This is a genomic window from Micromonospora sp. NPDC005806 (genome assembly GCF_042871425.1).
GTDB lineage: Bacteria > Actinomycetota > Actinomycetes > Mycobacteriales > Micromonosporaceae > Micromonospora.
In genome coordinates, this window is the sequence record NZ_JBIAIL010000025.1 from 1 (window position 1) to 57,134 (window position 57,134).

The 57,134-nt window shown below is 72.8% G+C and carries 50 protein-coding genes, 1 tRNA gene and 2 pseudogenes (1 of these 53 running past the window's edge); 19 read left to right on the plus strand and 34 right to left on the minus strand.

The window, feature by feature from the left end; translation table 11 throughout:
- Positions 1–390: pseudogene (locus tag ACFYOS_RS23510) on the minus strand (cation transporter); the annotation flags it as partial.
- Between the two features lie 495 nt (positions 391–885).
- On the opposite strand from ACFYOS_RS23510, the gene ACFYOS_RS23515 reads away from it, so the two are divergent.
- The 3 genes and pseudogenes from ACFYOS_RS23515 to ACFYOS_RS23525 form a co-directional block, all read left to right on the plus strand.
- Positions 886–2,385, plus strand: coding sequence for a carboxylesterase/lipase family protein (locus tag ACFYOS_RS23515; RefSeq protein ID WP_387145663.1), 1,500 nt, complete (start codon positions 886–888; stop codon positions 2,383–2,385).
- Between the two features lie 259 nt (positions 2,386–2,644).
- Positions 2,645–3,355, plus strand: coding sequence for a hypothetical protein (locus tag ACFYOS_RS23520; protein ID WP_387145389.1), 711 nt, complete (start codon positions 2,645–2,647; stop codon positions 3,353–3,355).
- Positions 3,356–3,666: 311 nt separating this feature from the next.
- Positions 3,667–3,944, plus strand: a pseudogene (locus tag ACFYOS_RS23525) (hypothetical protein); the annotation flags it as partial.
- Positions 3,945–3,947: 3 nt separating this feature from the next.
- Here ACFYOS_RS23525 and ACFYOS_RS23530 read toward each other — a convergent pair.
- The 3 genes from ACFYOS_RS23530 to ACFYOS_RS23540 all read right to left on the minus strand — a co-directional run bounded on the left by ACFYOS_RS23530 (position 3,948) and on the right by ACFYOS_RS23540 (position 6,899).
- Positions 3,948–5,153 (minus strand): serine hydrolase domain-containing protein, encoded by a 1,206-nt coding sequence (locus tag ACFYOS_RS23530; protein WP_387145392.1) that lies wholly within the window; start codon positions 5,151–5,153, stop codon positions 3,948–3,950.
- 207 nt (positions 5,154–5,360) lie between these two features.
- The gene (locus tag ACFYOS_RS23535) at positions 5,361–5,960 is read right to left on the minus strand and encodes a DUF5134 domain-containing protein (RefSeq protein ID WP_387145395.1); all 600 of its coding nucleotides are present in this window, start codon (positions 5,958–5,960) and stop codon (positions 5,361–5,363) included.
- Between the two features lie 180 nt (positions 5,961–6,140).
- Complete coding sequence (locus ACFYOS_RS23540) at positions 6,141–6,899, minus strand: DUF899 family protein (RefSeq protein ID WP_387145398.1); 759 nt, start codon at positions 6,897–6,899, stop codon at positions 6,141–6,143.
- 77 nt (positions 6,900–6,976) lie between these two features.
- Between ACFYOS_RS23540 and ACFYOS_RS23545 the strand changes: the two genes are divergently transcribed.
- Positions 6,977–7,705: a winged helix-turn-helix transcriptional regulator gene (locus ACFYOS_RS23545; protein WP_387145401.1), complete on the plus strand. Its 729-nt coding sequence runs from the start codon at positions 6,977–6,979 to the stop codon at positions 7,703–7,705.
- 836 nt (positions 7,706–8,541) lie between these two features.
- Here the strand turns inward: ACFYOS_RS23545 and ACFYOS_RS23550 are convergent.
- From ACFYOS_RS23550 to ACFYOS_RS23600, 11 genes are all read right to left on the minus strand, one after another.
- Positions 8,542–8,616 (minus strand) — tRNA-Val (locus tag ACFYOS_RS23550).
- A gap of 81 nt (positions 8,617–8,697) precedes the next feature.
- Positions 8,698–9,165, minus strand: coding sequence for a peroxiredoxin (locus tag ACFYOS_RS23555; RefSeq protein ID WP_302762627.1), 468 nt, complete (start codon positions 9,163–9,165; stop codon positions 8,698–8,700).
- Between the two features lie 79 nt (positions 9,166–9,244).
- A complete protein-coding gene (locus tag ACFYOS_RS23560) occupies positions 9,245–9,682 on the minus strand; it encodes a DUF3052 domain-containing protein (protein WP_387145404.1) in 438 nt (145 codons plus the stop codon).
- A gap of 111 nt (positions 9,683–9,793) precedes the next feature.
- Positions 9,794–12,280 (minus strand): thiamine pyrophosphate-dependent enzyme, encoded by a 2,487-nt coding sequence (locus ACFYOS_RS23565; protein WP_387145666.1) that lies wholly within the window; start codon positions 12,278–12,280, stop codon positions 9,794–9,796.
- Between the two features lie 276 nt (positions 12,281–12,556).
- Positions 12,557–13,039, minus strand: coding sequence for a MarR family winged helix-turn-helix transcriptional regulator (locus ACFYOS_RS23570; protein ID WP_387145407.1), 483 nt, complete (start codon positions 13,037–13,039; stop codon positions 12,557–12,559).
- 158 nt (positions 13,040–13,197) lie between these two features.
- Entirely contained in the window at positions 13,198–14,031 is an 834-nt protein-coding gene (locus tag ACFYOS_RS23575) for an alpha/beta hydrolase (RefSeq protein ID WP_387145410.1), read from the minus strand.
- Between the two features lie 40 nt (positions 14,032–14,071).
- Positions 14,072–14,764 carry an alpha/beta hydrolase gene (locus ACFYOS_RS23580; protein WP_387145413.1) on the minus strand — a complete coding sequence of 231 codons (693 nt, stop codon included), beginning with the start codon at positions 14,762–14,764 and terminating at the stop codon, positions 14,072–14,074.
- 86 nt (positions 14,765–14,850) lie between these two features.
- Positions 14,851–17,616 carry an AAA family ATPase gene (locus ACFYOS_RS23585; protein WP_387145416.1) on the minus strand — a complete coding sequence of 922 codons (2,766 nt, stop codon included), beginning with the start codon at positions 17,614–17,616 and terminating at the stop codon, positions 14,851–14,853.
- Positions 17,613–19,181 carry a long-chain fatty acid--CoA ligase gene (locus ACFYOS_RS23590; protein ID WP_387145419.1) on the minus strand — a complete coding sequence of 523 codons (1,569 nt, stop codon included), beginning with the start codon at positions 19,179–19,181 and terminating at the stop codon, positions 17,613–17,615. Before ACFYOS_RS23590 ends, ACFYOS_RS23585 begins: the two co-directional genes overlap by 4 nt.
- Positions 19,182–19,191: 10 nt before the next feature.
- Positions 19,192–19,329 (minus strand): hypothetical protein, encoded by a 138-nt coding sequence (locus tag ACFYOS_RS23595; protein WP_387145422.1) that lies wholly within the window; start codon positions 19,327–19,329, stop codon positions 19,192–19,194.
- A 15-nt stretch (positions 19,330–19,344) separates the two neighbouring features.
- Positions 19,345–19,749 carry a YjbQ family protein gene (locus ACFYOS_RS23600; RefSeq protein WP_387145425.1) on the minus strand — a complete coding sequence of 135 codons (405 nt, stop codon included), beginning with the start codon at positions 19,747–19,749 and terminating at the stop codon, positions 19,345–19,347.
- A 285-nt stretch (positions 19,750–20,034) separates the two neighbouring features.
- On the opposite strand from ACFYOS_RS23600, the gene aceE reads away from it, so the two are divergent.
- Positions 20,035–22,779 carry a pyruvate dehydrogenase (acetyl-transferring), homodimeric type gene (gene aceE / locus ACFYOS_RS23605; protein ID WP_387145428.1) on the plus strand — a complete coding sequence of 915 codons (2,745 nt, stop codon included), beginning with the start codon at positions 20,035–20,037 and terminating at the stop codon, positions 22,777–22,779.
- 140 nt (positions 22,780–22,919) lie between these two features.
- On the opposite strand, the gene ACFYOS_RS23610 is transcribed toward aceE, so the two are convergent.
- The gene (locus tag ACFYOS_RS23610) at positions 22,920–23,750 is read right to left on the minus strand and encodes an alpha/beta fold hydrolase (protein ID WP_387145670.1); all 831 of its coding nucleotides are present in this window, start codon (positions 23,748–23,750) and stop codon (positions 22,920–22,922) included.
- A gap of 84 nt (positions 23,751–23,834) precedes the next feature.
- On the opposite strand from ACFYOS_RS23610, the gene ACFYOS_RS23615 reads away from it, so the two are divergent.
- Entirely contained in the window at positions 23,835–24,362 is a 528-nt protein-coding gene (locus tag ACFYOS_RS23615; protein WP_387145431.1) for a PadR family transcriptional regulator, read from the plus strand.
- A gap of 84 nt (positions 24,363–24,446) precedes the next feature.
- Here ACFYOS_RS23615 and ACFYOS_RS23620 read toward each other — a convergent pair whose 3' ends face one another.
- Positions 24,447–24,893 carry an SRPBCC family protein gene (locus ACFYOS_RS23620; RefSeq protein ID WP_089013161.1) on the minus strand — a complete coding sequence of 149 codons (447 nt, stop codon included), beginning with the start codon at positions 24,891–24,893 and terminating at the stop codon, positions 24,447–24,449.
- A 185-nt stretch (positions 24,894–25,078) separates the two neighbouring features.
- Between ACFYOS_RS23620 and ACFYOS_RS23625 the strand changes: the two genes are divergently transcribed.
- Genes ACFYOS_RS23625 through gltX form a run of 3 tightly spaced genes read left to right on the plus strand, consistent with a single transcriptional unit; the run spans position 25,079 to position 29,141 of the window.
- Positions 25,079–26,410: a GH1 family beta-glucosidase gene (locus tag ACFYOS_RS23625; protein WP_387145436.1), complete on the plus strand. Its 1,332-nt coding sequence runs from the start codon at positions 25,079–25,081 to the stop codon at positions 26,408–26,410.
- Positions 26,407–27,684, plus strand: coding sequence for an MFS transporter (locus tag ACFYOS_RS23630; RefSeq protein WP_387145439.1), 1,278 nt, complete (start codon positions 26,407–26,409; stop codon positions 27,682–27,684). The genes ACFYOS_RS23625 and ACFYOS_RS23630 overlap by 4 nt, the downstream gene beginning before the upstream one ends.
- A 47-nt stretch (positions 27,685–27,731) precedes the next feature.
- Positions 27,732–29,141, plus strand: coding sequence for a glutamate--tRNA ligase (gene gltX / locus ACFYOS_RS23635; protein ID WP_387145442.1), 1,410 nt, complete (start codon positions 27,732–27,734; stop codon positions 29,139–29,141).
- A gap of 64 nt (positions 29,142–29,205) precedes the next feature.
- On the opposite strand, the gene ACFYOS_RS23640 is transcribed toward gltX, so the two are convergent.
- Positions 29,206–29,817, minus strand: coding sequence for a copper resistance protein CopC (locus tag ACFYOS_RS23640; RefSeq protein WP_387145445.1), 612 nt, complete (start codon positions 29,815–29,817; stop codon positions 29,206–29,208).
- Between the two features lie 213 nt (positions 29,818–30,030).
- Between ACFYOS_RS23640 and ACFYOS_RS23645 the strand changes: the two genes are divergently transcribed.
- The gene (locus ACFYOS_RS23645; RefSeq protein ID WP_387145447.1) at positions 30,031–30,696 is read left to right on the plus strand and encodes a hypothetical protein; all 666 of its coding nucleotides are present in this window, start codon (positions 30,031–30,033) and stop codon (positions 30,694–30,696) included.
- Between the two features lie 19 nt (positions 30,697–30,715).
- Here the strand turns inward: ACFYOS_RS23645 and ACFYOS_RS23650 are convergent, their stop codons facing one another.
- Both ACFYOS_RS23650 and ACFYOS_RS23655 read right to left on the minus strand, forming a co-directional pair.
- The gene (locus tag ACFYOS_RS23650; protein ID WP_387145450.1) at positions 30,716–31,642 is read right to left on the minus strand and encodes an NADP-dependent oxidoreductase; all 927 of its coding nucleotides are present in this window, start codon (positions 31,640–31,642) and stop codon (positions 30,716–30,718) included.
- A gap of 36 nt (positions 31,643–31,678) precedes the next feature.
- Positions 31,679–32,002: a hypothetical protein gene (locus ACFYOS_RS23655; RefSeq protein ID WP_387145453.1), complete on the minus strand. Its 324-nt coding sequence runs from the start codon at positions 32,000–32,002 to the stop codon at positions 31,679–31,681.
- A gap of 338 nt (positions 32,003–32,340) precedes the next feature.
- Between ACFYOS_RS23655 and ACFYOS_RS23660 the strand changes: the two genes are divergently transcribed.
- The 6 genes from ACFYOS_RS23660 to ACFYOS_RS23685 all read left to right on the plus strand — a co-directional run bounded on the left by ACFYOS_RS23660 (position 32,341) and on the right by ACFYOS_RS23685 (position 38,837).
- Positions 32,341–33,642, plus strand: coding sequence for a PucR family transcriptional regulator (locus ACFYOS_RS23660; protein WP_387145456.1), 1,302 nt, complete (start codon positions 32,341–32,343; stop codon positions 33,640–33,642).
- Positions 33,643–33,720: 78 nt separating this feature from the next.
- Positions 33,721–34,890 carry an acyltransferase domain-containing protein gene (locus tag ACFYOS_RS23665; protein WP_387145459.1) on the plus strand — a complete coding sequence of 390 codons (1,170 nt, stop codon included), beginning with the start codon at positions 33,721–33,723 and terminating at the stop codon, positions 34,888–34,890.
- Positions 34,890–35,834, plus strand: coding sequence for a beta-ketoacyl-ACP synthase III (locus ACFYOS_RS23670; RefSeq protein ID WP_387145461.1), 945 nt, complete (start codon positions 34,890–34,892; stop codon positions 35,832–35,834). Before ACFYOS_RS23665 ends, ACFYOS_RS23670 begins: the two co-directional genes overlap by 1 nt.
- Positions 35,835–35,921: 87 nt before the next feature.
- Entirely contained in the window at positions 35,922–36,161 is a 240-nt protein-coding gene (locus ACFYOS_RS23675; RefSeq protein WP_007072348.1) for an acyl carrier protein, read from the plus strand.
- 2 nt (positions 36,162–36,163) lie between these two features.
- Positions 36,164–37,390 (plus strand): beta-ketoacyl-ACP synthase II, encoded by a 1,227-nt coding sequence (fabF, locus tag ACFYOS_RS23680; protein WP_387145465.1) that lies wholly within the window; start codon positions 36,164–36,166, stop codon positions 37,388–37,390.
- A 22-nt stretch (positions 37,391–37,412) separates the two neighbouring features.
- Entirely contained in the window at positions 37,413–38,837 is a 1,425-nt protein-coding gene (locus tag ACFYOS_RS23685; RefSeq protein ID WP_387145468.1) for an acyl-CoA carboxylase subunit beta, read from the plus strand.
- Positions 38,838–38,911: 74 nt separating this feature from the next.
- Here the strand turns inward: ACFYOS_RS23685 and ACFYOS_RS23690 are convergent, their stop codons facing one another.
- A complete protein-coding gene (locus ACFYOS_RS23690) occupies positions 38,912–39,133 on the minus strand; it encodes a hypothetical protein (protein WP_387145471.1) in 222 nt (73 codons plus the stop codon).
- Between the two features lie 114 nt (positions 39,134–39,247).
- Between ACFYOS_RS23690 and ACFYOS_RS23695 the strand changes: the two genes are divergently transcribed.
- The gene (locus ACFYOS_RS23695) at positions 39,248–39,958 is read left to right on the plus strand and encodes a class I SAM-dependent methyltransferase (RefSeq protein WP_387145473.1); all 711 of its coding nucleotides are present in this window, start codon (positions 39,248–39,250) and stop codon (positions 39,956–39,958) included.
- A gap of 31 nt (positions 39,959–39,989) precedes the next feature.
- Here ACFYOS_RS23695 and ACFYOS_RS23700 read toward each other — a convergent pair whose 3' ends face one another.
- The 12 genes from ACFYOS_RS23700 to ACFYOS_RS23755 all read right to left on the minus strand — a co-directional run bounded on the left by ACFYOS_RS23700 (position 39,990) and on the right by ACFYOS_RS23755 (position 55,299).
- Positions 39,990–40,910, minus strand: a complete 921-nt coding sequence (locus ACFYOS_RS23700; protein WP_387145476.1) for an ROK family protein — start codon at positions 40,908–40,910, stop codon at positions 39,990–39,992.
- Positions 40,907–42,364, minus strand: coding sequence for an argininosuccinate lyase (locus ACFYOS_RS23705; RefSeq protein WP_387145479.1), 1,458 nt, complete (start codon positions 42,362–42,364; stop codon positions 40,907–40,909). The genes ACFYOS_RS23700 and ACFYOS_RS23705 overlap by 4 nt, the downstream gene beginning before the upstream one ends.
- A 56-nt stretch (positions 42,365–42,420) precedes the next feature.
- Positions 42,421–43,374, minus strand: a complete 954-nt coding sequence (locus ACFYOS_RS23710; protein WP_387145482.1) for an amidohydrolase family protein — start codon at positions 43,372–43,374, stop codon at positions 42,421–42,423.
- Positions 43,371–44,201 carry a creatininase family protein gene (locus tag ACFYOS_RS23715; RefSeq protein ID WP_387145485.1) on the minus strand — a complete coding sequence of 277 codons (831 nt, stop codon included), beginning with the start codon at positions 44,199–44,201 and terminating at the stop codon, positions 43,371–43,373. The genes ACFYOS_RS23710 and ACFYOS_RS23715 overlap by 4 nt, the downstream gene beginning before the upstream one ends.
- A complete protein-coding gene (locus tag ACFYOS_RS23720; protein WP_387145488.1) occupies positions 44,189–45,973 on the minus strand; it encodes an ABC transporter permease in 1,785 nt (594 codons plus the stop codon). The genes ACFYOS_RS23715 and ACFYOS_RS23720 overlap by 13 nt, the downstream gene beginning before the upstream one ends.
- Positions 45,970–47,043, minus strand: coding sequence for an ABC transporter ATP-binding protein (locus ACFYOS_RS23725; RefSeq protein WP_387145490.1), 1,074 nt, complete (start codon positions 47,041–47,043; stop codon positions 45,970–45,972). The genes ACFYOS_RS23720 and ACFYOS_RS23725 overlap by 4 nt, the downstream gene beginning before the upstream one ends.
- Positions 47,044–47,164: 121 nt before the next feature.
- On the minus strand, positions 47,165–48,208 hold the full coding sequence (locus ACFYOS_RS23730; RefSeq protein WP_387145493.1) for an extracellular solute-binding protein: 1,044 nt from the start codon (positions 48,206–48,208) through the stop codon (positions 47,165–47,167).
- Between the two features lie 49 nt (positions 48,209–48,257).
- Positions 48,258–49,421: an ROK family protein gene (locus ACFYOS_RS23735; protein WP_387145496.1), complete on the minus strand. Its 1,164-nt coding sequence runs from the start codon at positions 49,419–49,421 to the stop codon at positions 48,258–48,260.
- Positions 49,422–49,654: 233 nt separating this feature from the next.
- A complete protein-coding gene (locus tag ACFYOS_RS23740; RefSeq protein WP_387145499.1) occupies positions 49,655–51,934 on the minus strand; it encodes a hypothetical protein in 2,280 nt (759 codons plus the stop codon).
- Entirely contained in the window at positions 51,931–52,917 is a 987-nt protein-coding gene (locus tag ACFYOS_RS23745) for a glycosyltransferase family 2 protein (RefSeq protein WP_387145502.1), read from the minus strand. The genes ACFYOS_RS23740 and ACFYOS_RS23745 overlap by 4 nt, the downstream gene beginning before the upstream one ends.
- A 95-nt stretch (positions 52,918–53,012) precedes the next feature.
- Complete coding sequence (locus ACFYOS_RS23750; RefSeq protein ID WP_387145505.1) at positions 53,013–54,728, minus strand: glycoside hydrolase family 3 protein; 1,716 nt, start codon at positions 54,726–54,728, stop codon at positions 53,013–53,015.
- Positions 54,729–54,807: 79 nt separating this feature from the next.
- On the minus strand, positions 54,808–55,299 hold the full coding sequence (locus tag ACFYOS_RS23755) for a DUF3145 domain-containing protein (protein ID WP_387145508.1): 492 nt from the start codon (positions 55,297–55,299) through the stop codon (positions 54,808–54,810).
- Positions 55,300–55,622: 323 nt separating this feature from the next.
- Between ACFYOS_RS23755 and ACFYOS_RS23760 the strand changes: the two genes are divergently transcribed.
- Positions 55,623–55,952 carry a hypothetical protein gene (locus ACFYOS_RS23760; RefSeq protein WP_387145511.1) on the plus strand — a complete coding sequence of 110 codons (330 nt, stop codon included), beginning with the start codon at positions 55,623–55,625 and terminating at the stop codon, positions 55,950–55,952.
- Between the two features lie 58 nt (positions 55,953–56,010).
- Here the strand turns inward: ACFYOS_RS23760 and ACFYOS_RS23765 are convergent, their stop codons facing one another.
- Entirely contained in the window at positions 56,011–56,649 is a 639-nt protein-coding gene (locus ACFYOS_RS23765) for a carbonic anhydrase (protein ID WP_387145514.1), read from the minus strand.
- Between the two features lie 151 nt (positions 56,650–56,800).
- On the opposite strand from ACFYOS_RS23765, the gene ACFYOS_RS23770 reads away from it, so the two are divergent.
- On the plus strand, positions 56,801–57,134 hold the 5' end (the start) of the coding sequence (locus tag ACFYOS_RS23770; RefSeq protein ID WP_387145517.1) for an alpha/beta fold hydrolase. It continues 644 nt past the right edge of the window; 334 of the gene's 978 nt are visible here — the first part of the coding sequence; its start codon is at positions 56,801–56,803; its stop codon lies off the right edge, out of view.

The following is a 57,134-nucleotide window of genomic DNA, read 5'->3' on the forward strand; positions in this document are numbered from 1 at the left end:
AACCGACACCGCGCACCCCGCCACGACGTCGGCAAAACCCTCCACCGCGCCCGCACCCAAGCCGACCAGCAAAAACGCAAAGGTTAAAAAACAAGCTAGGGCGAAGAACGACACCGCGATGATCCGAAGTGCGACCTTCTCCCGCGCTTCGGGGTCACGGCCGGCGAACTGCCACGCCACCGCCGCCGCTGAGGACACTTCGATGACCGAATCGAGACCGAAGCCGATCAAGGCGGTAGAGGAGGCAGCGGCACCGGCCGTGATCGCCACCACCGCCTCGATCACGTTGTAGGAGATCGTTGCGGCCACCAAGAGCCGCACCCGCCGAGCGAGCACAGCACGCCGAGCTGCGAGGCTGCCGGGCTGGATTTGGAGCAACGGGGCGGACATCAGCAGCCGTGGGACGAGTGGCTGGCCACCCTGCCGCCGGATGTCCGCGATTCTGACGTCTCGCTCGCAGGGAGGTTCAAGGACCCGGGCTCTACGACGTCACCGTGAGCCGGTCTGGCGACGGCGGGATCGCGGAGTTCCGCGGGCACAGCGTGACGCTGGCCGGGACGCCACAATACGCCACCCGGGGCGGCTGCGGCATGGTGTGAACATCCAGCCCGACTTCCTGATCGTCAGCCAGCAGTACCGCGCACCATCGTGGTGGCTCCGCTGTGCGCAGGCGGTCATGCCGAAGCGACGGCGGTTGGTCCGCGTACGCGCGCTGACGTAGCCGTGGTGCCGCTCCCGTACGGATGACCGTCCGCCGCGAGCTTTCTAGCGTCACGACGCATGAATTACATACGCTCACTCGTCGCGCTCGTCGTTGTTGCCGCATCGTTCGCGATATCCGAGGCCATCCCGTTCACCGCCGGTGCCGGTGCGGCGCTTTCCCCGATGGCCCGCGTGGACTCCGGCATCCTGCACGGCAGCGTGTCAGCCGATCATCGCACCTTCTCGGGCATTCCGTATGCGGCGGCACCGGTGGGTTCGCGCCGCTGGCGTCCGCCCGCGCCGCCCGCGCCGTGGGACTCGACCCGGGACGCCACCCACCCCGGCCCGGTCTGCCCACAGCTGGGCGGCCCGACCGGATCCACGGTGGTCGGCGACGAGGACTGCCTGTATCTGAACGTCACCACGCCGGTCCGCGCCGGCGACCGGCCGCGACCGGTCCTCGTGTGGCTTCCGGGTGGCCGTTTCGTTTCCGGCGCGGGCAGCGACTACGACGCGACCCGCCTGGCGGCGACCGGCGACCTGGTGGTCGTGACGGTCAACTACCGGCTCGGCGCACTCGGGTTCCTCGACCTGCCCGCGCTGGCCGCCACCGACTCAGACGCCGGCAACTACGGGCTGGCCGATCAACGCGCTGCGCTGCGCTGGGTGCGGCGGAACATCGCTCGCTTCGGCGGCGATCCCGGCAACGTCACGCTGGCCGGGCAGTCCGCTGGCGGGTACAGCGTCTGCGCGCAGCTTGCCTCGCCCGCCGCGGCAGGCCTGTTCGAGAAGGTGATCACTCAAAGCAGCCCGTGTGGCAACATGATGGTGACCAGGCAGGTGGCGCTGGCACGGGGCAGGCAGGCCGCCCAGGCTCTCGGCTGTGCCACGCCGGCCACTGAAGCCACCTGCCTGCTCGCGATCCCGACGGCGCGCCTGGTCACCCTGGGTGCCGAACACATGCCCATCTCCGCCGGCCGGATCGCCGATCTGCCGTGGCTGCCGGTCGTGGACACGCCAGCGCTGCCTCGGCAACCGCTGGACGCGCTGCGTCGAGGAACCTCTGCTCGCGTACCGATGCTGGCTGGTACTACCCATGACGAGATGCGCCCCTTTGTCGCGCTGGAGCACGACGGCCGCGGCCGTCCGGTGACCGCCGCCGAGTATCCGGACCTGATCGCCGCGCAATTCGGTGCTCGTGCGGACGCGATACTCGCCCGCTATCCGGCCGCCAGCTACCCGAGCCCGGGCGTCGCGCTGGCCACGGTCGTCACCGACTGGGGCCGCATGTTGGGCGCCTGTCCGGTACTTCCGGCCGACCGGGCGGCGGCCGCACACGCCCCGGTTTACGCCTACGAGTTCGCCGAGGACAGCGGCGCACGCATCGCCGGGTTTCCGTTGGGCGCCCCGCACGGCGCCGAGTTGCCGTACCTGTTCGACGGCGCGTTCGACGGTCCGGGAGACCCGCCCCTGACCGCGCCGCAGCGGCACCTGTCCGAGCAGTTGATCGGGTACTGGTCGAACTTCGCCGCCAGCGACGATCCCAACGGCACCGGCCTGCCGGCCTGGCCGAAGTACCGTGGCGGCGGTCGGGTGCTCTCCATGACTGCTGGGCCTGGCGGCATCGCGGTCACCGACTTCGCCCAGGCACACCACTGCCGTTTCTGGAACGGCTCGGCCTGACTCCCGCCCTCGCCGCGGTGGTCACAATGGGCCGGCCGACCCGAGTGATCTGTCACGCCTGAGGGCCGCGGGGCGAGCCGACACGCGCGGTCGGACTGCGGTGCGTAGCGGCGGACAGCGGCCTGCACCGCAGGACGTGCGACCAGGGATCACTACGTCAGATCGCGTATCGGCGGATACGTCGTCGAGCCGTCGCCTTCGCGCCGACGCAGACCGATGGTTGTGCCATTCAATGCGGAGCTAACGAAGGAGAAGGATCATGACTTCGTCGGACGTACAGGCGGTGCAGACCGCGCGAGCACGGGCTCGCGGCAGGCGTGTGGTGGTCCCGCTCGTGGGCGCGGCCACGTTCCTGCTGGCGTACCTGGCCGTCAACATCGCCACCAGGGTGCTGAGCTCTGACGCCATGCCCCTGCCCGGCGCCCCGAAGGCCGAGGTTTACGAGTATTTCCGGACCAACACGTCGTCGTCCCTGGCCATCGGCGTGCTGCAGGGATTGTCGGTCCTCGGCTTGGCGGTTGTCGTCACTGCGCGCTTGACCGGCGTCGGCTCGGACGGGATCTCAGCCAGCTCCCGGCGCCGGAGGTTGGCGCTCGCGGCCGGCATCGTTGCGGTGGTCAGCATGGTTCTTTCCGCGCTGCTCTCGGTGGTGCTGGGGATCGTCGCGCCGGGCACCTCGGTCGACACGGTGGTGAACCTGCGGGACCTGAGCTTCGTACTCGGGGGAGTGGTGCACGTGGTGGCCCTTGGTGTCTTCGTGTGGCTGGTCTCCCGGGCCCGCGGCTGGACCCGCCCGGTGCGCGTCTTCGGGGTCGTCGCCGCGGTGCCCGCGATGCTGTCCGTCGTGTCGGCCGTGTGGTTCTACGGGTCGGTGCTGCTGCCGGTTGGTCGGCTGCTCTGCATGGCGTGGGTCGTGGCCGCGGGGATCAGTCTGCTGCGTGGCCGAACCACGACCGCCGGTCGGGCCTGACCTCACCCGCCCGCCGGGCGGCGCCGAACATCGGCTTGATCTCGACTCCAGGCGCCTGGGGGACGATCCGCTCGGCGGGCTTGGGATTTAGGCCACCACCTCGTCACTGACCACCAGGGGGTGCCGCCGTCCTGGGAGACGATCAAGGCCCTACCCCAACTCCACCAGCCCAGTGAAGACGCCCTGGCTGACCTCCGATGAGGCATACCGTGGGCCCTGCGTAAGCGTGATCGCGGAGGTGGCACGGCCAGCCGGGGCAAGCTGGCACCTGCTGTCAAGATGGTGGCCCCGGGAGAAGAGTTGTGACCGCCGTGGAACCCACTCCAGATGCCGCACCGGCCGGGCCGGCACGAGCGAAGAGGGACCGAGACGAGGTGTTCGTCGAGTACACCAAGCCCATCTGCCCGGTGTGCAAGATCGTCGTCGACGTCCAGGCCAACATCCCGACGACAAGGTGTAAGCGCAAACGCTGCCCGGAGCACGGCCGGTTCGCGGCGTTGGTGTATGGCGACGCGCAGATGTACCTCGATAGCGCCGGTTCAACAAGCCCGGCACCATCCCGCTGACCTTCCATACTGGGGTCCGCGAAATGTCAGTCGTCGATGGCCCGGTAGGCCGTGGTCCAGAAGTCGAGGCAGATGTTCGGGGGGTTGGGGGATGTCCAGGCAACCTGGGTCATCAAGATTGTGATCATGTCCTCGTGGGGGTCGGAGCGCCAGATGGTGCCCCAGCCGCCGTCCCAGCCGAACGTGCCGACCGGGGCGGCGGGGTGGTCGCGCCTGGTCACCACCGACAGGCCGAATCCCCAGCCGCGGCTGTCGAAATAGCCGGGCCAGAATCCCGACACGGCTTTCTGGGCGGGGGTGAGCTGGTCGGTGGTCATGGTCTCGACCGACGGGCGGGACAAGATGCGCTGGCCGCGGTGAATGCCACCGGCCTGCAGCATCTGGGCGAAGGCCAGGTAGTCATCGACAGTGGAGATCAGCCCGGCCTGCGGGTCCCCAGCCCCGGAGGGGAAGGCCGGCGGGCGGCTCCATCTGCCCTGGTGACTGTCATCGGGGGCGAGGGCGCCGGTGGCAGGGTCTGGCCAGTAGGCGGCTGCCAGCCGGCCAAGCTTGACGGCGGGAACGGCGAAGCTGGTGTCGGTCATGTCGAGTGGCTCAAAGAGCCGTTCACGCAGGAAGGTTTCGAAGGGTTGGCCGGAGGCGCGGGCGATCAGCACGCCGAGCACGTCGGCGCTGGTGCTGTACATCCATTTCTCACCGGGCTGGTGCATCAGCGGCAGCGTGCCCAGACGGCGGATCCACTCATCGGACGTGGGCGGGTCCGGCGGGGCCAGTGAGAGCTTCTCGCTGGCTTTCTGGATCGGGTAGGTTCCCGGGGGAGCTAGGATGGCGCCGAAGCCCATGGTGAAGGTGAGCAGGTCCCGAACGGTGATCGGCCGGGTGGCGGGCACTGTGTCCTCGACCGGCCCGTCCAGCCGTCTGAGGACCCGGCGGCCGGACAGTTCGGGCAGCAGCCGGTCAACCGGCTCATCTAGCCGCAGCCGGCACTCCTCGACCAGGATCATCGCCGCGACTGCGGTGACCGGCTTGGTCATCGACGTGACACGGAACAACGTGTCCCGGCGGATCGGATCGCTGCCGCCTGCCGCCATCGTCCCGGCCGCACCGGCGTGCACCTCACCGCCGCGGGCGATCAGCGTGACAACGCCGGGCACCTCATCACGTTCTACGTAGCCGCCCATGACCTCACCCACGCGGGCAAGCCGTTCCTTCGACAACCCGCCAACGCTCATCGCATGCTCCTATGTCGCCGGTCGCGCCGATACGCCTTCGAGCCTTGCATGAGTACGACCGTATGACCCTGCCCGCCGCCCGGACTCATCGGCCCCGGTGGCTGCCGGCCCGGCCCCGGCCTGCTGGCGACCTCCGGCCGGCATCGGCCGGGTCAGCCGGCCATGCCGCACGAGAGCGCCGAGAGCGTCCCGCCTGGCGCCCGTCGTTCAGGCCATCGCTAGTAGGGCGATGCCCATACCCGCGCTCATCACACCGTGGCACAGCGCCGACCAGTCCAGCGGACAGGCCACCGCGTCCGTCGTCGCCGCGGACAGACCACCGATGCGCATCCCGCGGCCAACCCTCCAGAACGCGGCGAGCACCAGGTAGCCCCCCAGCAGCGCACCGACCCATCCGGCACACCCGACCGGCGCATGACCCATCCCGGCCATGTCCATGCCGCCGTGGCCGCCGGCGGAGGCGTGCCCCGGTATCGAGGCACACATCCACACCATCGTCCCTGTCGTGGTTGCGAAGAACATCGGGACCGCACGATGTCGCCTCTTCCGCACCGCCCGCACCACGAACCACCCCGTCGACATCATGAAAACGGCAATCCAGGCAGCTGCCGGGACCGCCGCGCCCCACGGCCAGATCATCGCGATCATCGATAGGCCCATGACCAGGTGCAACATCTCGGAGAGTCGATGCTCCGCCACCGGAGAGAGCCACGCAGCGGGTGGGCGCAGACACCGGAGCAGGTGAAAGACGGCCGCCCCTCCGAACGCCACCGTCAGCAACCATCGGAGAGGACCATTGCCGATCATCGTGGGAACCGTCCCGCGAAAAGGCGGCGTGTCACCGTGTCCTCACGAGAGGTAGCGGCGCCTCCGCGCGCCCTAACGACGGGCCGAGGTCGATAGCGATGCGGCGCACATGCGGGGCCTCTAGCTCGGTAGATCGGCGCACTCGGCGGGCCACCTCATCCGATCGGCAGGCACCGAACCTCAGTGGCAGCACTGGTGCGCGCTGGCGGCGGGCCCGGTGGCGCCCAGGTCGTCGTCACGGCCGACGGCGAGCCGCGACCACTGCGAGGTCGGCCGGCCGTCGAGCCGGAACTGGTCGCCGCCGGTTCGGAAGTGCTGCGGCCAGCCTTGCGGTGAGTTCTCCCAGTCCTCCTGGCGGCCGTAGACGGTCATGTCGAGCAGGCCGTACGACGGCGCCATCGCCTCGACGCCCCGTCCGGTGGTCCAGTAGGTCTCGAACACCCGGTCGCCCTGGCGTAGGTAGCACGCCTTCATCCCGAACGCGCGTCCGGCGACGAGGGAGTCGAGTGACTCCGCGGGCACCGAGTACCAGGGCGCCTGCCAGCCCATGAAGTCGCGGTAGCGCGAGGTCTCCTCGAACGGCCCCTGGCAGAAGACCGCGAACGTGACGTCGCGCGAGTGCAGGTAGGACAGCTCGAGCACCTGGCCGGTGAAGAACGTGCAGCCCTCGCACTGGTCGGCGGCCGGCCTGCCCGTGTGCCACATGTGGTACGACGCGAACAGCTGGGTCCTGCCCTCGAAGACGTCGAGCAGGGGCACCGGGCCGTCGGCACCGATTAGACGGGTGGTCCGATCGACCTCGACCATCGGCAGCCGTCGGCGGGCCGCGGCGATGTCGTCGCCCTCGCGGGTGTGCGCCTTCTCGCGGAGCCGGAGCTCGTCGAGCTGCTTCTGCCAGGTCTCGCGGTCGGTGAGCGGGGGTGTCGCTGGCGTGGTCATGGGTTCCTCCCTCGTGTCGTGGCTATGAAGCTAATAGTGGCTGCTAGGATCTAGCAAGTACGAGAGGGAGGTGTTCCATGCCAACCCAGCGGGGCTATCGGCAGGCCTGCGGTGTCGCGCGCGGCCTCGACATCGTGGGTGAGCGGTGGTCGCTGCTCGTGGTGCGCGAGCTGCTGCTCGGGCCGAAACGGTTCACCGACCTGCAGCAGGCGCTCCCGACCGCCAGCCCGAACGCGCTGTCCGACCGGCTGCGCGAGCTGGCCGACGCGGGCGTCCTACGCCGCCGGCAGCTGCCTCCGCCAGGAAATGTGCGGGTTTACGAGCTGACCACGTGGGGTCGCGGCCTCGAGTCGATCGTGGTCGCGCTTGGCACGTGGGCGCTGGCCGCGCCGCCGACCGCGGAACAGCTCTTCGTGAGCGCGGACAGTGCCATGCTGAGCATCCGCACCTTCTTCGTACCGACGCCGGAGCAGCCCGAGGCGACGCTCCGGATCGATCTAGGCGACCACGGTCCTGCCGGCGTGTTTGGCGTCCGCCTCACGTCGGCCGGCGCCGAGGTCACCCACGAGCCGCCCGAAGAGCCGGACGCCGTCCTGCTCACCACGACAGATGCCCTCCTCGCCGCGTTCGGCAGCGACGACCTGGCCGGGCTCGTGGCGGCCGGTGCCGTCATCATCGGCGATTCCGAGGTCGTCCGCCATCTCGTCGCGGGCGTGCGTGTCCCGGCATCCATAGATAAGTACTCAAACGGCACCTCCGGCCAAGGAGGGCACGCGGATCGCCGCCAGAGGTTGTCCGAAAGGTGATCCACTGTCGCGCCAGACAAGGTTCGCCCTGTTTTGGTCGACACTCCGGCCCGGCGTCGACCAAGGTCACGTGCACGCGTCTGTCGAGATCAGTGCATCAGAATACGCGAGGGATGTGGCACGTTTCGAGGCTCCGACAATTCGTCGCTCGCTTGTTGGAGACGGCCGTCCCGGCATGCACCCAGCGACGGGTGCACGTCCGGCCCGCAGCACTGGGCGACCATCACTGTCTGCCGTCGACCCGCCCGTTGTGGGAGCGGGCCGCCGCCCGGTCCGCCATCAAGCGGACCTTGACGGCTCGTACGGACGCTGGCGGGTCGGGCGGTGGTCTGCTCGGCTTGCCCGGGTCGATGGCAGTCGGGATGGCCAACCGCAACCACGTCACGGACCGTGACCCGCCGGCGCGGCATCGGCCATCCTGGAGCCGGAGCGCCCCCGCCGGAAGCGCTCTAACCGCAACCCCGCGACCGCCGCCAGTTCGCCGACGCGGCCGGCCTGCGCTCCCCTACGCCGCGCGGGCTGCTGGCCGCGCGGCCCGGCGGCTGCCGGCCCACCACCCACCCGTTAACGGTCTGTCATTCTGCGGCGCCCTCCGGGCATCCCGCTGTCCGCGCCAGCCGCCGGGCGTTCTGCGTGGCTGCCCGCGAGCCCCAAGCGAGCGAGCCAGCCGCGCGCCCTGGCGGCGGCGCGTGCGGCCCGTTCAGGGCCGCCTTGATGTCATGCGGCAGGCGCTGGGAAAGCTCGACGGACGACTCTCATGACCGCTGTTGCTGTAACCGTTGCTGTCATCGGCCCCGGGGAGTGATCTTCTCGGGGCGGTTTCCGCTGGTGGTTGGTGGTGGGCGCGGCAGGTTTCGAACCTGCGACCCCTCGCTTGTAAGGCGAGTGCTCTCCCACTGAGCTACGCGCCCGGAACGCCCGTTCGGCGGGCCGGAGGTTGGCAAGCTTACCTGCCGGCCTCCGACCCGGTCGAACGGCGTGCCTGGGTGGGATCAGGCGGCGACGGCCTCGGCCAGGGCCTTGCGCCAGCCCTGCTGGTCCCGGGCCTCCCCGGGCATGTTCATCTCGGCGAACCGGACCACGCCGGCCTTGTCGATGACGAACGTGCCGCGGTTGGCGATGCCCGCGACGTCGTTGAAGACCCCGTACGCCTGGGCCACCGCGCCGTGCGGCCAGAAGTCGGCCAGCAGCGGGAACTGGTAGCCCTCCCGGTCGGCCCAGATCTTGTGGGCGTAGACCGAGTCGACGCTGACGGTCAGCACCTGGACGTCGTCGTTGACGTACTCGTTGAGGTTGTCCCGCACCTCGCAGAGCTCGCCCTGGCAGATGCCGGTGAAGGCGAGCGGGTAGAACACCAGCAGCACGGTGCGCTTGCCGCGGAAGTCGGCGAGCCGGACCTCCTGGTTGTTCTGGTCCTTGAGCACGAAGTCCGGCGCCTCGGCGCCAACCTCGATCGGCATGCGTACTCCTCGGGTCGAGTCTGGAGATGATCAGCCTGCCACACCCGGCGACGACGGCCGCCGGGTGCGGTCCGGCCGGTTACTTCTTGCTCTTCGACCCGCGCCGGAGCACGAGGCGGGCACCGCTCCAGTCGCGGCCCGCGTTGATCGTGGAGGTCTGCTGGAGGCCGGCGGTCTGCGCGCTCTCCGCGACCTCGCTCGGCTCGACGTGGCCGTCCCGGCCGGCCTTCGGCGTCAGGAGCCAGACCACGCCGGCGTCGGCCAGGGGTCCCAGGGCGTCGACGAGGAGCTCGAAGAGGTCGCCGTCGCCGTCGCGGTACCAGACGAGAACCGCGTCGACCACCTCGTCGGTGTCCTCGTCGACCAGTTCTCCACTGCGGTCGGTCAGGGCGTCCCGGAGATCCTGGTCGACGTCGTCGTCGTACCCCATCTCCATGACGACCATCCCCGGCTCGATCCCGAACCGGTCCGCCAGGCTGCGTACCCCGTCGGCGGCCTGACCAGCGGTCGCGCTCACTGTCGCGTGCCTCCTCATCTCATCCCTGCTCGCGGCGTCGTCCGACGCCGTCGGGCCAAGTCCACACAGTTGTGGCTCCCCGCGCAAGTGGCGCACCGGGTGGAACGGAATTTACCGTGCCAGCAGCGTACGGGCACCCTGGGTAATGGCTTCCTCGGAGACCAGAACCTGACGCGCTGCCGGACCTAATGGTACAAAAGAGTCAAGTCCGGCCACCCGTCGCACCGCGCCCACGTAGCCGGCGTCGACCAGGGCGGCGATCACCCCCTCGCCCAGCCCACCCGACCGGCGGGTCTCGTCGACCACCAGCACCCGCCCGGTGGCCGAGGCCTCCCGGATGATGTCGGCCACCGGCAGCGGCGCGAGCCAGCGCAGGTCCACCACCCGGGTGCCGATCCCCTCGTCGGCAAGGGTGGCCGCGGCGCGCAGCGACATCCGGACACCGTTGCCGAACGTGATGATCGTGACGTCCTCGGCCGAGCCCACCCCGTACACCCGGGCCCGGCCGACCGGGACGTGCCCGGCGGCCCAGGCGCCCGGCTCGGCGTACTCGGCCTGCCACTCGCCGTCGCCCTCGGTGTAGAGGTCGCGGGTGTGGTAGAGCGCGATCGGCTCCAGGAAGACGCTGACGGTGCCGTCCACCGCCGCGGCGGCCAGGCAGGTCCGGAGCATCGGCGCCGCGTCGTCCGGCCGCGCCGGCACCGCGATCACCAGCCCCGGTACGTCCCGGAGCACGGCCACCGAGTTGTCGTTGTGGAAGTGCCCGCCGAACCCGTCCTGGTACGCCAGCCCGGCGACCCGGACCACCATCGGGTTGCGGAACGCCCCCCGGGAGAAGAACCGCATGGTGGCGGCCTCGCCCCGCAGCTGGTCCTCGGCGTTGTGCAGGTAGGCCAGGTACTGGATCTCCGGCACCGGCAGCAGCCCGGCGAGCCCGGCCCCCAGCCCGAGCCCGAGGATCGAGGTCTCGTCGAGCAGCGTGTCGAAGACCCGGGCCGCGCCGAACCGGTCCCGCAACCCCTTCGTCACCCCGTACACCCCGCCCTTGGCGGCGACGTCCTCGCCGAAGACGGCCATCCCCGGGTGGTCCAGCATCCCGTCGGCGAGCGCCGCGTTGATGCTCTGCGCCAGGGTGAGCGGTCCGGCCAGCTCCGGCAGCCTGCCGCCGAACGCCTCGGCCCGGGCGCCCGCGCCGGGCCCGGCCGCCCGGGCCGCCGCGTCGGCCACCGCCCGGGAGATCCGTACCGGCCGGCGCGGGGCCAGCTCGGCCACCACCTCGGCCGGGGATGCCAACTTCGGCTCGTCGAGCACCTCCTCGGCGATCCGCCGGACCTGCCAGCCGCGCTCGTCGTACCGGGCGAGCAGTTCCTCGCCGCTGGCGAACCCCGCCGCCACCAGCCGCCGCGCGGTGGCCAGCAGCGGGTCCCGCGCGGCGTCCGCGGCGATCTCGGCCGGGCTCCGGTACGCGGTCTCCGCGTCCGCCCCGGCGTGGCCCATCAGCCGCACGGTGGTCAGGTGCAGCACGGCGGGGCGCCGGTGCCGGCGGACCCAGGCCGCCGCCTCCCCCGCCACCCGGTACGCCTCGACCGGGTCGGTGCCGTCGGCGGCGAAGTAGCGGATCCCCGGCTTGGCGCGGAGCGTCGCCTCGACCCAGCCCTTCGGTGACCGGACGCTGATCCCCAGCCCGTTGTCCTCGCAGACGAACAGGACCGGGATGCGCAGGCCGGTGTGGTCGTACCAGCCGGCGGTGTTGAACGCGGCCGTGGCGGTGGCGTGGTTGACCGACGCGTCGCCGAACGAGCAGACCACGATGGCGTCCGGCGGCCACGGCGAGCCGCCGGCGCTGTCGTCGTCGGTGCGCCGGCCGTTGCCGACCCGGCGCAGCCGTTCCAGGGCGAGTCCCATGCCCACTGCCCGCGGCAGGTGCGAGGCGATCGTGGAGGTGGTCGGGATGACGGCCAGGTCGGCCCGGCCGAACACCTTGTGCCGGCCCCCGGCGAGCGGCTCCCGCGCCGAGGCGACGATCCCGCGCAGCACGTCCCGGGCCGCCTCCGCGTACCCGTCGTCGGGGTCCGGTACGGGCAGGGGCGGCACGTCGACGCTCGGCTCGCCGGCGGTGTCGACGACCACGGCAACGCCGACCGGAAGAGTCGCCGAATCGGTGGCCTCCGGGTCGTCGCCCATCCCGAACGGGATCCCGGACGCGGCCGGTCCGGCCGGGTGGGCGGGCGTCTCCCCAGCAGGGGACAGGAGGGGGCTTGATTCCCCGGGCTCGGCGCCCTCGGTCCCGGGCTGGGAAGCGTCGTCCACCGGGTCGTCCCCGGCGGACCGCGGGTCGGGGATCCGGGCCACCGGGCCCGGAGCGTCCCCGTCGGCCGCGCCGTGGTCGGCCCGCTCCCCCGGTTCGGGGTCGTCCCCGGACGGGTCGCCCGGGGCCTCCGGGTCCGGGTCCGGTTCGCGACCGGCCGGGAAGCCGCCGGCCGCCTGGGCGGCCCGCAGGCAGTAGAACGCTCCGGAGCGGTAGTGCAGCAGGGCGGGATCGGTCGGTCGCAGGGCGGCGGCCACCGCGGCATTGCCCTCGTGGCCCGCCGAGCCGATCGTGTAGAACCCCTCCCCGAAGCTGCGCAGCCATCGCGCGGCCAGGTCGAGCAGCCGGCTGGTCACCTGGGCGTCGAAGAGCGCCAACGCCTGCGCGCCGGTCAGCGGCGCCCCGTCGGGAAGCGGCTCACCCAGGTCACGCCGCCGGGCGGCGGCACCGAGCTCGCCCAGGGCCGCCCGGAAGCGGTCGTCGAGATCTTGCGGGGTGGTCACGTCGGACAGCATTACCGACGGAGGGCCGGGTCGCCCAGTCGGACACGTTCCGCCCGGCCGGGCTCAGTCCTCTCCGCACGGCTCGGGGCAGCCCCCGTCGGAGACCTTCCAGACCAGCTCACGCAGGGTGGCGAGCTCACCGGTGGTGAGGCCGCCGAGGAGTCGGGAGTCCGACATCACCTGGTGCACGCGGTCGCGTACGTGCCGGCCGGCGTCGGTCACCACGAGTGTCTTCTGCCGCCGGTCGGCGGGGTCGACCCGCCGCTCGACCAGCCCGGCCTGCTCCAGCTTGTCGACCAGCGCGGTGACGTTGGACCGGTCGCAGCCCAGTTGCTCGGCGAGGTCCCGGGCGGGCAGTGGGTGGTCGGGGTCGAGCTCGTGCAGGGCGCGGGCGGCGGCCGGGGTGAGCCCCAGGCCGGCGATCTCCACGTCCTGGTGGTGCCGCAGGGCGGAGGCGATGTGCATGATCCGGCGCACGGTGTCCCCGGCAAGGCCGAAGCGGTCGTCCGCGACGGGACCGGGGTGGGCAGCGGTGGGTTGCGCCATGGCGCGCATTTTACTTACTTCTCAGTAGTTGGATAGCTCCACTGTTGGGGAGCCCGACCTGACCCGCACCGCCGGACGACGACGGGCCCGGCTCGTCGAGCCGGGCCCGTCGTCCTGTCATCGGGCCGGTCCGGGGCGCGACATCCCCGGACCCTGGCTCAGGTCGTGACGTCGGCGGCCTGGACGATGAGGTCGGACACGACGTCGGGATGACTGATCATGGCGACGTGCGATGCGGCGACCTCGACGACGTGCGAACCGGCCCGGCCGTACTCGTAGTGCTGGAGCGCCGGGGGGATTGCCTTGTCGTCCGTGGCGACCAGACCCCAGGAGGGAATGGTGTGCCAGGCGGCGGCCTGCGTACGGTCCGTGAACGACGACGCGCTGAACGGTCGCTGGGTGGCTGCCATGATCCTGGTTGTCGACTCGGGAACGTCGGCGGCGAAGACCGGGCGGAGCTTGTCGGCCTGAAGATAGAGGTCCGTTCCGGTCGTGCCGTCGGCCGCGGGGTAGGGCACCGGCGTGAGGGCGGCCTGAATCTCGCTGCCCGGATACAGACTGATCAGTTCGCCGAGCGCCTCGCCGGTGTCGGGCACGAACGCGGCGATGTAGACCAGGGCCTTGACGGCCGGGTTGCCAGCCGCCGCGTTGGTGATGACCGCGCCACCGTAGGAGTGGCCGACGAGGATGATCGGCCCGCTGACGCTGTGCAGGACGCTGTCGAGGTAGGCGGAGTCGGAGGGCAGGCCGCGCAGCGGGTTGGCCGGTGCGATGACCGGATAGCCGCGCTTCTGCAGCTTGTCGACGACGCCGCGCCAACTGGTCGAGCCGTCGGCGAAGCCGCCGTGCACGAGCACCACCGTCGGCTTCGGCTTCGACGTGCCGACGGTGGCGTCGGCGGAGGGGGCGGCGGCGAGCAGCGCCGCCGCTGTCACGAGGGTGGCCACGGCCGCGGTGAACGCGGAGGGGCGCAGCCAGCTACGGAGGGACATGGTGATCCTTCGGATGCGTGGAGGGGGAATCGGGAAGGCGTCAGCGCGCGCCGGCTGCGGCCTGCTTGATCAGGTCGACGACGGCCTGCGGCTGCGACAGGTAGATCGAGTGGCTGCCGGACGCCTCGGCGACCGTGGCACCGGCCCGCTCGGCCATCGCCCGCTGGGCGGGCGGAGGGATCATCCGGTCCTCGGTGGCCACGAGGTACCAGCTGGGCTTCGTTCGCCACGCGGGCTCGGTGACCGCGCCGGCGAGCGCGTCGACCCCCCACGGCACCTGCGAGTCGGCCATGAACCGCGCCTCGTCGATCGGCAGGTCGTCGGCGAACGACGCGGGGAACCTGTCCCGGTCGAGGAAGAGGAAGCCGTCCTGTGGCGGCAGGATCGGCGGGACGGGCGCGCCGGGCGGCGGGTTGGCGATCAGGGTGTTCACCGACTCACCCTGGTCCGGTGTGAACGCCGCGATGTAAACGAGCGCCGACACCGCGGGATGCGTGCCCGCCTCGCTGATCACCGCGCCGCCGTAGGAGTGACCGACCAGTACGGTCGGGCCGTCCAGCTGCTGGAGGATCCGCCGAGTGGCCGTGGCGTCGCCGTCGAGGGAGAGCGTCGGGTTCTGCACGACGCGGATGTGGTAGCCCTCCTGGCGGAGCAGGTGGTAGACCCGCTGCCAACCGGATCCGTCGACGAAGCCGCCGTGCACGAGCACGACGTTCCGGGCTGTGTTGTTCATGTCGTCTCTCCAGTGCGATCGAGTGGTCGAACCTGGAGAGGACGCTAGGTGTGGGCGGGCGGCGGTCGCCTCTGTCAAATGACCGGTCACCCGCTCGGTGGAAGATCGCTGTCTCCGGCCGTCGGCAGATCCGTCAGTGCGTCGCGCAGGGCGGCTCGCGAGGTCACGCCGAGCTTGGGGAAGATCTGGTGGAGGTGGTATCCCACGGTGCGCGGCGACAGGAACAGCCGCTCGCCGATCTGCTTGTTGGACAGTCCGGACGCGGCGAGCAGGGCGATCTGGTGCTGCTGCGGCGTGAGGGTCTCGGCCGGGCGTGGCTTCGCCCGGTCGCGGTGCAGGCCGGCGGCGCGCAGCTCATTCTCGGCCCGGGTCATCCAGGGCCGAGCGCCCAGCTGTTCGAAGCCGTCCAGGGCCGCCCTGAGGTGCTCGCGGGCGACGGCGGGGGACCCGGTCCGCCGCAGCCGCTCGCCGAAGGTCAACCGGATGCGAGCCAGGTCGAAGGGCCACTGGTCGGCATCCGGTGTCCGGAGGGCCCGTTCGAACAGCTCACGGTGCTCCTCGTCCGGGGCGGCCATCGCGACCGCCCCGGCGACACCCAACGCCAACCGCGGCGACAGCTCGGCGATGCCGGCCTCGCGTACGGCGGTGGCATGGGCCCGCGCGTCGGCCGGCCGGCCGGAGCGGGCTGCCGCCTCGACCAGCTCCATGATCAGCCACAGTGCCTCGGGGGCGTGTGTCGCGAGCTGCCCCGCGGGGCTCACCGCGCTCGCCTGCCGGTACGCGTCGTCGAAGTCACCGCGCGACAGCGCGGTCATCGTCCTGACGTGGGAGACGTAGCCGGTCACCGCACCCACCCGGCGCGGCGCCGCCCACCGCACCATCTGGTCGGTCAACGCCCGGCTGCTGTCCTCCTCGCCGCGGGCGGTGGCCACCATGGCCCGCAGGAACAGGCCGATCCACCGGAGGAGGCGATAGTTGTGCGTCTCGCAGAGGGCAAGGCCCTCCTCCGTCAGCGCCAGCAGTTCGTCCCACCGGCCGGCGAAGTAGGCGTCGTTGCTCAGCAGGAACAGCGCCTCGATCGACGACGTCACCGCCCCGCCCTCACGGCCGTGGCGCACCGCCCGCCACAACGGCTCCCGGCAGTCGCCGATCCGGTCGAGGTAGCTGCCGGCGATCGCGGTGCGCACGATCCGGGCCGGGCTGGTCTCGTTGCCCAGCCGGGCGATGGCGGCGTCGAGCCGGTCGAGTACGGGCCGCGCCAGGTGTGCGGGATCGCTGAAGGTCCGGCTGAGGATCGCCAGCAACTGCGGGGGCTGCGGCCGCAGCCGGTCGACCGCCTCGTGAAACGGGGTCCAGAGCTCCGCCCGCCCGCCGAAGAACGCCACCATGAGCAGCGTGTACAGCGCCTCGACGAGGGTCTTGTCGTGCGCGTCGCCCGGCTCCGGCAGCGCCTGGATGGCGCCGGTCAGCAAGCGGTGGGCGCTGTCGACGTCACCGTTCTCGTTCAGCAGGTGGTACGCGCCCGCCACGGCGCCGGCCAGGGCGCCGCCGTGCTGCGGGTCGGCCCGCCGTGCCGCGTCCATCAGCGTCGGCACGTCCCGCAGGTCGCCGGTGACGATCGCGCCGAGGTAAGCCGCCTCCGCCAGCCGTCGGCTGCGGTCGGTGCCGGCGGGGCTGAGGTCGGCGGCATGCAGCAGTTCGGTGATCGCGCCGACCGAGTCGCCGCGGAACAGGTTCGTGTGCGCGACGTCCTGCAGCAACGCCGCCACCTGCTCGTTCGGACCTTCACAGGCCTCGGCCAGGTGCCAGGCCCGGCGCGGCGGTTCGTCCTCGCGGCGCTCGGCGAGGACGGCGTGTGCCTGCCGGCGCTCGGCGGCGTTCGACATGTCGAAGACCGCCGAGCGGATCAGTGGATGACGGAAGGTCAGTCGCGCGGTCGCCCGGTCGATGGACAGCAGGTGTGCGCGCTCGGCCGGCGCGAGGTCGTCGACCTCCGTGTGGGCGCGCAGGATCCGAAGATCGCCGCTGCCGTCGAGCACCGCGAGCAGCAGCACCCTGAACGTCCATTCCGGAAGATCGCGTACGCGGTCGGCGAAGACCGCCTGCAGGCGCCGGGTCAGCGGCAGTGTGGAGGGCAGCGTGCTGGGCGAGATCTGCGGTGCGCGGGCGAGCGCCACGGGGAGCTCCAGCAGCGCCAGCGGGTTGCCCTGGGCGTCGGTGAGCAGCCGCTGCCGCGCCCTCGGCGTGAGCTCGGGGTAGCGGCTGGCCAGCAGTGCCGCCGACGCGGCGTCGGACAGCGGTTCGATGTCGTACGTGCGGATGCCCGACCGGTCGAAGAACCCTTCCTCGCCGGTCCGCGAGCAGGCGAGGAATCCGACCCGGTGCCCGGCGAGGCGCCGGGCGACGAACCCGAGCACGGTGGCGCTGACCTGGTCGAGCCACGGTAGATCGTCGACGATGACCAGCACCGGCGCGGTGCCGGCGGCGTGCGCCAGGAGCGCGAGAGTCGCGCACGACACGAGGAGCCGATCCGCGGGCGGTCCCCCGGCCAGGCCGAGCGCGCTGTTGAGGGCGGCGCGCGGCAGCTCGTCCAGCCCGGACAGGTGGTCGAGGAGCGGGTAGAGAAGCTGATGCAGCCCGGCGAAGCTCAGGTTCGCCTCGAACTGCGCTCCGGTGGCGTGCACGATCCGGGCGCCGATGGCCGTTCCATGGGACGCGGCGACCGCCAGCAGCGCCGTCTTGCCGACACCCGCATCGCCGGAGAGCAGCAGCGCCCCGCCGCGGGCGGTGGCATCGTCGACGAACGAGCGGATCATCTCGATGTCCCGATCGCGGCCGATCAGCTGTCTCACGGTGTGGCTCCCCGATCCGCACCGGCTACCGGCACGACACGATCGGTTCGTCGCTGCTCGCGCAGTTCGCGCTTGAGCACCTTGCCGGCGGCGGACACCGGCAGCACGTCCACGAATTCCACGCTTCGTGGGATCTTGTACCCGGCCAACTGCCCGCGGCAGTGGTCCCGCAGTTCGTCGGTGGTCGCGGTGGCCTCCGCCCGCAGCACGACGACGGCGTGCACCCGCTCGCCCCACCGCTCGTCCGGCAGGCCGATCACCGCGCACATCGCCACCGCCGGATGCGACGCCAGGGCGCGCTCGACCTCAGTGGAGTACACGTTCTCGTCGCCGGTAATGATCATGTCCTTGATGCGGTCGACGACGAACACGTAGCCGCGCTCGTCCATGAAACCGGCATCACCGGTGTGCAGCCAGCCGTCGACCAGGCAGGCAGCCGTCTCCTCCGGACGGCGCCAGTATCCGGGCATCACGTGGTCGCCGCGCGCGACGATCTCGCCGACCACTCCGCGGCGTACCTCGGCACCGGCGGTGTCGACGATCCGGACCTCGGCGTGCGGCGCCGCTCGGCCACCGGAGCGGGCCAGACCGGGATCGTCGTGGTCGGCGGGCAGCAGCAGGGTGGCGACCGGGGCCAGTTCCGTCATCCCGTACGCCTGGACGAACCCGGCCTGCGGAAACATCGCACGGGCGCGGAGGGACAGCGCCTCGGGCATGGGTGATCCGCCGTAGATCAGACGACGCAGGCTGGTCACGTCGAAGCGCGCGACGTCCGGGAAGCCCACCAGCAGTTGGATCATCGTCGGGACCAGGAGGACGTCGGTGACCCGGTGCTGCTCGATCGCCGCAAGAACCGCACCGGGAGTGAAGCCGGGAATGATCACGTGGGTGCCGCCGGTGATCAGCGCGGCCGTCCAGGTGGCGAGATCGGCCAGGTGGAACATCGGGGCCGCGTGCAGGAGTCGCCCGCCGGGCGTGCCGAACTCGCCGGTGGCCAGGCTGCCCAGGGCCGAGGCGGCCAGGTTGGCGTGGGTCAGCATCACACCCTTGGGCCACCCCGTCGTGCCCCCGGTGTAAAAGATGCCGAACAGGTCGTCGCCGCCCCGCCGACTGTCGGGCATCGCCGGATGCTCCTCGATCAGACGCTCGTACGCGACAGCGCCGGCCGGTGCAGCTCCGTCGCCCATCACGACGACGGCCGACAGCGGAGCGTGCTCGCGCAGCGTCGCGATCATCGGGGCGAACTGCTCGTCGAGGATGAGCACGGCCGGCGCCGCGTCGCGCAGCGCGAAGCCGATCTCGGCCGCCACCCAACGGCTGTTGATCGGCATCACCACGGCGTCCGCCCACGGCGCCGCGAGCAGGCACTCGTGATAGCGGTCCGAGTTCGCACCGAGGAGGGCCACCCGGTCGCCGCGCGCAACCCCCAGCGCAACCAGCCCTGCGGCCAGGCGCGCGACCCGGTCGACGGACTCGCGCGCCGACCGCACCCGGTCGCCGCAGATCGTCATCACCCGCCGCGGATCCTGCTGCACCGCCCGGTGCAGCGCCTGCGTGAGGTACATCCGCATCCCCCTACCGCAGCGTCGTCCCGACGACGAGAACTGTAAGCACGTCGGGCACGGTACGGGTGGCGAGGCGACGGCGCAGCAGCCTGCGTCGGTACGTCCGCACCCCGGCCCGGCTCGCCGCGAACGTCGACGTGCTGCCCACTCCTTCCGGGTGGGGTCAGCCGGGGAGGAAGGAGAAGCGGACCTTCCGGGTGGGGTTGTCGCCGTTGGTGTCGACCAGGCAGATCGACTGCCAGGTGCCGAGCTGGAGGCGGCCGCCGAGCACCGGCAGGGTCGCGTACGGGGGCACGAAGGCGGGCAGCACGTGGTCCCGCCCGTGCCCGGACGAGCCGTGCCGGTGCCGCCACCGGTCGTCGGCCGGCAGCAGGTCGTCGATCGCCCGCAGCAGGTCGCCGTCCGAGCCGGACCCGGTCTCGATGATCGCCAGCCCGGCCGTGGCGTGCGGCACGAAGATGTGCAGCAGCCCGTCGCCCTGGCCGGAGACGAACCGCTCCGCCTCGGCGGTGATGTCCCGGCAGGTCGGCCGGGACCCGGTCTGGACGCTGATCACCTCACTGCGCATATGGCGCATTCTGCCGTAGCGGCTCAGGAACCGCCCCCGCTGCCGCCACAGTCCCCACCGTCGCCGCCTTCGCTCCGCCCCCCAGAACCGGTCGCCGCCGCATGCCGGCCGGGTGGCCGGGGTGGCGAGCGCCGGTGCGGCCTAGCGCACCTGGCGATCGCGCAAAGTTACTGCTGAGTACCTGTGTTCAGCGTCGCGTCTGGGGGAGGGAGACGTGACGGCGAGCGCCACGAGGGGGCAGGATGGCGCTAGAGACCTATCCCACACAGAACCGAGGGAACGCCTGTGGCTACGGAACGCAAGCGCCCGGTGATCACCGCTGGTCTGCCGAGCCAGCTTCCGGACATCGACCCTGAAGAGACCAGCGAATGGGTCGAGTCGCTTGACGGTGTCATCGACGAGCGCGGAACCAAGCGCGCCCGGTACGTCATGCTGCGCCTGCTGGAGCGGGCCCGCGAGCGCCAGGTCGGGGTGCCGTCCCTGACCACCACCGACTACATCAACTCCATCCCGCCGGAGCGCGAGCCGTGGTTCCCGGGTGACGAGCACATCGAGCGGCGGATCCGGGCGTACATCCGGTGGAACGCCGCCATGCTGGTGCACCGGGCGCAGCGCCCCGAGATCGGTGTGGGCGGCCACATCTCCACCTTCGCCAGCTCCGCGTCGCTCTACGAGGTGGGCTTCAACCACTTCTTCCGGGGCAAGGACCACCCGGGCGGCGGCGACCACATCTTCTACCAGGGCCATGCCTCCCCCGGCATGTACGCGCGGGCCTTCCTGGAAGGGCGGCTCAGCACCGACCAGCTCGACGGCTTCCGGCAGGAGCTGTCGCACCCGGGCGGCGGCCTGCCGTCGTACCCGCACCCGCGGCTGATGCCGGACTTCTGGGAGTTCCCCACCGTCTCGATGGGCCTCGGGCCGATCAACGCGGTCTACCAGGCGCGGTTCAACCGCTACCTGCACCACCGGGGCATCAAGGACACCTCCCAGCAGCACGTCTGGGCGTTCCTCGGCGACGGTGAGATGGACGAGGTCGAGTCGCTCGGCGCGATCGGCGTGGCCGCCCGCGAGGAGCTGGACAACCTCACCTTCGTGATCAACTGCAACCTGCAGCGGCTGGACGGCCCGGTTCGGGGCAACGGCAAGGTCATGCAGGAGCTGGAGGCGTTCTTCCGGGGCGCCGGCTGGAACGTGATCAAGGTGGTCTGGGGCCGGGAGTGGGACCCGCTGCTCGCGGCGGACACCGACGGCGCGCTGGTCAACCTGATGAACACCACGCCCGACGGTGACTACCAGACCTACAAGGCGGAGTCCGGGGCGTACGTCCGGGAGCACTTCTTCGGCCGCGACCCGCGCACCCGCAAGATGGTCGAGCACCTCAGCGACGACGAGATCTGGAACCTCAAGCGGGGTGGCCACGACTACCGGAAGCTGTACGCCGCGTACAAGGCGGCGATGGAGCACACCGGCCAGCCGACGGTGATCCTCGCCAAGACCATCAAGGGTTGGACGCTGGGCTCGCACTTCGAGGCCCGCAATGCCACCCACCAGATGAAGAAGCTGACGCTGGAGGACCTGAAGCTCTTCCGCGACCGGCTCTACCTGGACATCCCGGACAAGCAGCTGGAGGACAACCCCTACCTCCCGCCGTACTACCACCCGGGCGAGAAGTCCGACGAGATCGAGTACCTGCACGAGCGGCGGAAGCAGCTCGGCGGCTACCTGCCGACCCGGCGGACCACCGGCAAGACGCTGCAGATCCCGGGCAGCGAGCGGTTCTCCGACGTCAAGCGCGGCTCGGGCAAGCAGAAGGTGGCCACCACGATGGCCTTCGTCCGCCTGCTCAAGGACGTGATGAAGGACAAGGAGTTCGGCAAGCGCTGGGTGCCGATCATCCCGGACGAGGCGCGCACCTTCGGCATGGACTCGCTCTTCCCGACGGCGAAGATCTACTCGCTGCACGGCCAGCGGTACACCTCCGTGGACCGGGAGCTGTTCCTGTCGTACAAGGAGGCCACCGACGGGCAGATCCTGCACGAGGGGATCAACGAGGCCGGTTCGGTCGCCTCGTTCACCGCGGCCGGATCGTCGTACGCCACCCACGGCGAGCCGATGATCCCGATGTACATCTTCTACTCGATGTTCGGGTTCCAGCGGACCGGCGACGGGCTCTGGGCGGCGGCGGACCAGATGGCGCGGGGCTTCCTGCTCGGCGCGACGGCCGGTCGCACCACGCTGAACGGTGAGGGTCTGCAGCACGAGGACGGCCACTCGCTGCTGCTCGCCGCCACCAACCCGGCGGTGGTGGCGTACGACCCGGCGTTCGCGTACGAGATCGCGCACATCATGGAGAACGGCCTGCACCGGATGTACGGCGAGGCGCAGGAGAACATCTTCTACTACCTCACCGTCTACAACGAGCCGATCTTCCAGCCGGCCGAGCCAGAGGGGGTGGACGTCGAGGGCATCCTCAAGGGCATCTACCGCTACTCCGCCGCGCCGAAGGTGGACGGCGGCGCGCCGAAGGCGAACATCCTCGCCTCCGGCACCGGCATGCAGTGGGCGCTCCGGGCCCAGCAGCTGCTCGCCGAGGACTGGGGGGTGGCCGCCGACGTCTGGTCGGTGACCTCCTGGACCGAGCTGCGCCGGGACGCGGTGGAGTGCGAGGAGCACAACCTGCTCAACCCGGGTACCGAGCAGCGGGTGCCGTACATCCAGCGGAAGCTTGCCGACGCCGACGGGCCGAAGGTCGCGGTCAGCGACTGGATGCGCGCGGTACCGGACCTGATCGCCCGCTGGGTACCGGGCGACTACACCTCGCTCGGCACCGACGGCTTCGGCATGTCGGACACCCGGCACGCGCTGCGCCGGCACTTCCACGTCGACGCCGAGTCGGTGGCGGTCGCGACGCTGCGCCAGCTCGCCCTGCGCGGCGCGGTGCCGGCCCACGTTCCGGCCGAGGCCGCGAAGAAGTACGCGCTGGAAGATGTCAACGCCGCCCCGGTCGGCGAGACCGGCGGCGACAGCTGATCCACCCCGCACGAAGGGCCCGGCGCTCCCGCGCCGGGCCCTTTGCCATCTCCTGCGCCCGCCCGCCCTGCCGCCCCGCCCGCCTCGCCCCGCCCGCCCCGCTCGGCCGATCATGGAGTTGTGGCGGTTGAAAAAGGGGACTAAGCGGTCAAGTCGGGTGCCACAAGTCCATGATCGGCGCGTCGGGCGGGGGTCAGGTCGGCGACGAACGGCTCGACGGCGGACCGCCAGCCGGTCGGGTTGTCGTAGTGCAGGACGTGGCCGGCGTCGGGGACGAGCACGAAACGGCCGTCGGGCAGCAGCTCGGCCATCTCCCGCTGCCGCGCGACCGGCTGGTCGCTCTCCGCCCCGGCGACCACGAGCGCCGGGCAGCCGACCCCGGCCAGCTCCGGCCGGTGGTCCCGGTCCGCCCAGTGCACCAGGGAGGCGAGCAGGTGCTCGGGGCGAGCCAGCGGATGCCACCCGTCCGGGCCCTCGGTCATCACCTCCACGAAGGACTCCCCCTCGGTGCGCCGGTCTGCCCCGAAGTAGTCGCGCACGTCGGCCAGGGTCGGGAACGGCACCGGCCAGTCGGCCAGCCAGCGCCGCCAGCGGTCGACCAGGTCGGGCGGGGTCACCGGGCTGATGTCGGCGATCACCACGCCACGGACCAGGTCCGGCCGGGCGCCGGCGAGTTGCCAGGCGGTGAGGCCGCCCATCGAATGCCCGACAACGAGCGCGGGCGCCAGGTCGAGCGCCTCGATCACCGCAACGGCGTCGTCCACGTACGGCGGGCGGTCGTACGGGCCGTCGGGTCGGTCGCTGTGGCCGTGCCCGCGTGCGTCGTAGCCGACCACCCGCCCGTACCGGGTGAGCCAGCGGGCGGTGGCCGTCCAGTTCGCGGCCCGGCCGGTGAGGCCGTGCAGCAGCAGGATGCCCGGGCCCTCGCCCCCGAAGTCGATCACGTTGAGCCCGGTCCCGCCATGTCCCATGACGCGCACGCGTTCCTCCTTATACCTCGAAACGAGGTATACCGTATCGAGGCATGCCGGCGGCGGGCAAGGCAGAATGCGGGAGTGCTGGAGTTGGCGATCCTGGGGTTCCTGGGCGAGGGACCGTTGCACGGGTACGAGCTGAAGAGCCGGATCACGCGCCTCGCCGGGTACGCCCGGCCGGTGAGCGACGGCAGCCTCTACCCGGCGATCAACCGGTTGGAGCGCGCCGGGCTGGTCAGCCGGCAGCGGGAGCCCGGTGCGGCCGCGGCCCCCCGGCACACCCTCTCGCTGACCACGGCCGGGCGGGCGGAGCTGTGGCGACGGCTGCGCGAGCCGGCCGAGCTGGACGTCACCGACCAGAACCGGTTCTTCACCCTGCTCGCTTTCCTGGGCCAGCTCGCCGACCCGGCCGCGCAGGCGGCGGTGCTCGAACGCCGGCTGGCCTTCCTCGACCAGCCGGCCAGCTTCTTCGCCGCCGGCGACCGGCCGCAGCGGGCCGCCGAGCAGACCGACCCCTTCCGGCGCGGGATGCTGGTGATGGCCCGCGAGATCAGCCGGGCCGAACGGTCCTGGCTCCGGGCCGCGATCGCCGAACTGCGGGCCGGCTGAGGGGGCGGAGTCGACGATGGTCCGGCGTTCCTGGCGGGAACGCCGGACCATCTCCATCGTGGGCGACGCCGGGACCGGCTCCGGTCAACCGACGGCGGCCAGGTCGGTCAGCCGGGCCAGCGAGTCCTCCAGGTCGGCGCCGACCCGACGCAGGCCGAGCCGGAGCAGGGCGGCCTTGACCGGCCCGGCGGGCCACCGTACGACGATGAGCCGCACGATCGTCCCGCCCTCCTCCTCGTCGGGGGTCAGCTGTACGTAGATCTCGGTGCGCGCCTCGGCCCGGGCGCCGGCGCCCTTGGCCCGTTCGCGCCACCCGATCAGGGTCGGCTCCTGGTAGGCGATCACCTCGGCCTCGTGCGCCGCGCCGCGCCCGGCCTGGACCAGTTGTCGCCGGCCGAACCCCTCCCCCGAGAGAACCTCGGCCGCGCGGACCCCCGCCAGCCAGGCCGGCAACTGCTCGGCCCGCTGCACGACGTCCCAGACCGCTTCCACCGGCGCCATCACGTGCGCACTGCGTTCCACGAGGATCATTTGTCTTTCCCCCACTTAAAACACATCCGCGATATTCGGCACTCTATGTGTAAATCGGACTTAAGCGGATGGGTTTGGAGAAGACACGCCGAAAGCCCTTGCCCCGCCTGCCTTTCCGGGCCTATGGCGTGTCGCGGGTCCGCGCCCTAGAGTCGCGAGCACGCTTCGCGTTTCTGGGAGGGCGAATGACGACCGCGCCGATGCCCGACTTCCCCACCGACTTCCGGTGGGGGGTGTCCACGTCCGCCTACCAGATCGAGGGCGGGGTCACCGCCGACGGCCGGGGGCCGTCCATCTGGGACACCTTCGCCCACCTCCCCGGCCGGATCGTCGACGGCAGCACCGGCGACGACGCGTGCGACCACTACCACCGGTACGCCGAGGACATCGCGTTGCTGGCCGGGCTCGGGGTGTCCGCGTACCGGTTCTCGATCGCCTGGCCCCGGGTGCAGCCCACCGGCACGGGCCCGGCGAACCAGGCCGGGCTGGACTTCTACGACCGGCTGGTGGACGCGCTGCTCGACCGCGGCGTGGACCCGGTCGGCACGCTCTTCCACTGGGACCTGCCGCAGGCGTTGGAGGACGCCGGCGGCTGGCTCAACCGGGACACCGCCCACCGCTTCGCCGAGTACGCCGACCTGGTCGCCGCCCGCCTCGGCGACCGGGTGCGGCTCTGGATCACCCTCAACGAGCCGTTCATCCACATGAGCCTCGGGCACGGCATGGGCGTGCACGCCCCCGGCCGGATGCTGCTCTTCGACGCCTTCCCGGTGGCCCACCACCAACTCCTCGGACACGGCCTCGCGGTCTCCGCGCTGCGCGCCCGGAGCACCAGCCCGGTGGCGATCGCGAACAACTACTCCCCGGTGCGGCTGGCCGGGGAGACCGACGCCGACCGGGCGGCCGGGGCGGCGTACGACGCGCTGCACAACCGGCTCTTCACCGACCCGCTGCTCGGGCGCGGATACCCGGAGGAGTCCGGCTTCGACCCGGCCCTGCTCCGGGACGGGGACCTCGACGTGATCGCCGCCCCGATCGACGTGCTCGGGGTCAACTACTACAACCCGACCGGCATCCGGGCCGCCGAGGCGGACTCGCCGCTGCCGTTCGAGCTGGTGCCGCTGACCGGGTACCCCCGCACCGCCTTCGACTGGCCGGTGGCCCCGGACGGGCTGCGCGAACTGCTCCTCCAACTGCGCGACCGGTACGGCGACGCGCTGCCGCCGATCCAGGTGACCGAGAGCGGCTGCGCGTACGACGACGTGCCGGACGGGCGGGGCCGGGTGCACGACCCGGACCGGATCGCGTACCTGGACGGGCACGTGCGGGTGGTACACGAGGCGATGGCCGCGGGGGTGCCGGTAACCGGGTACTTCGTCTGGTCACTGCTGGACAACTGGGAGTGGGCCGAGGGCTTCACCAAGCGGTTCGGCCTGGTGCACGTCGACTACGCCACCCAGCGGCGTACCCCCAAGTCGTCGTACGCCTGGTTCCGTGACCAGGTGATCCGGCCGTGACCACGGTGAACCCCACGCCGGCCTCGCTGCCGGCGGCGCTCGCCGAACCGACCGTGCCGGTCCGACGGAGCTGGATCGCGCTGATCTTCGCGGCCAACCTCGGCGTCTGGATGGCCTTCTTCACCCCGATCCAGGTGCTGCTGCCGCAGCAGGTGGAACGGATCGCGCCGGGCGACAAGGAGGCGATGCTCGCCGTCGTCACCGGTCTCGGCGCGCTCGCCGCGGTGCTCGCCAACCCGCTCGCCGGTGCGCTCTCCGACCGGACCGTGCTCCGGCTGGCCGACCGGCACTTCGGCCGGCGGCACGTCTGGACCACCTCCGGCGCGGTGCTCGGCGCGTTCGCCCTGGTGCTGCTCGCCCGCCAGGACAGCATCGCCGGGGTGGCGGTCGGCTGGGTCGCCGCCCAGGTCTGCTTCAACGCGATGCTGGCCAGCCTCACCGCGGCCATCCCGGACCGGGTGCCGGTCGCCCAGCGCGGCGGTGTCTCCGGCTGGGTGGGCATCCCGCAGGCGCTCGGCCTGGTGCTCGGGGCGGTGCTGGTCACCGCCGTGGTCACCGGCAACGCCGCCGGGTACGCGGCCATCGCGCTCGCGGTGCTGCTGCTGTCGCTGCCGTTCGCGGTGCTCACCGAGGACGACCCGCTACCCCGGGAGCACCGGCCGGCGCTGCGGCTGCGCGCCCTGCTCGCCTCGATGTGGATCAGCCCGCGCCGGCACCCCGACTTCGCCTGGGCCTGGTTCACCCGGTTCCTGGTGCAGACCGGCAACGCGCTGGGCACGCTCTACCTGCTGTACTTCCTCACCGACGGGGTGCGGGTGGCCGACCCGGAGGGCGCGCTGCTGATCCTGATCCTGCTCTACACGCTCGGCATGATGCTCACCGCGGTGATCTCGGGGCGGCTGTCCGACCGGTCCGGCCGGCGCAAGGTCTTCGTGATCGTCTCCGGGCTGATCATGGCGGTCGCGGCGGTGCTGCTCGCGGTGGCCCCGACCTGGCCGATGGCGATCATCGCCGCGCTGCTGCTCGGCGCCGGCTACGGGGTCTACCTGGCGGTGGACGCGGCGCTGATCACCCAGGTGCTGCCGGCCGCCACCGACCGGGCCAAGGACCTCGGGGTGATCAACATCGCCAACTCCGCTCCGCAGGTGCTCGGCCCGGCGCTCTCCGCCCCGATCGTGATCCACCTGGGCGGTTACCCCACCCTGTACGCGGTCACCGCGGCCGTCACCCTCCTCGGCAGCGCCCTGGTCCTGAAGATCAAAGCAGTACCCTGACCGCCCCCTCGCTCAAATCGGCTCGCCGGCCGCCGTAGGCTGGGGACGTGACGGTACGTGTACGCTTCGCCCCTTCCCCGACCGGTATGTTCCACGTCGGCGGTGCCCGCTCGGCCCTGCAGAACTGGATCTACGCCAAGCAGCAGGGCGGGGTGTTCGTGCTCCGCATCGAGGACACCGACGCGGCCCGCAACAAGCCCGAATGGACCGAGGGCATCCTGTCGGCGCTCGACTGGATCGGCATCGCCCGGGGCAGCTACGAGGGCCCGTACTTCCAGTCGTCGTACGCCGGCGAGCACCGGGCCGCCGCGCAGCGGCTCTACGAGGGCGGCCGGGCCTACTACTGCGACTGCACCCGGGAGGACGTGCAGGCGCGGACCGGCTCGCAGTACCAGGGCTACGACGGCTTCTGCCGGGACCGGGGCCTCCCGGCGGGCGAGGGGCGGGCGCTGCGCTTCCGCACGCCGGACGAGGGCGCAACCGTGGTGGTCGACCTGATCCGCGGCGAGCCGACCTTCGAGAACAAGCTGATCGAGGACTTCGTCATCGCCCGCGGCGACGGCTCGCCGGTCTTCCTGCTCGCCAACGTGGTCGACGACATGACCATGGAGATCACCCACGTGATCCGGGCCGAGGAGCACCTGCCCAACACCCCGAAGCAGCAGCTGCTCTGGGACGCGCTCGGGGTCAAGCCGCCGGTGTGGGCGCACGTGCCGGTGGTGGTGAACGAGAAGCGGCAGAAGCTGTCCAAGCGGCGGGACAAGGTCGCCCTGGAGGCGTACCGGGACGAGGGCTACCTCGCGGCCGCGATGCGCAACTACCTGATGCTGCTCGGCTGGGCCCCCTCCGGCGACCGGGAGATCGTCCCGTGGTCGGTGATCGAGGAGGAGTTCCGGCTGGAGGAGGTGAACCCCTCCCCCGCGTTCTTCGACGAGAAGAAGCTGCGCGCGTTCAACGGCGAGTACATCCGGGCGCTGCCGATCGAGGATTTGATCACGGAGTGCCAGCCGTGGCTCACCGGCACGGAGACCATCGCCCCGCCGCCGTGGCAGCCGGGGGAGTTCGACGCCGACGCGTTCGCCGCGGTGGCCCCGCTGGCGCAGACCCGGATCGCGGTGCTCAGCGAGATCGTGCCGAACGTCGACTTCCTCTTCCTGGCCGACCCGCTGATCGACGAGGCGGCCTGGGCGAAGGCGATGAAGGAGGGCGCGGCCGAGCTGCTGGACGCGGCGATCGCCGCGTTCGAGGCGCTGGAGTCCTGGGACGCCGAGTCGCTGAAGTCCACGCTGGAGGCGGTGGGCGCGGAGCGCGGGCTGAAGCTGGGCAAGGCCCAGGCGCCGGTCCGGGTCGCGGTCACCGGGCGCACCGTCGGCCTGCCGCTCTTCGAGTCCCTCGAGGTGCTCGGCCGCGAGCGCACCCTGACCCGGCTGCGCGCCGCCCGGGTGCGCCTGGTCTGAGGCCGGCACGTGACGGGGCCCGCCGGTCGTCCGGCGGGCCCCTTCGTCGTACGACGGGGGTGGGTCAGCGTCGGGCGGCCCGTCGGCGCAGCAGCAGCCCGCCGCCCAGCGCGACCAGAACCGCCACGGCGCCGAGCGCCCAGAGCCACCCGGTAGGCCCCTCCTCGTCCGAGCGGGAGGCGGCGGGCACCGGGCTCGGCGGGGTGGTGGGCGAGGCCGCCGGGGTGGTGGGCGCGGCGGTGCTCGGCGCCGCACTGGGCGACGGGCCGGCGGCGGGCGCGCCGGTGGTGAGGGTGAAGCTGATCTTCCCGCTGACCGGGTGGCCGTCGGACGAGCCGACCCGGTAGGCGACGGTGTAGACGCCGGCCGGGCCCGGGGTGAACGGCACGCTCACCCGGTTGCCGGAGAAGGTCGGTGTCCCGCCCGAGGCGGGCGCGTCGTCCGGCCCGGTGACTGTGATCTTCGTCGTACCCGGGGCCGGCGTGGCGAGGAAGCGCAGTTCGATCCGCTTCGGCGCGGTCGCCACCCGGGCGCCGTCCTTCGGATCGCTGCCGGTCAGCGAGTTGTGCGCGGCGGCCGGGGTGGCCGACAGCACCGACACACCGAACGTCACGCCGAGAACCACCAGCCAGGTACGCGCCACGCGGCCGACCTTGCCCCCCATGAGCTCCTCCATCCGGTTACGATCCGGCCGCTGATCAACGGCCGCGTCGGTTAGTCGGCCCCAGATCACAGATAGTTCCAATTACTCTTCCACCAGCTGCAACCAAGCGACGTTCTGCGGAGTCTTTGAGGTGGGCACCCGAAGCTCGGGCACGGCCACCGCCGTCGGCCGATCAAGCGTGACCTGCAGCGGAAGCCACCCATCGAACGGGGCGAGGAGGCGGCGATGGTCCGGAAGGTGAGGCGGCTGCTGACCGCCGTGGCGGGCGCGGTGCTCGCGACCGTGTGCTCGCTGGCCCTGGCCGGCGGGACGGTCGCCCACGCGGCCGCGCCCAAGCCCAAGCTCCCACCGGCCGGAGTGGACATCACCGGCGACCGGCTCGACCAGCCGCTGCAACTGCGCGCCGACACCCGCCCCGCCGAGGTCAACGCCGTCCTCGACCAGGTGAAGTGGCTGGGGCCGACCGGCCAGCAGCGCGGCCCGGCGGCGAAGGACCTCGGTCCGAAGTACACGGTCGTGGTGCTCTCCGGGGGCAACCCCGCGAAGACCTACGACCTCTACCCGCTCGCCAAGGGCGGGCCCCGGGTCTACCGGCCGGCCAAGCAGCCCGACCTGAGCAAGACCCGGGCCGGCTGGTTCTTCGGCCGGCTGACCATGTCCGAGACGCTGCGCAGCGTCGGGGTGCCGCTGGAGCGGCAGGTGGACACGCTCAGCGGCGGCATCGGCGGAGGCGATCGGGTCATCCCCGAGGAGGCGCTGGACCCGGTGCAGGACATCGACGCGGCGATGGGCGAGCTCCAGCGGCTGCTGCTGCTCAACGTCGGGGTGATGGTGGTCATCACCGCCGGGCTCGCCGGCATCGCCCTGCTGATCCGCCGTCGCACCCGCTGAGCCCGACCGGGCGGGCCGGTCAGACCTCCAGCACCACCTTGCCCCGGACGTGGCCCGCCGCCACCAGGCGCTGCGCCTCGGCCGCCTCGGCCAGCGGGAACGTCCGGGCCACGTGCACGGTCAGCCGACCGGCGTCGACCAGCCCGGCCAGCACGGCCAGGTCGGCAGTGGACGGCTTGACAAAGAGGTAGCTGCCGCCAAGCCGGGTGACGTGCTCCGGGTCGGCGGTGGAGATCAGCCGGGCCGGCCGGGTGAGCAGCTCGGCGGAGACGTCCAGCGCGTCGCCGCCGAAGAGGTCCAGCGCCACGTCCACCCCGTCGGGCGCGAGGGCGCGGATCCGGTGCAGCAGGTCGTCGCCGTAGCTGACCGGCTCGGCGCCCAGCGACCGGACGAAGTCGTGGTTGGCCTCGCTCGCGGTGCCGATCACCCGGCCGGCGCCGAGCGCCCGCGCCACCTGCACCGCCAGGTGCCCCACTCCGCCGGACGCGCCGTGCACCAGGACGGCGTCGCCCGCGCCGGTCCGGGCCAGCTGCAGGGCCTGGTACGCGGTCAGCCCGGCGAGCGGCAGGCCACCCGCCTCGGCCCAGGACGCCTGCACGGGCTTGTCGGCGAGGCACCGCTCCGGGGCGGGCACCAGCTCCGCGTACGTGCCGTACTGGACATCATCGCGCCGGACGTACCCGACCACCTCGTCGCCGACCGCGAAACCGGTCACCGCCGGGCCGACCGCCTCGACCACCCCGGCCGCGTCCCACCCGGGCACCAGCGGGAAATGGGTCGGCAGGGCGGCGGCCAGGTGGCCCTCGCGCACCTTCCAGTCGACCGGGTTCACCCCGGCGGCACGGACCCGCACCAGGACGGTGTCCGGCCCGACCGGCGGGGTGGGCAGGTCGCGCAGGGTGAGCTGGTCGGCCGAGCCATACGCGTCGATCGCGATCGCCTTCACGGTGCTCACGCTAGTCCCAAGGGGACGAGCACGGCGTCAGCACCAGCGGTGCGGAGGCCTTTCCCGGCGGAGCGTTCGGTTCCGCGGCCGGACCGCGCCGTGCCGGTGCGCGCCCGCCCAGCCGGGCAGGTCGCTGCGGCATCCCTGAGCGGGGGCCGGCTCGGGCGCGGCCGGCACGACCGGCTCGGCGGCCCGCGGTCGGGGCACGGGCGGGTTGTCGTCGCCGCGCCCGGCGGTCGGCTCGGCCGGATGGGTCAGGCCCGTCCGGCGGGGCTGCTTGGCGGGCGCCGGCTGTTCGTGTTGGCCCAGCCGGCGGGGCTCGCCCTGGGCGCAGCCGTGCTCGGCCTCCCCGTGCGCCATCCCGGTCTCCTCACGTTCGCCATCGCCCGTCGGGCGGTCGCCCCGACGTGCCCTGACACCGTACTGGCCGGGCCTGACGGGGTGGACGGCGCGTACCCGTGGAGATCGTCCGGCGCCGGTGAGGGGCCGGCGGCACGGGCCCGCCCGACCCCGGGTCTGTCGTACGCTTCGGCCCGGTCCGGGCGCTGGAGGGGTGAAATGGCCCTATGGATGGTCGTTGCGCTGGTGCGCGGCCTGCTACTGCCCCACTGACCGGACAGGTCAGCGAGCGGCGTCGAGGTCGGCGCGGGTGAGCAGGGCGCGCAACCCGTCGGCCCGTCGTCGGACCGCCCCTCGGTGTGGAGTCCCTGGTCAGGGCATGTCAGGCTGGAACGGTGAGCGAGCCGGGCGGGACCGAAGTGTCGGCGACGCTGCGCCGGATCGAACGGGCGGCGGGCGCGCTGGCCACCAGCAGCGTGGCCCGGATGGACGAGGCCCTGCCCTGGTTCCGGGAGCTGCCGGCCGACCAGCGGTCCTGGGTCATGCTGGTCGCCCAGGCCGGTGTCCGGTCGCTGGTGCAGTGGCTGCGGCAGGGCGGTGGCGCCACCGACAGCACCCAGGAGGTGTCGGACGAGGTCTTCGCGGCCGCACCGCAGGCCCTGGCCCGCTCGATCAGCCTCCAGCAGACCGTGGCGCTGATCAAGGTGACCATCGAGGTCGTCGAGGAGCAGGTGTCGCACCTCGCCGTGAAGGGCGAGGAGCAGCTGTTGCGGGAGGCGGTCCTGCGCTTCTCCCGGGAGATCGCGTTCGCCGCCGCCCGGGTGTACGCCCGCGCCGCCGAGACGCGCGGGTCGTGGGACGCCCGGCTCCAGGCGTTGCTGGTGGACGCGCTGCTGCGCGGCGACTCGCCGGACGTGCTGGCCAGCCGGGCGGCGGCGCTGGGCTGGACGGACGCGCCCCCGGTGGCGGTGGCGGTGGGCCGGTCCCCCGGCGGCGAGGTGGCCGCCGTGCTGCACACCGTCTACCGGCAGGCCCGCCGGATCGGGGTCGAGGTGATCGGCGGCGTGCACGGCGACCGCCTGGTGATCGTCCTGGGCGGGGCGGCGGACCCGCTGACGGCGACCGAGAAGCTGCTGACCGCGTTCGGGGACGGGCCGGTGGTGGTGGGTCCGGCCGTACCCAGCCTGGACGAGGCGACGGACTCGGCGCGGGCCGCGCTGGCCGGGTTCCGCGCGGCGCCGGCCTGGCCGACGGCGCCACGCCCGGTGCCCGCCGCGGACCTGCTGCCGGAGCGGGCCCTGGCCGGCGACGCGGAGGCCCGCCGCCGGCTGCGCCACGACGTCTACGCGGCGCTGGTCCGCGCCGGGGGCGAACTGCTGGAGACGCTGGACGCCTTCTTCGCCGCCGGGGGCACGCTGGAGAGCGCCGCCCGGGCCCTGTTCGTGCACCCGAACACCGTGCGCTACCGGCTCAAGCGGGTGGCCGAGGTGACCGGCTTCTCGCCGCTCGCGCCCAGGGACGCGTTCGCCCTCCAGGTGGCGCTGACGGTCGGCCGGCTCGACCCGGTGGTCCCGGCGGTCGCACCCGTCCCGACCCAGACATTGAGCCCAAGCGTCAGGAAAACGTCACAGACAGGTGATGATCGCCGCCGATCTTTGTAGGGACCCTCCAAAGCTTCTAGTGCGGTTTGGTGCCGTGCGTTACAGCGCGACCCGCGAGTATCCGTCAGAGTCGTAGACGTGCTCGCCGTACTCTCACCCGGACAGGGTTCCCAGAAACCCGGCTTCCTGACGCCCTGGCTCGCCCTGCCCGGAGCCGAGGCGCGCCTGCGCTGGTGGTCCGCGCTGGCCGGGGTCGACCTGGTCCACCTCGGCACCGAGGCGGACGCCGACGAGATCAAGGACACCGCCCGCACGCAGCCGCTGCTCGTCGCGGCCGCGCTGCTCGCGGCCGAGCACCTGCCGATGTACGACGTCGCGCTGGTCGCCGGCCACAGCGTCGGCGAGCTGGGCGCCGCCGCCCTGGCCGGGGTGCTCCCCGCCGAGGCGGCCGTGACCCTCGCCGGCGTACGCGGTCGGGAGATGGCCGCCGCCTGCGCGCTGGAGCCGACCGGGATGGCCGCCGTGCTAGGTGGCGACCCGGACGAGGTGCTCGCCGCGATCGAGGCGCACGGGCTGCACCCGGCCAACCGCAACGGCGCCGGCCAGATCGTCGCCGCCGGCTCGGTCGACGGACTGGACAAGCTCGCGGCCGAGCCGCCGGCCAAGGCCCGGGTCATCCGGCTCCAGGTCGCGGGCGCCTTCCACACCCCGTACATGGCCCCCGCCGAAGCCGCCCTGGCCGGCGTGGCCGCCGGCATCACCCCGACCGACCCGGCCCGGATCCTGCTGTCCAACCTGGACGGCTCTGCGGTCAACCACGGTCGGGAGCTGGTGCAGCGGCTGGTCCGCCAGGTCACCGCGCCGGTGCGCTGGGACCTGTGCATGCGCACCCTGGCCGACCTCGGCGTGACCGGCGTGCTCGAACTGCCGCCGGCCGGCACCCTGGCCGGCCTGGTCAAGCGGGAGCTCAAGGGCGAGGGCGCCCCCGAGATCGTCACCCTGAACACCCCCGACGACCTGCCCGCCGCGCGGGACCTGATCGCCCGGCACAGCGGCCTGGGCGGTCACGAGCCGGTCATCCAGTTCCGCGTGGTGGTCGCCCCGGCCGCCGGCACCTTCGCGCCGCTCGCCGAGCTGGCCGAGGGCGCGGACCTGCGCGTCGGACAGGTCATCGGCCACGTCGCCACCCGGCAGGGGGCGGTCGAGGTCACCGCGCACGACAGCGGGCTGCTCACCGAGTGGCTCGCCCACCACGACGACCCGGTCGCCCCGGGCCAGCCGCTCGCCCGCATCGGAGGACAGCACTAATGGCAGGCAGTCGGATTGTCGCGATGGGGCACTACCAGCCCTCCCGCGTGGTGACCAACGACGACCTCGCCCAGATGGTCGACACCAACGACGAGTGGATCCGGGACCGGGTCGGCATCGTCACCCGGCGGATCGCCGGCGACGAGACGGTGGCCGACATGGCCACCGCGGCGGCCGGCAAGGCGCTGGCCAACTCCGGCCTGACCGCCGCCGACATCGACCTCGTGGTGGTGGCCACCTGCACCTCGGTCGACCGCAGCCCGAACGTGGCCTGCCGGGTCGCCGCCAAGCTGGGCATCGCCGCCCCGGCCGCGTACGACGTCAACACCGCGTGCTCGGGCTTCGCGTACGCGCTGGGCACGGTCGACCACGCGATCCGGGCCGGGGCGGCGCGCAACGCGATCGTCATCGGCGCGGAGAAGCTCTCCGACTTCACCGACTGGACCGACCGCTCGACCTGCATCATCTTCGGTGACGGCGCCGGGGCCGCGGTGGTCACCGCGACCGCCGAGGGCGAGCCGGCCGGGGTCGGGCCGGTGGTCTGGGGCTCGGTTCCGGAGAAGAGCGACGCGGTCCGCATCGAGGGCTGGCGGCCGTACATCGCGCAGGAGGGGCAGGCGGTCTTCCGCTGGGCCACCACCGCGCTGGCGCCGCTGGCGCTGCAGGCCTGCGAGAAGGCCGGGGTGGCCCCGTCGGAGCTGGCCGCGTTCGTGCCGCACCAGGCCAACGCCCGGATCATCGACGGCATCGCCAAGCGGCTGAACATCCCCGACGCGATCATCGCGAAGGACATCGTCGAGTCCGGCAACACGTCGGCGGCGAGCGTCCCGCTGGCCCTGTCCAAGCTGGTCGAGCGGCGGGAGGTGCCGTCGGGCGCCCCGGTGCTGCTGTTCGGCTTCGGCGGCGGCCTGACCTACGCCGGTCAGGTCGTCCGCTGCCCCTGAAGACCCCCTCGGGCGCGAGCGCGCCGAGGAGTGACGACCGGCGTCGCCGGCCGTCGAGTGAACCCCCGATGAGAGGAACCAACCGCAATGACCCGTGACGAGATCACCGCCGGCCTCGCCGAGATCCTCGAAGAGGTTGCCGGGGTGAACCCGGACGACGTGGCCGAGGGGAAGTCCTTCACCGACGACCTCGACGTCGACTCGCTCTCCATGGTGGAGGTCGTGGTGGCGGCCGAGGAGAAGTTCGGCGTCAAGATCCCGGACAACGAGGTGCAGAACCTCAAGACCGTCGGGGACGCGGTCAGCTACATCGAGGCGCAGTCCTGATCATGAGTCGCCCCGACGTCGTCGTCACCGGGCTCGGCGCGACGACCCCGCTCGGCGGGGACGTCGCGTCGACCTGGGACGCCATGCTCGCCGGCCGCTCCGGGGTGAGTGCGCTCACCCAGGAGTGGGCCGCGCAACTGCCGGTTCGGATCGCCGCCCAGCTCGCCGTGGAACCGTCCGAGGTGCTGGACCGGGTCAAGCTGCGCCGGCTGGACCGCTCCGAGGCGATCGCGCTCATCGCGGCGCAGCAGGCCTGGGCCGATGCCGGCCTGGCCGACTCCGGGCTGGACCCGGAGCGGCTGGCGGTCAGCGTCGGCTCCGGCATCGGCGGTGCCACCACGCTGCTCGCCCAGGACGACATCCTGGAGGCGTCCGGCCCGCGGCGGGTCTCCCCGCACACGGTGCCGATGCTGATGCCGAACGGTCCGGCCGCCTGGGTCGGGCTGGAGCTCGGCGCCAAGGCCGGGGTGCACTCGGTGGCCAGCGCGTGCGCGACCGGCGCGGAGGCGATCGCGCTCGGCCTGGACATCATCCGCTCCGGCCGGGCCGACGTGGTGGTGGCCGGCGGCACCGAGGCGGTCATCCACCCGCTGCCGATCGCCGGCTTCGCCTCGATGCGGGCCATGTCGACCCGCAACGACGAGCCGGAGAAGGCCTCCCGGCCGTGGGACAAGGGCCGCGACGGCTTCGTGCTCGGTGAGGGCGCGGGCGTGGTGATCCTGGAGCGTGCCGATCACGCCGCCGCCCGCGGTGCCCGGGTCTACGCGCGCCTCGCCGGCGCCGGTATCACCTCGGACGCGTACGACATCGTCCAGCCGCACGCCGAGGGCGAGGGCGCGATCCGGGCCATCGCGAAGGCGGTCGCCGACTCGGACGTCGCCAAGACCGACATCGCGCACGTCAACGCGCACGCCACGTCGACCCCGGTCGGCGACATGCTGGAGATCGGCGCGCTGCGCAAGGCGGTGGGCGACCACCCCGTGCTGGCGGCCACCAAGTCGATGACCGGGCACCTGCTCGGCGCGGCCGGGGCGCTGGAGTCGATCGCCACCATCCTGGCCATCCGCGACGGCGTCGTACCTCCGACGATCAACCTGGACGACCCGGACGAGGGCCTCACCCTGGAGGTGGCCGCCCACAAGGCGCGCCACCTGGAGATCCCCGCCGCGTTGAACAACGCGTTCGGCTTCGGCGGTCACAACGTGGCGCTCGTCTTCACGCGGCCCTGAGCACCACAGCCTGGAGGCACGAGTGACCACGACCGCCGTGAGCGCGGACAGCTCGACCGTGGACCACCGGGATCCCGAGGTCCGGCTGCGGGCCGTGTTCGACGCCGGCTCGCTGCGCCTGGCCTCGCCGCGGGACACCTCGGGCGCGCTGTGGGCGCGGGGTGAGATCGACGGTACGCCGGCGATCGCCTTCGCCACCGACGCCACGAAGATGGGCGGCGCGATGGGCACCGACGGGTGCCGGCACGTGGTCGACGCCATCGACACCGCCGTCCGGGAGCGGGTGCCGGTGCTCGGCCTCTGGCACTCCGGCGGTGCCCGGCTGGCCGAGGGCGTGGTCGCGCTCGACGCCGTCGGCCAGGTCTTCGCCGCGATGGTCCGGGCCTCCGGCCGGGTGCCACAGATCTCGGTGGTACTCGGGCCGGCGGCCGGCGGCGCCGCGTACGGGCCGGCGCTGACCGACATCGTGGTGATGAGCGGGGCGGGCCGGATCTTCGTGACCGGTCCCGAGGTGGTCCGCAGCGTCACCGGCGAGCAGGTGGACATGGAGCGCCTCGGCGGCCCCGAGCCGCACGGCCGGCGCTCCGGTGTGGTGCACGTGACGTGCCAGGACGACGAGGAGGCGCTGGCCGAGTCGCGCAAGCTCGCCGCGCTCCTCGGCCACCAGGGCCGGCTCTCCCCCGACGACGTGCCGACCGGCGGGGGCGACGGGCACGACCTGGCCGCCCGGATGCCGGCCGAGGCCAACCGGGCGTACGACGTGAAGCCGGTGGTCAAGGCCCTGCTCGACGAGCCCGGCGTGGAGTTGCACGCCAAGTGGGCGCCGAACGTCGTCACCGCCCTCGGCCGGTTCGCCGGTCGGACGGTCGGCGTGATCGCCAACAACCCGCTGCGGCTGGGCGGCTGCCTCGACGCCTCCAGCGCCGAGAAGGCGGCCCGCTTCGTGCGGATGTGCGACTCGCTCGGGGTGCCGCTGGTCGTGCTGGTGGACGTCCCCGGCTACCTGCCCGGCCTGGGCCAGGAGTGGGACGGCGTGGTCCGACGCGGGGCGAAGCTGCTGCACGCGTTCGCCGAGGCGGTGGTGCCGCGGGTGACCCTGGTGACCCGCAAGGCGTACGGCGGCGCGTACATCGCGATGAACTCCCGCTCGCTCGGCGCGACCGCGGTGTTCGCCTGGCCGAACGCGGAGGTCGCGGTGATGGGCGCGAGCGCGGCGGTCAACATCCTGCACCGCAAGAAGCTGGCCGCCGCCCCCGCCGAGGAGCGCGAGGCGCTGCGCGCCCAGCTGATCGAGGAGCAGATCCGGGTCGCCGGTGGCGTCAACCGGGCGTTGGAGATCGGCGTGGTGGACGGCGTGATCAAGCCGGAGGAGACCCGGCGCCGGATCGCCGAGGCCCTCGCCGGGGCCCCGGCGGCCCGCGGCGCGCACGGCAACATCCCGCTGTAAGGGCGAGGAAGGGCCTCCCCTGTCAACGCCTCAGGCATAGCAGGGCCCCTGCTGACGCCCGGAGCGGCAGTGGCTCAGCCCCGGTTGCGGGGATGCTGCCGGGCGGTGCGTTCGTTGCCCCGTCGGTAGTTGCCGGTCCACCGGGCCATCACCAGTTGCGGGTCGTCGTCGATCTCCGCGAGGAACTCCGCCGCGCGGCCGCCGCGCAGCGTCGCCGCCACCCGTCCATGGTGGTGGATCACGACCGAACCGTCGCCCCGCTCGACGTAGCGGAAGCCCTGCGCATCCTGTCCCATGGGCGCCCAGGCTGCCAGCGTCCGCCGCGGCCCGCACCTCCGTTTCGCCGCCGTCCCGGCCGGCCGCGGCCGGGGCCGCTAGGGTGGGGGCCGCCGAGGACCGAGGAGCACGCCGTGGAAGCGACCGAGATTCGCAAGCTCGCCGCGCTCGAGGACACCCACTGGTGGTACCGGGAGCGGCGGGTCCTGCTGGGCCGGGCACTGCGCCGGCTGGCGGCGGCCGGGGTGCGCCCCGAGCGGGCGCTGGACATCGGCGCGGCCGGCGGCGGCAACACCCGGGTGCTGCGGGCGCACGGCTGGCGGCCGCTCGCCCTGGAGTACAGCGCGGAGGGCGCCGGGGTGGCCCGGGAGCGGGGCCTGGACGTGATCCGGGCCGACGCCCGGCACCTGCCGGTCCCCTCGGCCAGCCTGGGTCTGGTGGTCGCCTTCGACATCCTGGAGCACTTCGACGAGGACCACCTCGCCGCCGCCGAGATCCGCCGGACCCTGCGCCCGGGCGGGACGGCGCTGATCGCGGTACCGGCCGACATGCGGCTCTGGTCCGCCCACGACGTGGCGGTCGGGCACGTCCGCCGCTACGACCGCGCCGGGCTGCGAGCGGTGGTGGAGAAGGCCGGGCTCGTCGTCGACGAGCTGTGGAGCTGGAACGTGGTGCTGCGCCCGGTCGCGGCCTGGCGGCGCCGCAGGTCCACCGGCAGCGACCTGGACGACCTGCATCCCCTGGTCAACTTCGGGCTGCACACGGTCGTCACCGCCGAGCGGTACCTGCCGGTGCGGACGCTGCCCGGTGTCTCGCTGATGCTGCGGGCCCACCGCCCCGCCTGACGGCGGGCCGGGGCGGCGCGGCGCGACCGGGTCAGCGGGGCGAGGGCACCGCCTCGCGAGCCAGGGTCAGCGCGCCGAGCAGCGCGGCGTCGTCGGCGAACCGGGAGAGCACCACGTCGGGCCGGTGCGGCAGCACCTCGGTGAGCCGGTCGACCAGCAGCCCGCGAATCAACGCGTTGCGGGCCACCCCACCCACCAGCACCACCCGCTGTGGATCCAGCAGCAGGCAGCAGGTGACCAGGTGACGGGCCACCTCGTCGACACGGGCGGCCAGCGCGTCGCGCGCCGGCCCGGGACGCTCCGCCGCGGCGGCGAGCCCGGCCGCCCCGTCCGGCAACCCGAGTTCCTCGGCGAGCCCGTCCAGGGCCCGGCCGGAGAAGTCCAGCTCCAGCATGGTGCCCGGCCAGGGGGCGCCGGCCACGGCGTACCCGATCTCGCCGGCCGCCCCGCGGTGTCCGGCCACGACCGCGCCCCCGACCGTCACGGCCGCCGCCACCCCGGTGCCGATCCCCACGACGAGGCCGGGGTCGGCGTCGCGCAACGCGCCCAGCCGCAGCTCGGCCAGGGCGGCCGCGTTCAGGTCGTTGTCCACCGCCACCCGGGCGACGTCGAGCGCGTCCCGGACCGCGTCGGCCAGCCGCAGCTGATCCCAGCCGGGCACGTTGGGGGCCAGGTCGATGCCGTCCGGGCGAACCACGCCGGGCGAGGCCACCCCGGCGGCGACGAGCGGCCCGCCGATCCCGGCGAGCAGTTCCCCGGCGAGGTCCAGCGCCCGTTCCAGGGCCTGCGGCGCGCCTCGCTCGGCGTACGTGGGGACCCGCCGGTGGGTGAGGAGGCGTCCCTGAGCGTCGGCCACCCCGACGGCCATCTTGGTGCCGCCGAAGTCGATGCCGAGCAGCAGCCCGTCGACCCGGGTGCCGGCCAGGGGAGACCCCGAGAGGCGCACGCTCACCGGGCCACCAGCTCGGCGGCGACCGCGTCCAGCGCCTCGTCGGCGCCGCTCAGGCGGTCCCGTACCGCCGCCAGCCGGTCGGCGACCCCGTCGAACGCGACGCGCAGCGTACCCACCTGGGCGCGGACCGCGGCGGCGCCGGGACCGTCCACCTGGGCCCGCTTCAGCACCAGGTCGGGACGAACGGCGGCGGCGATCAGGTCGTCGACCGCGGCATCGTCGAGCGGGCCGGTGAGCCCGTCGGCGGCGCCCCGGACGCCCTCGGCGGTCCAGGTGTCCGGCGCACCGGCCCGCACCAGCCGGCCGACCACCGAGTGGGCGGCCCGGAACGGCACGCCGTGCCGGGTCAGCGCGTCGGCCGCCGCGGTCGTGGTGGCGCCGGAGGCGACGATCTCCTCCCGGGTCGGCGGGGACAGCGGCGCGATCTCGGCGAGGAAGCCGCCGACCAGGGCGAAGAAGCGCTCCGCCCGGTCGTTGCTCTCCCAGAGCCGGACCTGCACGTCGGTGGTGGCGTTGTTGGAGTCCTCCCACCAGGCGGCGCCCACGTTGTTGAGCACGGAGGCCGCGTCGGCGGCGGCCTGGCCGGCATAGGACACCAGGTGCTCCAGCACCACCGGATTGCGCTTCTGCGGCATGATGCTGCTGCCCTGGGTGAAGTCGGCCGGCGTGGTGACCCAGTTCCAGCTCAGCCAGTCCATCAGGGTGCGGGCCAGCCGCGCCCCGGTGGCCAGCGCCTGCGCGTTGAGGGTTCCGACGCGGACCAGGTGGTCGGCGCCGGCGACGGCCTCGTAGGAGTTGGTCACCAGGCCGGCGAAGCCGAGCAGCTCCGCCACCCGGGCCGGGGCGATCTCCAGGTCGGTGCCGGCGAACGCGCAGGAACCCAGCGGCGAGACGTTGAGCTGGTCGATCAGGTCGGCGTAGGCGACCGCCTCGCCGGCGAGCGCCTCGGCGTACCCGGCGAGAGCGTGCCCGATGGTGGTGGGCTGGGCCGGACGGCGGTGGGTGTAGCCGGTGATGACCACGTCCGCGTACCGGTCGGCGCTGTCCAGCGCGGTCCGTCCGGTGGCGAGCACCCGGTCCAGCACGCCGACGAGCTGGCCGCGCAGCAGCATCCGGAACACGCCGGCGTCCAGGTCGTTGCGACTGCGGGCCATCTGCACGTCCAGCTCGGACGTCGGGATGCCGCAGGCCGCGGCGAGCCGCTTCTCCAGCAGGTAGTAGGTGTCCTCGAAGCTGCCGTCGTAGGCCGGCGCCGGAGTGGTGTCGGCGCGCAGCTCGGCCAGCCCGCGCAGCAGGCGGGCGCCCCGCTCGGCGGGGATCAGCCCCTGCTCGGTCAGCATCACGACATGCGCCTGGCTGGCACGCACCATCGCCGGGTAGAGGTGGCCGACGTGGTGGTCGTACGTGGGCGCCAGGTGGTGCCGCTGGTAGGTGGTCAGCGCTGGTGTGCTCATGGCGGTTCCTTCCAGTCCGCGGGCGTCCGGTCGGGCCGTCCTGCGGGTTCGGCCGGTCAGTCGGTCAGGCCGAGCAGTCGTTCGGCGTTGCCGGCGAAGATCGCGCGAAGGTGGTCGTCCGGCATCCCCAGCTCGCGGCAGACCCGGAGCTGGTCGTCGAGGTAGCGGGTGACGTAGCCGCGCGGGAACCAGGACGAGTCGCTGCCGAAGACGATACGGTGCGGGCCGATCGTCTCGTAGCAACGACGGAAGAGGTCCTCCAACGTCAGCTTGTACGGCATCCAGCGCACCCACTGGTTCGAGCCGGACGTGTCGACGTGGATGTTGGGGCAGCCCCAGGCGGCGAAGAAGAGCTCCTGGACATGCTGCACGCCGAAGTGCGGCACCACCACCAACAACTCCGGGAAGCGGCGGGCCATCCGGGCCAGCTCGTCCGGGCCGCCGTACCGGCCGAAGCTGAGGCCGCCGGCGCTGCCGTAGTGCCCGATGTGGATCAGCACGGGCACGCCGAGGCGCTGGGCGGTGCCCCACAGCGGGTCCAGGTCCGCGTGGTCCAGCGGCCCGCGCAGCAGCGGGGCGAACAGCTTCAGCCCACGCAGGCCGCGCTCGGTCACCGCGCGTTCCAGTTCCCGCGCGGCGTCCGGCCCGTACGGGTCGTGGTGGGCGAAGCCGAGCAGCAGGTCCGGGTGGCGGTCGACCACGTCGGCGAGGGTGTCGTTGCCGCCGCCGGTGACGAAGACGGCCCGGCGGACGCGCACCGCGCGCAGCTCCTCGGCCCAGCGGTCCGCCTCGTCCTGCCAGCGCTCGGCGGGCGGCTCCGGGTCGGGGAAGCCCCACGCCTGGCGCCACTGCCGGACGTACGGGGCCGAGCCGGCGGCGCGTACCGCCCGCTCGTGCTCGCCGCCCGGGTGCATCCCGGCGGCCTGCTCGCAGGCGTGGATCGTCTCGTCGGCGCCGATCCGGAAGTGCAGGTGGAAGTCGACGACGTCCAGTCCTCGGTCGACGGTCATGACTCTCCCCCGGTCGCCAGCGGGTCGGCGGTGGGCGGGGACGGCGGTGCGGCGGCCACCCAGGCGGCCACGATCTCGCGCAGCCGCGCTCCGGCGAGCGCCCGGACCGTCCGGCCGGCCTCCTCGCTGGCCAGCGTGACGTGCCCCGACCAGCCCTGCCAGGGATCGGGGCGGGACTCGACCAGCACGTACGGGTGGCTCACCGGCAGCTTGGGCTTCGGCGGCAGGTCGGTGGCGGCGTCGAGGCGTACCGCGCCGGGGTCGAAGCCGAGCACCCCGGAGGTCTCGTACGCCCCGCCGTGCCCGCGGGCCGGCGGCGCGCCGTAGATCTCCGTCGTCTCCGCCGGGGTGACCAGCTGGAACCAGTTGACCAGCAGCAGGCTGGCGGTACGCCGGCCGGAGACCCACTCCATGGCGGCCCGGACCGTGGACATGTTCGCGTCGTGGCCGTTGACGACCAGCAGCCGGGGGAAGCCGGCGGCGACGATGCCCTCGATCACGTCGGCCAGGTAGCCGACCGCGATCTCCGGCCGGATCGCCACCGTCCCCGGCCAGGGCCGGGTCTGCCCGGGACACGCCGCGTACGCGACGGCGGGGAAGAGCACGCCGCGGGGCCCCGGCACGTCGCGGGCGCTCTCCCCGGCGAAGCCCTCGGCGAGGATCAGGTCGGTGCCGAGCGGCAGGTGCGGGCCGTGCCACTCGACGGCGCCCACCGGGAGCACCGCGAAGTCTGCCGCCGCGGCGACCGCGGCGAGTTCCCCACCGGGGATCCGGGCGGCGGGGAGCAGCCCGCCGCCCGCCGGCCAGCGGTCGGTCACGCCGTCCACTGCGCCGCCTCCCGGCTGGCCCTCGGGCCGCTCTCCAGCCGCCCGGAGACCACCATCACCACGAAGATCAGGACGATCTGGAGCATGCCGTACGCGGCGGCGGTGCCCACCTCGAACGAGTACATCCGATTGTTGATCTCGACGGAGATCGGCGCCGTCTCCGAGGTGTAGATGAGCACCGAGGCGACGAACTCGCCGACACCGTGCACGAAGGCGAGCAGCGCGCCGGCCAGCACGCCCGGCAGCATCAGCCGCAGGGTGACCGTGCCGAACGCCCGCCACCAGGACGCGCCGAGGTTGCGGGCGGCCTCCTCGAGCGACGGGTCGAGCTGGGCCAACGTCGCCGAGCTGGACCGGAACACCAGCGGCAGGAACCGCACGAAGTACGCCAGCGGCATGATCCAGAAGGTGCCGATCAGCACCTGGCCCAGGCTGAACGCGTTGGCGGTGCTGAACGCCGAGATCAGGTTGAGCGCCACCACGGTGCCGGGCAGCGCCCAGGCCAGCATGACCGCCACGTCGAGCAGGCCGCGCCCGCGGAAGTTCAGCCGGCGCACCGCGTACGCGATGAGCACGCCGACCACCACGCAGCCGACCGTGGCGATCAGGCTCATGTTCAGCGAGTTGACGATCGGCCGGTACGCCTCCGGGTCGGAGAAGATCGTGACGAAGTTCTGCGTGGTGTACGCCGAGGGGATCACCTCGGTCGTCCACGAGCCATCCTGCGAGAAGGCCACCAGGGCGATCGTGCCCACCGGGGCGAGCAGCACCACGGTGGCGAGCACCGAGGCGAGCAGGGCCAGCCACCGGCCGAACGGGTTGGTGATCTCCCGGCGGTGCGCGGCGACGCCCTTGGACTGGGAGCGGTAGCTGCGTCGTCCCTCGTACCAGCGCATGCCGAGCAGGAAGAGCACCGACACCACGCCGAGCACCGAGGCGTACGTGGAGGCCATCGGCAGGTCGCCGTTGGTGCGGTTGATGTAGATCTGCATGGTCATCGTCTGGTCCACCCCGAACAGCAGCGGGGCGGTGTACGACGCCAGCGAGGTCATGAAGACCAGCAGCGAGGCGGAGACCAGCGCCGGGGTGAGCATCGGCAGCAGCACGGTCCGCCAGACCCGGACCCGGCCGGCGCCCAGGTTGTACGCGGCCTCCTCCACCGACGGGTCCATGCCGACGAGCGCGGCTGAGGTGGCCAGGTAGAAGAACGGATACATGGTGAACGTGTGCACCACCAGCACCCCGGCGAGGCCGGTGAACGGCAGCACCGGGTTCTCCGTGCCGAACAGGTGCTGCAGGCCCCGCGGCAGGATGCCGGTCTCGCTGTAGAGCAGCTGGAACGAGATCGCCCCGATCAGCGGCGGCAGCGCCGCCGGCACCAGGATGATCGCCTCGATCAGCCGGCGGCCCGGAAACGAGAAGCGCTTGAGCAGGAACGCCATCGCCACTCCGACGATGCCGCAGAGCACCACGCTGGCCGCCGAGATCAGCAGCGAGGTGACCAGCGCGGAGCGGGCCACCCCGTCGCCGGTGAGGAAGACGCTGTAGTTCGCCAGGCCGTCCACCCCGACGCTCTCCGCGAAGGTGGCGAACATCGGCTGCACCACGTACCCGAAGAGGATCAGCGCCAGCGGGAAGACCAGGACGTACGGGAACCAGGGTGAGTTGGCGCCGCCGGCGAACCGCCAGGGCCGGCGGGCCCGCGGCGGCGTCGGCTCCTTGGTGACCGGCGGGACGGTGGCCGCGCCGGGGGTGGCCGGGATGGTGCTCATGGCCGTACCACCCACATCCGCTCCCGCGGCAGGCGCAGCCCGACCTGGTCGCCGACGGCCAGCCCGGCGGGTACGTCGATGGCGGTGACCTGCACCGGCTCGCCGGCCACGTCGACCAGGAGGTTGGTGGACATGCCGGTGAACTCCAGCTCGGTCACCCGGCCGGAGAGCGCGCCGACCTCGGTGGCCGAGGTGAGCCCGATGTGCTCGGGCCGGACGGAGACCAGCGCGGCGCCGTTCTCGCGCAGCCCGTGCTCGGCGGGCGCGGCCACGGCCACCTGGTCGCCGCCGGGCAGCGCCACGGTGACGGTCTGCGGGCCGGCGGCGGCGACCGGCAGGCTGAGCACGTTGCTGCGGCCGATGAACCGGGCCACGAACGCGTTCGCCGGCCGGTGGTAGATCTCCTGCGGCGCGCCGATCTGCTGGACCCGGCCGGACTCCATGACGGCGATCCGGTCGGACATCGCCATCGCCTCGGCCTGGTCGTGCGTGACGTAGATGGCGGTGGTGCCGCTCTCCTTCTGGATCCGGCGGATCTCGACCCGGGTCTCCTCGCGCAGCTTGGCGTCGAGGTTGGACAGCGGCTCGTCGAGCAGCAGGGTGCGGGGGCGGATGACCAGGGCGCGGGCCAGCGCGACCCGCTGTTGCTGGCCGCCGGAGAGCTGATCGATCCGGCGGTCGCCGTAGCCGGCGAGGTGCACCTGGCTCAGCGCCTCCTCGACCCGCCGCTTCGACTCCGACCGGCCGACCTTGCGGATCTTCAGGCCGTACGCGACGTTCTGCGCGACTGTCATGTGCGGGAAGAGCGCGTAGTTCTGGAACACCATGCCGGTGTCGCGCTTGTTCGGCGGGCGGTGGGTGACGTCCTCCTCGCCGAACCGGATCCGGCCGGAGGTGGGGAAGTAGAAGCCGGCCACCATGCGCAAGGTGGTGGTCTTGCCGCAGCCGCTCGGGCCGAGCAGGGTGAAGAACTCCCCGGCGGCGATCCTGATGTCGACGTCGTCGACGGCCGCGGTGTCGCCGGCACGCGCGAAGCGCTTACTCACCGACTCCAGCGTGACATCGATCATGATGTCTCTCCTTGCGTCCGGTACCGGGTCCGACCGGTGGTGGGTGGGGCCAGACCCGGTCTGGCGGTGCGTACGAGAGCCGGGGTGCCGGGTGCGTTCCCGCACCCGGCACCCCGGAGGGTCAGCCCTTGTTCTTGATCTGGCTGTTCCAGTGGTTGATCCACTCGGTCTCGTTCTTGCCGATCACGTCCCAGTTGACGTCCAGCGGCTTGAGGTTGAGTTGGGTCAGCCACTCCGGCTTCTGGGCGATGTCCACGGCCGGGATCTGGTAGTAGTCCTTGGCCAGGTCGGCGCGGAGCGAGTCGTCGAAGAGGAACTCGATGAACTTCTGCGCGCCGGTGGTGTTGCCGCCCTTGACCGCAGCCAGTCCGTCGACCAGGACCGGGGCGCCGGAGGCCGGCATCACGTAGCCGAAGGGCATGTTGGACTGGTTGGCCTGGAGCAGGATGTCCTGCAGGTTCCAGGCGCTGAGGACGCCCTGCTGGCGGGACATCTTCAGGTAGAGGTCGGTCGGGTTCGCCGCGTACGCGCCGGTGTTGGCGTCGAGCTTCTTCAGCCAGTCGTAGCCGGGCTGCGGGTTGCTGCCGTCCGGCGACTGCCGCTGGATCATCGAGGCGTAGATCGACCGCATCGTGCCGGAGGCCGCCACGTCACGGATGATGACCTTGTCCTTCCACTCCGGCTTCAGCAGGTCGTCCCAGTCCTTCGGGGCCTGCTCCGGGGTGACGGCCTTGTTGTTGTACATGATGACCTCGGGCAGCAGGATCTCGCCGAACCAGCGGCCCTCGGGGTCCTTGTACTTGGCGTCCATCTTGCTGGCGAACGACGGCTGCCAGGAGGCGAGCAGGTCCTCGGAGGCACCGGAGGCCAGCCCCTGCTGGGTGCCGCCCCACCAGACGTCGGCCTGCGGGTTGGCCTTCTCGGCCCGGACCCGCTCCAGGATCTCCTGCGCGCCGAGGTTGAGGACCTCGACCTTGCCCTTGTACTCGGGGTACTTGGCAGTGAACTTGTCGACGACGAAGGTGGCGACCTTCTTGTCGCGGGCCGTGTAGATCGTCAGCTTCTCGGTGCCGCCGGCGGCCTTGTCGCTCGAGCCGCCACCGCAGGCTGTGCCGGCGGCGAGGACGGCGGCGAGCGCTCCGGCGAGAAGAAGTCGACGTCTCATGTGGTACCTCCGAGGGGTGTGGGGGAACTGCGTTGTTCTGAGGGAGATGTCAGGGGGTCGGTAGCAGGGTGGGCAGGCCCGCGGCGGCGGCGGAGAGCGCGTAGCTGACCGCGCCGTGCAGCACCGCCTGATCGCCGAGGACCGCGCGACGTACCTCGGTCGGGCTCGGCGCGGCGGCGGAGACCAGGGCCTGGAGCCGGTCCACGGCGGCGTCGTCCAGCTCGGCGGCGGCCCCGCTGAGCAGGACCCGGCCGGGGTCGACGACGCAGGCGCAGGAGACGATGAGGCGGGACCAGGCAGCGAGCACCTCGTCCAGGTACGCGGCGGCCCGGTCGTCGGCGGCGGCCAGGTCCACCAACGCCCGGACGGGCGACTCGGGACGGCGGCCCGGGGCCAGGGCCACCACCTTCTCGGCGATCGCGCTCTCCGACCAGCGGGCCTCGAACGGACCGATCCCGTCGTGCCCCCGGTCGGCCGGGTCGAGCGGCAGGAAGCCGACCTCGCCGGCCGCCCCGCCGGAGCCTCGGCGGACCTGTCCGTCCAGCACCAGGCCGGCGCCGATGCCGTCGGCCACATGCAGCAGGAGCAGGTCGGCCACGTCCGCGCCGGCACCGGCGGCGTGCTCGCCGGCGGCCATCAGGTTCACGTCGTTGTCCACCACCACCGGCACGCCGAGCCGCCGCTGGACCGACTCCCCTACCGGCCGCGCCTCGACCAGGCCGACCGAGGGGGCGAGCCGGACCGCGCCACCGGAGGAGACGCCGGGGGCGGCGATGGCCACCCCGCGCAGCGCGGGCAGCGCGTCACCGGCCAGCTCGGGCACCGCCTTGCAGATCAGGTCGACGATGTCGCCGGTGAGCCGGACGGTGCGGTGGGCGACCACCGCGCCGTCGCTGTCGGCGATCTCGCAGCTGATCCGGGACGGCTCCAGCGCGACGGCCGCGACCAGCTCGGCGCGGGGATTGAACTCCAGCATCGTCCGGGGCCGTCCGGCCCGGGACGCGCCGGGTCCGCGTTCGATCAGGTAGCCCTCGGCGATCAGGTCGCGGACCAGCGGGGTGAGCGTGGCCGGGCTCAACCCGGTGAGCTCGGTCAGCTCGGCACGGGAGAGCAGCCGCACCTGGCGGGCGGCGGAGATCACGGAGAGCCGCTTGATCTCCTTCGACCGCTCCCGGCTCACCGGGCTCGTCGGTGGCGTCACCACGTCAGTCACCATTCATTCCTACGGCGAACGAATTATCTCGTCAAGTAACGAAAGCGTCTCGACCGGCCGACGGGACGGTTATGAGCTGCGGAAATATCCATGAATCAGGCCACCAGAGGACAATGCTCCGGCACCGATCCGGAGGTCAGGAGCACGCCGGGCCGGTTAGTTTCTTTCGCAAACTAAGAAAGACCTCGCACAGCCTCTCAATGCCAGTCCCGGCTGGCCTGGTCCTGACGCCTTCATCGCAGCCGGTAGACGGCCATCCGGCCGTGCTCGTAGCGCAGGTCGGCCAGCGTGCGCAGCGTCGGCGACTCCGCGCCGACCTGGCGGTCGACCACCAGCCAGCGGACGCCGTACCGGTCGCGCAGGGCGGCCAGCCCGGCTGCGGTGGGAGCGGTGAAGGCCGCGTCGTTGGCGCGCTGCCGGGCGGCGTCCCAGAACGGCGCGTACGGGCCCTCGGGCAGGCCGACCATCCGGGGCGCGAACGCCCACCCCTCGACCAGCACCGACCGCTCGGCGTAGCCGCTCAGCCAGAACGAGCGGGCGTCACACCAGCCGTCCACCACAGCCCGGCAGTGCACGTTGGTGGCGAGCACGTCGTCCGGATCGCTGTGCGCGTGCACCCAACGGGCCGCCTGGACCCGGGAGGCCGGCATCGCCACCACCGGGTACGCGCCGCCGTTCGGGTGCGTCCGGGCGGCGGCCGCGTCCATCACCAGCCCGGGCGCCCCGGCCACCAGCACGGCGGTGAGCAGCAGCAGACCGCCCCGGCCGGCCAGCCCGGGCCAGCGCGCCACCAGCACCGGCCAGTACAGCGCCACCACCAGCGCCAGCACGGCCAGCGCGACGGCCCAGCAGAGCAGCGGCAGCACCGGGGCGTACGCCGGGGTGGCCGGCGTGCTGGTCGCGGAGCTGAGCTGGACCGCGGTGAGCAGCACGGCGAACCCGGCGGCCCCCGCGCCGAGGAGCCGGCGGCCCCGGGCGGACAGGCCGGCCCGGTCGGCGACCTCGACCCAGCCCCAGGCGGAGAGCAGCACCCCGAAGGCGAAGCCGGTGCGGGTGAAGTACTGGTTGCTGCTGCCGGGATGCCCGGCGAGCAGATACCCGGCCGGGCCGGCGAGCGCGCCGCCGAGCAGGAACACCTGCACCGGTTCGAGCCGCCGGCGACGCAGCCGCAGCAGCGCCACCGCGCCGGCCAGCCGGAGCTGGAGGTTGAACAGGAACGCCAGCGCGACGAGCACCCAGAGCAGCGCGGTGACCCCGGCCGAGCGGCCGGTCGGCAGGTACGGGCGCAGCCCGGAAAGCGGGTCGAGGGTCACCCCGTGGCTCTCGAAGGCGAAGAGCACGGCGGTGGCGAAGAACTGCGCGGCCAGGGCCAGCCCGGCGGCGACCAGCACGGCTCGGGGCAGCCGGCGGCGGACCACCAGCGCGACGGCGGCGGTGAACGCGAGCGCGGCCAGCACCACGGGCAGCGTGCTGGCCTTCGCGCCGGTGGACGCGGCGAGGAAGAGCACCACCAGCACCCAGGCGCCCCGGCCCAGGGCGGGCACGGTCACCCCGCGGGCCCGGCCGACGATCTCGCCGAGCGCGGCGACCAGCGGCAGCAGCAGCACCCAGCTGTACGTCATCGACGGGCTGCCCCACACGATGAAGGTGGCCTGGCTGCCGAAGAGCTGCCGCCAGCCGTTCTCGAAGCCGAACTCCCCGACGGTGAACATCAGCGCGGCGGCCGCCACCCCCGCGTACGGCCGGCCGGTGATCCGCCAGCCCACCACCGCGACCAGCACGGCGGCCAGCGCGCAGAGCGCGGGCACGCCGAGCCGGAAGAAGACGGTCGGCAGGTCGACCCCGCTGACCAGGCTGGTGGCGGCCAGGTGCGCGAAGCCGAACCAGTGGTAGTGCAGCGGCTCCCCCGCGGCCTGCGGCACGTCCAGCGGCACCTGGTGGGTGGCCGCCCCGGCGAGGGAGAGCTGGAAGGCCAGGTCGATGTACTGGGCCTGCCCCTCGTCGGTGGGGAGCACCGGGGTGACCGCGAGGAACGAACCGGACAGGTAGAGGGTGAAGCCGGCGACCACCCCGGCGAGCGACCAGGCCCAGCCGGTGGGGGCGACGGCGGGGTACCGCACCCGCCAGTGCCGGCGCAGCCGGGGCACGGCGGCGAACGGCACCAGCACCGCGAGCGGCCAGAGCCGCAGCCAGCCGGGCACGCCGAGGGCGGTGAACACGGCCCAGGCGGCCAGCTCCAGCACCAGGCCGACGGCCGCGCCCATGGCCAGGTCCTCGACCAGGGTGTACGCCCGGCGACGCAGGGCGCGGAACACCAGGGTGCCGGGGAGCAGCACGGCCAGCAGCGCGTACCCGGTCCAGCGGGCCAGGGCGGCGACCGGGGTGCCGGCGACGAGCAGGACGGCGGCGACGAAGGCGTACCCGGCGAGGGCCGGAGCGTAGCGGCGCAGGGCGGGGCGGCGGCCCGGGCCGACCGTCGACGGGGCGGCGTCCCCGGTGGCGAGGGCGGTCACCGCAGGCTGTCGGCCAGTGCGGCGCCGTCCGGGCGCACCGGCTCGCCGGCGGCGCTGTCGCTCGCCACCGCGTACGCCGGGCGGCCCTGCACGGCGGTGTAGATCCGGGCCACGTACTCGCCGAGCAGGCCGAGGCAGAGCAGCTGCACCGCGCCGAGGAAGAGGATCGCCACGTAGAGCGAGGGCCAGCCGCTGACCGTGGCGCCGGCCGACCAGGCGAACACCGCGACCACCACCAGCACCCCGCAGACCGCCACCCCGACCAGGCCCAGCCAGGTGGCCACCCGCAGCGGGGCGGCCGAGAAGCTGGTGATGCTCTCGGCGGCCAGCCCGGCCATCCGGGACAGCGGGTACTTGGTCCGGCCGGCGGCGCGCTCCTGCCGCTCGTAGGCGACCTCCCCGCCGGGGAAGCCGAGCCAGGGCACCACCAGCCGGAGCACCGGACTGTGTTCGGGCAGCTCCCGCAGCGCCTCCACGACAGCCCGGCTGAGCAGCCGGAAGTCACCGGCCTGGGCGGGCACCTGCTCGCCGACCAGGCGGCGGACCAGGCGGTAGTAGCCGGCTGCGGTCCACCGCTTGAACCGGGTGTCCCGGCTGCGGTCGGCCCGGAGGCCGTAGACCACGTCCAGCTGGTCGGCGCGCGCCCGGCGGAGCATCTCGACGATCACCTCGGGCGGGTCCTGGAGGTCGGCGTCGATGCTTACCACGTACCCGCCGCGGGCCCGGAGCAGCCCAGCGACCAGGGCCGCCTGGTGGCCGCTGTTGCGGCGCAGCCGGAGCACCCGCAGCTCGGGCCAGCCGACCCGCAGCGCGGCCAGCCCCGCCGCGGTCCCGTCGGTGCTGCCGTCGTCGACGGCCACCACCTCGTAGGCCTCGCCGAGCCCGTCGAGCACGCCGCGCAGCCGCTCGGCGAGCAGCGGCAGGACGCCCTCCTCGTTGAACATCGGCACCACCACGGAGAGTGCCGGCTGCGGTGCGGTCACGGCGCTCGACCCCTCCGGTTCCTGCGGTGGCGGACGGGGCCGACGCTACCAGTGGGGCGGTCGTGCCCGGGCCCGTCGCCGGGCACCGTCCCCGGTCAGGTGCCGCAGGCGGTGGCGGGCAGGCCGGTCACCGAGACCGGGGACCGACCGGTCGGGCGGGCCTTGCCGGCGAGCACCCCGGCCAGCGCGGTCATCGACGCCCGGCTGGACGAGTAGGTCGCCAGCAGCGTCGGCGACTTCGCGTCGGCCAGCACGTACGGGGTGTCCATGGCCACCGTCACCGCCGCGTCGGCGCGCAGGTCCTTGGCGTCGTCGCCGTACCCGACGAGGTGCACCACGGTGCCGCCGCTGGGCACCACCTTGACCCCGGCGGCGGTGAGCGCCGCGGTCAGCGTTGCCCGGGTGTGGTTCCGCCCGGCGGAGGAGGTGACGGTGACCGGGCCGGCCGCCGGGGTGCCGCACCGGCCGCGCAGCATGGTGACCGCCGCGGCGGCCAGGTCGCCGGCCGCCTTCTGGTGCTCGGCGCTGCCCAGCGTGGCCAGGTCCGGAGCGGGCCGGTCGGCCAGCGTGAACTTCATGGTCAGCACCCGCGTGGCGGCCTCGACCAGCCGGGCCCGCGGCAGCGAGCCGCCCTTGAGCGCGGCGAGCAGGCCGTCGTACGCCTGGCGCACGTTCGGGGTCATCAGGATGAGGTCGTTGCCGGCGTTCAGCGCCCGCACCGCGGCCTCCCCCGGGGACCAGCGCTTGGCCGGCGCCATGTTCATCCCGTCGGTGACCACCACGCCCTGGAAGCCGAGCTGGCCGCGGAGCACGTCGGTGAGGACCTTGTGGGAGAAGGTGGCGGGGGTACCGGGGTCGACCGCCTTCACGTCGAGGTGGGCGGACATCACCGCCATGGCACCGGCGTCGATCCCGGCGCGGAACGGCGGGAACGCGAGGCGGTCGAGCACGGCCCGGGACTGGCCGACGACCGGCAGGTCCTTGTGCGAGTCGGCGGCGCTGAGGCCGTGGCCGGGGAAGTGCTTGACGGTGGCCGCCACCCCCTCGGCCTGCAACCCGCGGACCGCGCCGGTCACCTGCCCGGCGGCGTTCTTCGGATCGGCGCCGAAGGAGCGGGAGCCGATCACCGTGCTCCGGGTGGCGAGCACGTCGGCGACCGGAGCGAAGTCCATGTTGATGCCCATGGCCGCCAGCTCCGCACCGGCGGCGCGCCAGGCGGCCTCGGTCAGCGCCGGGTTCCCGGCCGCGCCGGCAGCGAGGGGGCTCGGCAGCAGGGTCACGCCGTCGCTGATCCGGGTGACCACCCCGTACTCCTGGTCGGTGCCGATCAGGAAGGGCGCCGGGCCGGCCGGCAGCTTGCCGGCGGCCTCCCGCAGCCCGGTGGTGAGTTCGCGGACCTGCTTCGGGTTGTCGACGTTCGTGGTGGCCTGGTTGCCGGAGGTGGGGTCGTCGGCACTGAAGCCGACCAGGATCACCCCGCCCAGGCGGTACTTCGCCACCATCTCGGCCGGCGTGTCGACCCCGGCGAGGGCCTGATTGCCGGCGGCCGAGCCCGGCGAGACCTTGGTGGCCGAGCTGCCGTACGCGTACGGCATCAACACCTGTCCGACCAGGTCCTCGTCGGCGAGGGTGCGGACCAGGGCCTCGGCGCGCGCCTTCGGGTCACCGGGGGCCGGGTTCGGGCTCGGGGCCGCCGACGACGGGCCCGGCCCGGGGAGCCGAGGTCCTCCCGGCTCCTTCGCACAGCCGGAGACGAGCAGCGCGGTCAGTGCGGCGAGCGCGACGAGGGTACGTCGAGGGGTGGTCGACACCCGACGACGGTACGTCGAGGGTGTTCGAGACGCCACTCATCGGACGAGTTCCCCGCGTACCGGGCAACGTGACCTTTCGTCAGCCGACCTGGGTGAGCAAGGTCACGGGCGCACCGTCGCCCGCGTACCGGTAGGGCTCCAGCTCGGCGTCCCAGGCGGTGCCGAGCGCCTTGTCGAGGGCGTGCGCGAGCGCCTCCGGGGCCCGGGCGGACGCCATGATGCTGCGCAGCCGGTCCTCGCCGAGCTGAATGTCACCGGCCGCGCCGACCGTGGCCCGGAACAGGCCCCGGCCCGGGACGTACATGAACCGCTCCCCGTCGACACCCGGGCTCGGCTCCTCGGTCACCTCGAAACGGATCATGGGCCACTGCCGGAGGGCAGCAGCCAGCTCGGCGCCGGTCCCCGGGCTGCCGGTCCATCCGCACTCGGCGCGCCGGGCGCCTGGATCGACGGGCTGGGCCGTCCAGTGCAGGTTGACCGGCGCGGCGAGGACGCGCGCGATCGCCCACTCGACGTGCGAGCACACGGCGAGCGGGGTCGAGTGGACGTATACGACGCCACGCGTTGGCACGGTGACCTCCCGGAGAGCGAGGTGCGTCTTCCCCTACGACCTCGTCCACCCGAGTGGCCTCTGCAACACATGATGACCGTTGTGACGGACGGTGCGCCAGCGAATCGGAAAATTCGCCGGTGCCCGTCGGCGGAAATACCCGGGCGGCTGACCCGGTTGACCACCATGACGGCGCGATGACCAGCCAGGCGTCGAGGTCGTGTACAGTTCTGTGGGCGGTTCTGTGCCGCCGTACATCTTCGCGGGCCGAGGCTCATCCGGGCATCACCCGCAACAGCCCCCGGACGTTTCAGTCCTCCCGTACGTCTGCAAGGAGTACCTCCGTGGCGAGCAACACCTCTAAGACCGCGCGCGCGTCAGTCCGGGCCGGCCAGGCTGGCCAGGGTGGCGCCCTCAGCGTGCTGGGCGAGTTCAAGTACCTCATCCCGCTCAACGGCGGCAAGCACGCCTACGTGCGCAACCTGACCAACGGCAAGACCGCGCACCTGCGCACCGACTCCGAGGCCTTCGTCGAGGAGATCCGGACGCTGGCCGCCGCCGGCCACGCTGCCAAGGTCCGCGCCGAGATCAACGCTCTCGCGGCCACCCACCCGGACCACGGCTGGGACAAGACCGAGAAGCGTCTCGTCGAGGCCGGTGTCTTCGAGGGCTGAGGCCCTCACACCCGCGTCACCACGAACCGCCCGCCGGGGTCACCCGGCGGGCGGTTCGTCATTTCTCCGGGCCTTCCTCCGCCAGCAGCGCCACCTCGCCGGTGGCCAGGTCGTAGAGGGCGCCGACCACCGCGACCTCCCCGGCCACGACCGGGCCGGCGAGCAGGTCGTCGGCGCGCAGCGTGGCCACCGTCCGCCGGACGTGCCGGCGGATCGCCAGTGGGTGGGCGTCCGGATCCTCCGCACCGACCTCGGTGACCGCCGGGGCGATCCGGTCGATCACGTACGCCAGCGACCCGCCCGGGCGCTGCCCGGTCCGCAGCGCCTCGACCGCCGAGCCGACCGCCCCGCAGCGCTCGTGCCCGAGCACCATCACCAACGGCACCCCGAGCTGCCCCACCACGTACTCGATCGAACCGAGGACCGCACGGTCGAGGACGTGCGCGCCGGTGCGGATCACGCAGATCGAGCCGAACGTCTGGTCGAAGATCGCCTCCAGCGGCACCCGCGAGTCGATGCAGCCCAGCACCACGGCGTACGGCTGCTGATCGCCGGAGGCTACCGCCGCGGCGGCGGTGACGTCGTGGCCGTGCACCGGCTGTCCGCTGACGAAGCGCCGGTTGCCGGCCAGCAGCTCGGCCAGGGCGGTACGCGGGGTCCGCGCCGCTCCGGCGGCCGGGTCGGGGGTCGGCGGCATGCCTTCCAGCCTGGTCGTCGATCCGACCGGGCGGAGCCGGGTTGGGAATCTTCTCACCACCGCGGTTGGCGTGCTGTCATGAGGGGTAGCCGGTTGTTACCGCCGGGTTACACCGGTGTGAAGACAACCGGTGGGGCCGGGGAGGTTGACGATGCCGGAGCAGCTGGAGGTACGGCTTCCCGACGGCGTACGCCTGCACGTCGAGGCCACCGGGCCGGTCGACGCCGAGGTCACCGCGATCCTGCTGCACGGCTGGACCCTGGACGGGCGCAGCTGGCACCGCCAGCTCGCCGAGCTTCGGTCGCGGTTCGGCGACCGGGTCCGAGTGGTGACGTACGACGCCCGCGGGCACGGCCGGTCCAGCTGCATGGCCCTGCGGACGGCCACTCTGGCCCAGCTCGGCGACGACCTGGCCGCGGTGCTGGACGGGATCGCCCCCACCGGGCGGATCGTCCTGGTCGGGCACTCGATGGGCGGGATGACGG

Excerpts from the sequence above, each read along its gene's own strand:
- ACFYOS_RS23600 (WP_387145425.1), bottom strand. The coding sequence starts at position 19,749 with ATGCGCAGTGAGGTGATCAGCGTCCAGACCGGGTCCCGGCCGACCTGC.
- ACFYOS_RS23590 (WP_387145419.1), bottom strand. The coding sequence starts at position 19,181 with ATGTACCTCACGCAGGCGCTGCACCGGGCGGTGCAGCAGGATCCGCGG.
- ACFYOS_RS23655 (WP_387145453.1), bottom strand. The coding sequence starts at position 32,002 with ATGGCGCACGGGGAGGCCGAGCACGGCTGCGCCCAGGGCGAGCCCCGC.
- ACFYOS_RS23515 (WP_387145663.1), top strand. The coding sequence starts at position 886 with ATGGCCCGCGTGGACTCCGGCATCCTGCACGGCAGCGTGTCAGCCGAT.
- ACFYOS_RS23620 (WP_089013161.1), bottom strand. The coding sequence starts at position 24,893 with ATGATCCTCGTGGAACGCAGTGCGCACGTGATGGCGCCGGTGGAAGCG.
- ACFYOS_RS23530 (WP_387145392.1), bottom strand. The coding sequence starts at position 5,153 with ATGAGCGTTGGCGGGTTGTCGAAGGAACGGCTTGCCCGCGTGGGTGAG.
- ACFYOS_RS23640 (WP_387145445.1), bottom strand. The coding sequence starts at position 29,817 with ATGGAGGAGCTCATGGGGGGCAAGGTCGGCCGCGTGGCGCGTACCTGG.
- ACFYOS_RS23720 (WP_387145488.1), bottom strand. The coding sequence starts at position 45,973 with ATGAGCACCATCCCGGCCACCCCCGGCGCGGCCACCGTCCCGCCGGTC.
- ACFYOS_RS23520 (WP_387145389.1), top strand. The coding sequence starts at position 2,645 with ATGACTTCGTCGGACGTACAGGCGGTGCAGACCGCGCGAGCACGGGCT.
- ACFYOS_RS23690 (WP_387145471.1), bottom strand. The coding sequence starts at position 39,133 with ATGGGACAGGATGCGCAGGGCTTCCGCTACGTCGAGCGGGGCGACGGT.
- ACFYOS_RS23675 (WP_007072348.1), top strand. The coding sequence starts at position 35,922 with ATGACCCGTGACGAGATCACCGCCGGCCTCGCCGAGATCCTCGAAGAG.
- ACFYOS_RS23575 (WP_387145410.1), bottom strand. The coding sequence starts at position 14,031 with ATGTCCCTCCGTAGCTGGCTGCGCCCCTCCGCGTTCACCGCGGCCGTG.
- ACFYOS_RS23725 (WP_387145490.1), bottom strand. The coding sequence starts at position 47,043 with ATGATCGATGTCACGCTGGAGTCGGTGAGTAAGCGCTTCGCGCGTGCC.
- ACFYOS_RS23545 (WP_387145401.1), top strand. The coding sequence starts at position 6,977 with ATGCCAACCCAGCGGGGCTATCGGCAGGCCTGCGGTGTCGCGCGCGGC.
- ACFYOS_RS23580 (WP_387145413.1), bottom strand. The coding sequence starts at position 14,764 with ATGAACAACACAGCCCGGAACGTCGTGCTCGTGCACGGCGGCTTCGTC.
- fabF (WP_387145465.1), top strand. The coding sequence starts at position 36,164 with ATGAGTCGCCCCGACGTCGTCGTCACCGGGCTCGGCGCGACGACCCCG.
- ACFYOS_RS23765 (WP_387145514.1), bottom strand. The coding sequence starts at position 56,649 with ATGCCGCCGACCCCCGACCCGGCCGCCGGAGCGGCGCGGACCCCGCGT.
- ACFYOS_RS23570 (WP_387145407.1), bottom strand. The coding sequence starts at position 13,039 with ATGGCGCAACCCACCGCTGCCCACCCCGGTCCCGTCGCGGACGACCGC.
- ACFYOS_RS23540 (WP_387145398.1), bottom strand. The coding sequence starts at position 6,899 with ATGACCACGCCAGCGACACCCCCGCTCACCGACCGCGAGACCTGGCAG.
- ACFYOS_RS23645 (WP_387145447.1), top strand. The coding sequence starts at position 30,031 with ATGGTCCGGAAGGTGAGGCGGCTGCTGACCGCCGTGGCGGGCGCGGTG.
- ACFYOS_RS23670 (WP_387145461.1), top strand. The coding sequence starts at position 34,890 with ATGGCAGGCAGTCGGATTGTCGCGATGGGGCACTACCAGCCCTCCCGC.
- ACFYOS_RS23610 (WP_387145670.1), bottom strand. The coding sequence starts at position 23,750 with ATGGGACATGGCGGGACCGGGCTCAACGTGATCGACTTCGGGGGCGAG.
- ACFYOS_RS23625 (WP_387145436.1), top strand. The coding sequence starts at position 25,079 with ATGACGACCGCGCCGATGCCCGACTTCCCCACCGACTTCCGGTGGGGG.
- ACFYOS_RS23535 (WP_387145395.1), bottom strand. The coding sequence starts at position 5,960 with ATGATCGGCAATGGTCCTCTCCGATGGTTGCTGACGGTGGCGTTCGGA.
- ACFYOS_RS23555 (WP_302762627.1), bottom strand. The coding sequence starts at position 9,165 with ATGCCGATCGAGGTTGGCGCCGAGGCGCCGGACTTCGTGCTCAAGGAC.
- ACFYOS_RS23710 (WP_387145482.1), bottom strand. The coding sequence starts at position 43,374 with ATGACCGTCGACCGAGGACTGGACGTCGTCGACTTCCACCTGCACTTC.
- ACFYOS_RS23705 (WP_387145479.1), bottom strand. The coding sequence starts at position 42,364 with ATGAGCACACCAGCGCTGACCACCTACCAGCGGCACCACCTGGCGCCC.
- ACFYOS_RS23730 (WP_387145493.1), bottom strand. The coding sequence starts at position 48,208 with ATGAGACGTCGACTTCTTCTCGCCGGAGCGCTCGCCGCCGTCCTCGCC.